56 protein-coding genes and 1 other annotated feature (2 of these 57 running past the window's edge) are annotated in these 57,671 nt (G+C 45.6%); of the genes, 45 read left to right on the top strand and 11 right to left on the bottom strand.

The window, feature by feature from the left end; genetic code table 11:
- Nucleotides 1–379, bottom strand: partial view of a Na+/H+ antiporter NhaC gene (nhaC, locus tag I2H74_RS02160; protein ID WP_195571248.1) — the 5' portion only. It extends 1,022 nt beyond the left edge of the window; 379 of the gene's 1,401 nt are visible here — the first part of the coding sequence; the start codon lies at nucleotides 377–379; the stop codon falls past the left edge of the window.
- 334 nt (nucleotides 380–713) lie between these two features.
- Nucleotides 714–1,691, bottom strand: coding sequence for a ribokinase (rbsK, locus tag I2H74_RS02155; protein ID WP_267490697.1), 978 nt, complete (start codon nucleotides 1,689–1,691; stop codon nucleotides 714–716).
- Between the two features lie 165 nt (nucleotides 1,692–1,856).
- Between rbsK and I2H74_RS02150 the strand changes: the two genes are divergently transcribed.
- On the top strand, nucleotides 1,857–2,243 hold the full coding sequence (locus tag I2H74_RS02150; protein WP_195571246.1) for a winged helix-turn-helix transcriptional regulator: 387 nt from the start codon (nucleotides 1,857–1,859) through the stop codon (nucleotides 2,241–2,243).
- Between the two features lie 114 nt (nucleotides 2,244–2,357).
- Here I2H74_RS02150 and I2H74_RS02145 read toward each other — a convergent pair whose 3' ends face one another.
- Nucleotides 2,358–2,900, bottom strand: a complete 543-nt coding sequence (locus I2H74_RS02145) for an acyl-CoA thioesterase (protein WP_195571244.1) — start codon at nucleotides 2,898–2,900, stop codon at nucleotides 2,358–2,360.
- A gap of 260 nt (nucleotides 2,901–3,160) precedes the next feature.
- Here I2H74_RS02145 and I2H74_RS02140 point away from each other — a divergent pair, with 260 nt between their 5' ends.
- The 7 genes from I2H74_RS02140 to I2H74_RS02110 all read left to right on the top strand — a co-directional run bounded on the left by I2H74_RS02140 (nucleotide 3,161) and on the right by I2H74_RS02110 (nucleotide 10,147).
- The gene (locus I2H74_RS02140; RefSeq protein WP_195571242.1) at nucleotides 3,161–3,484 is read left to right on the top strand and encodes a MazG nucleotide pyrophosphohydrolase domain-containing protein; all 324 of its coding nucleotides are present in this window, start codon (nucleotides 3,161–3,163) and stop codon (nucleotides 3,482–3,484) included.
- A gap of 129 nt (nucleotides 3,485–3,613) precedes the next feature.
- Nucleotides 3,614–4,471: a DegV family protein gene (locus I2H74_RS02135; protein ID WP_195571240.1), complete on the top strand. Its 858-nt coding sequence runs from the start codon at nucleotides 3,614–3,616 to the stop codon at nucleotides 4,469–4,471.
- A 213-nt stretch (nucleotides 4,472–4,684) separates the two neighbouring features.
- Nucleotides 4,685–5,404, top strand: a complete 720-nt coding sequence (locus I2H74_RS02130; protein WP_195571238.1) for a response regulator transcription factor — start codon at nucleotides 4,685–4,687, stop codon at nucleotides 5,402–5,404.
- Complete coding sequence (locus I2H74_RS02125) at nucleotides 5,401–6,471, top strand: sensor histidine kinase (RefSeq protein ID WP_195571236.1); 1,071 nt, start codon at nucleotides 5,401–5,403, stop codon at nucleotides 6,469–6,471. Before I2H74_RS02130 ends, I2H74_RS02125 begins: the two co-directional genes overlap by 4 nt.
- A gap of 52 nt (nucleotides 6,472–6,523) precedes the next feature.
- Entirely contained in the window at nucleotides 6,524–7,276 is a 753-nt protein-coding gene (locus tag I2H74_RS02120; RefSeq protein WP_229106290.1) for an ABC transporter ATP-binding protein, read from the top strand.
- Nucleotides 7,251–9,203: an FtsX-like permease family protein gene (locus I2H74_RS02115; protein ID WP_195571234.1), complete on the top strand. Its 1,953-nt coding sequence runs from the start codon at nucleotides 7,251–7,253 to the stop codon at nucleotides 9,201–9,203. The genes I2H74_RS02120 and I2H74_RS02115 overlap by 26 nt, the downstream gene beginning before the upstream one ends.
- A 293-nt stretch (nucleotides 9,204–9,496) precedes the next feature.
- The gene (locus tag I2H74_RS02110) at nucleotides 9,497–10,147 is read left to right on the top strand and encodes a hypothetical protein (protein WP_195571233.1); all 651 of its coding nucleotides are present in this window, start codon (nucleotides 9,497–9,499) and stop codon (nucleotides 10,145–10,147) included.
- A 35-nt stretch (nucleotides 10,148–10,182) separates the two neighbouring features.
- Here I2H74_RS02110 and I2H74_RS02105 read toward each other — a convergent pair whose 3' ends face one another.
- A complete protein-coding gene (locus I2H74_RS02105) occupies nucleotides 10,183–10,896 on the bottom strand; it encodes a Crp/Fnr family transcriptional regulator (RefSeq protein ID WP_195571231.1) in 714 nt (237 codons plus the stop codon).
- 485 nt (nucleotides 10,897–11,381) lie between these two features.
- Here I2H74_RS02105 and adhE point away from each other — a divergent pair, with 485 nt between their 5' ends.
- From adhE to nagZ, 10 genes are all read left to right on the top strand, one after another.
- The gene (adhE, locus tag I2H74_RS02100; RefSeq protein WP_195571229.1) at nucleotides 11,382–13,997 is read left to right on the top strand and encodes a bifunctional acetaldehyde-CoA/alcohol dehydrogenase; all 2,616 of its coding nucleotides are present in this window, start codon (nucleotides 11,382–11,384) and stop codon (nucleotides 13,995–13,997) included.
- 517 nt (nucleotides 13,998–14,514) lie between these two features.
- Nucleotides 14,515–16,776, top strand: a complete 2,262-nt coding sequence (gene pflB / locus I2H74_RS02095; RefSeq protein WP_195571227.1) for a formate C-acetyltransferase — start codon at nucleotides 14,515–14,517, stop codon at nucleotides 16,774–16,776.
- Nucleotides 16,777–16,922: 146 nt separating this feature from the next.
- On the top strand, nucleotides 16,923–17,660 hold the full coding sequence (gene pflA, locus I2H74_RS02090; RefSeq protein WP_195571225.1) for a pyruvate formate-lyase-activating protein: 738 nt from the start codon (nucleotides 16,923–16,925) through the stop codon (nucleotides 17,658–17,660).
- Nucleotides 17,661–17,903: 243 nt separating this feature from the next.
- The gene (locus tag I2H74_RS02085; protein ID WP_195571223.1) at nucleotides 17,904–18,497 is read left to right on the top strand and encodes a GNAT family N-acetyltransferase; all 594 of its coding nucleotides are present in this window, start codon (nucleotides 17,904–17,906) and stop codon (nucleotides 18,495–18,497) included.
- 277 nt (nucleotides 18,498–18,774) lie between these two features.
- Nucleotides 18,775–20,139 carry an extracellular solute-binding protein gene (locus tag I2H74_RS02080; protein ID WP_195571221.1) on the top strand — a complete coding sequence of 455 codons (1,365 nt, stop codon included), beginning with the start codon at nucleotides 18,775–18,777 and terminating at the stop codon, nucleotides 20,137–20,139.
- A gap of 120 nt (nucleotides 20,140–20,259) precedes the next feature.
- Entirely contained in the window at nucleotides 20,260–21,144 is an 885-nt protein-coding gene (locus tag I2H74_RS02075) for a carbohydrate ABC transporter permease (protein WP_195571219.1), read from the top strand.
- Entirely contained in the window at nucleotides 21,144–21,974 is an 831-nt protein-coding gene (locus tag I2H74_RS02070) for a carbohydrate ABC transporter permease (protein ID WP_195571217.1), read from the top strand. Before I2H74_RS02075 ends, I2H74_RS02070 begins: the two co-directional genes overlap by 1 nt.
- Before the next feature lie 103 nt (nucleotides 21,975–22,077).
- Nucleotides 22,078–24,003 (top strand): sensor histidine kinase, encoded by a 1,926-nt coding sequence (locus I2H74_RS02065; protein ID WP_195571215.1) that lies wholly within the window; start codon nucleotides 22,078–22,080, stop codon nucleotides 24,001–24,003.
- Nucleotides 24,000–25,604 carry a response regulator gene (locus I2H74_RS02060; RefSeq protein ID WP_195571213.1) on the top strand — a complete coding sequence of 535 codons (1,605 nt, stop codon included), beginning with the start codon at nucleotides 24,000–24,002 and terminating at the stop codon, nucleotides 25,602–25,604. The genes I2H74_RS02065 and I2H74_RS02060 overlap by 4 nt, the downstream gene beginning before the upstream one ends.
- Before the next feature lie 95 nt (nucleotides 25,605–25,699).
- Nucleotides 25,700–27,334 carry a beta-N-acetylhexosaminidase gene (nagZ, locus tag I2H74_RS02055; RefSeq protein WP_195571211.1) on the top strand — a complete coding sequence of 545 codons (1,635 nt, stop codon included), beginning with the start codon at nucleotides 25,700–25,702 and terminating at the stop codon, nucleotides 27,332–27,334.
- Between the two features lie 164 nt (nucleotides 27,335–27,498).
- Here the strand turns inward: nagZ and I2H74_RS02050 are convergent, their stop codons facing one another.
- Complete coding sequence (locus I2H74_RS02050) at nucleotides 27,499–27,969, bottom strand: DinB family protein (protein WP_324253975.1); 471 nt, start codon at nucleotides 27,967–27,969, stop codon at nucleotides 27,499–27,501.
- 564 nt (nucleotides 27,970–28,533) lie between these two features.
- On the opposite strand from I2H74_RS02050, the gene I2H74_RS02045 reads away from it, so the two are divergent.
- The 8 genes from I2H74_RS02045 (at nucleotide 28,534) to I2H74_RS02010 (ending at nucleotide 37,685) form a co-directional block, all read left to right on the top strand.
- On the top strand, nucleotides 28,534–30,762 hold the full coding sequence (locus I2H74_RS02045; protein WP_229106289.1) for a stalk domain-containing protein: 2,229 nt from the start codon (nucleotides 28,534–28,536) through the stop codon (nucleotides 30,760–30,762).
- A 134-nt stretch (nucleotides 30,763–30,896) separates the two neighbouring features.
- A complete protein-coding gene (locus I2H74_RS02040; RefSeq protein WP_195571206.1) occupies nucleotides 30,897–31,337 on the top strand; it encodes a Fur family transcriptional regulator in 441 nt (146 codons plus the stop codon).
- 1 nt (nucleotide 31,338) lies between these two features.
- Nucleotides 31,339–31,620 carry a membrane protein insertion efficiency factor YidD gene (gene yidD / locus I2H74_RS02035; RefSeq protein ID WP_195571204.1) on the top strand — a complete coding sequence of 94 codons (282 nt, stop codon included), beginning with the start codon at nucleotides 31,339–31,341 and terminating at the stop codon, nucleotides 31,618–31,620.
- A 93-nt stretch (nucleotides 31,621–31,713) separates the two neighbouring features.
- Nucleotides 31,714–31,992, top strand: a binding site (T-box leader).
- 96 nt (nucleotides 31,993–32,088) lie between these two features.
- The gene (gene metG / locus I2H74_RS02030; protein ID WP_195571203.1) at nucleotides 32,089–34,065 is read left to right on the top strand and encodes a methionine--tRNA ligase; all 1,977 of its coding nucleotides are present in this window, start codon (nucleotides 32,089–32,091) and stop codon (nucleotides 34,063–34,065) included.
- Between the two features lie 275 nt (nucleotides 34,066–34,340).
- The gene (locus tag I2H74_RS02025; RefSeq protein ID WP_195572099.1) at nucleotides 34,341–35,309 is read left to right on the top strand and encodes a metal ABC transporter substrate-binding protein; all 969 of its coding nucleotides are present in this window, start codon (nucleotides 34,341–34,343) and stop codon (nucleotides 35,307–35,309) included.
- Between the two features lie 39 nt (nucleotides 35,310–35,348).
- Entirely contained in the window at nucleotides 35,349–36,095 is a 747-nt protein-coding gene (locus tag I2H74_RS02020) for a metal ABC transporter ATP-binding protein (RefSeq protein ID WP_195571201.1), read from the top strand.
- Nucleotides 36,096–36,119: 24 nt separating this feature from the next.
- Nucleotides 36,120–36,929, top strand: a complete 810-nt coding sequence (locus I2H74_RS02015) for a metal ABC transporter permease (protein WP_195571199.1) — start codon at nucleotides 36,120–36,122, stop codon at nucleotides 36,927–36,929.
- Between the two features lie 39 nt (nucleotides 36,930–36,968).
- Nucleotides 36,969–37,685, top strand: a complete 717-nt coding sequence (locus tag I2H74_RS02010) for a cytochrome c biogenesis CcdA family protein (protein ID WP_195571198.1) — start codon at nucleotides 36,969–36,971, stop codon at nucleotides 37,683–37,685.
- 64 nt (nucleotides 37,686–37,749) lie between these two features.
- Here I2H74_RS02010 and splB read toward each other — a convergent pair whose 3' ends face one another.
- A complete protein-coding gene (gene splB, locus I2H74_RS02005) occupies nucleotides 37,750–38,877 on the bottom strand; it encodes a spore photoproduct lyase (protein WP_195571196.1) in 1,128 nt (375 codons plus the stop codon).
- A 222-nt stretch (nucleotides 38,878–39,099) separates the two neighbouring features.
- On the opposite strand from splB, the gene mntR reads away from it, so the two are divergent.
- The 3 genes from mntR to I2H74_RS01990 all read left to right on the top strand — a co-directional run bounded on the left by mntR (nucleotide 39,100) and on the right by I2H74_RS01990 (nucleotide 42,282).
- Nucleotides 39,100–39,525: a transcriptional regulator MntR gene (gene mntR, locus I2H74_RS02000; protein ID WP_195571194.1), complete on the top strand. Its 426-nt coding sequence runs from the start codon at nucleotides 39,100–39,102 to the stop codon at nucleotides 39,523–39,525.
- Nucleotides 39,526–39,620: 95 nt separating this feature from the next.
- Nucleotides 39,621–41,174, top strand: coding sequence for a family 10 glycosylhydrolase (locus I2H74_RS01995; RefSeq protein WP_195571192.1), 1,554 nt, complete (start codon nucleotides 39,621–39,623; stop codon nucleotides 41,172–41,174).
- A gap of 115 nt (nucleotides 41,175–41,289) precedes the next feature.
- Nucleotides 41,290–42,282, top strand: a complete 993-nt coding sequence (locus tag I2H74_RS01990; RefSeq protein WP_195571191.1) for a patatin-like phospholipase family protein — start codon at nucleotides 41,290–41,292, stop codon at nucleotides 42,280–42,282.
- A 14-nt stretch (nucleotides 42,283–42,296) separates the two neighbouring features.
- On the opposite strand, the gene I2H74_RS01985 is transcribed toward I2H74_RS01990, so the two are convergent.
- A complete protein-coding gene (locus tag I2H74_RS01985) occupies nucleotides 42,297–42,620 on the bottom strand; it encodes a hypothetical protein (RefSeq protein WP_229106288.1) in 324 nt (107 codons plus the stop codon).
- A 31-nt stretch (nucleotides 42,621–42,651) separates the two neighbouring features.
- Complete coding sequence (locus tag I2H74_RS01980; protein ID WP_229106371.1) at nucleotides 42,652–43,533, bottom strand: DUF1385 domain-containing protein; 882 nt, start codon at nucleotides 43,531–43,533, stop codon at nucleotides 42,652–42,654.
- A 273-nt stretch (nucleotides 43,534–43,806) separates the two neighbouring features.
- On the opposite strand from I2H74_RS01980, the gene I2H74_RS01975 reads away from it, so the two are divergent.
- The 5 genes from I2H74_RS01975 (at nucleotide 43,807) to I2H74_RS01955 (ending at nucleotide 48,192) form a co-directional block, all read left to right on the top strand.
- Entirely contained in the window at nucleotides 43,807–44,367 is a 561-nt protein-coding gene (locus I2H74_RS01975; protein WP_195571186.1) for a YqhR family membrane protein, read from the top strand.
- 194 nt (nucleotides 44,368–44,561) lie between these two features.
- Complete coding sequence (aroQ, locus tag I2H74_RS01970) at nucleotides 44,562–45,014, top strand: type II 3-dehydroquinate dehydratase (RefSeq protein WP_195571184.1); 453 nt, start codon at nucleotides 44,562–44,564, stop codon at nucleotides 45,012–45,014.
- A 40-nt stretch (nucleotides 45,015–45,054) separates the two neighbouring features.
- Nucleotides 45,055–46,128, top strand: a complete 1,074-nt coding sequence (locus I2H74_RS01965) for a M24 family metallopeptidase (RefSeq protein WP_195571182.1) — start codon at nucleotides 45,055–45,057, stop codon at nucleotides 46,126–46,128.
- 38 nt (nucleotides 46,129–46,166) lie between these two features.
- Entirely contained in the window at nucleotides 46,167–46,724 is a 558-nt protein-coding gene (gene efp / locus I2H74_RS01960) for an elongation factor P (RefSeq protein WP_195571180.1), read from the top strand.
- Nucleotides 46,725–46,938: 214 nt separating this feature from the next.
- Nucleotides 46,939–48,192 (top strand): aspartate kinase, encoded by a 1,254-nt coding sequence (locus tag I2H74_RS01955; protein WP_195571178.1) that lies wholly within the window; start codon nucleotides 46,939–46,941, stop codon nucleotides 48,190–48,192.
- Nucleotides 48,193–48,204: 12 nt separating this feature from the next.
- Here I2H74_RS01955 and I2H74_RS01950 read toward each other — a convergent pair whose 3' ends face one another.
- The 3 genes from I2H74_RS01950 to I2H74_RS01940 form a co-directional block, all read right to left on the bottom strand.
- Nucleotides 48,205–48,663, bottom strand: coding sequence for a DUF441 domain-containing protein (locus I2H74_RS01950; protein WP_195571176.1), 459 nt, complete (start codon nucleotides 48,661–48,663; stop codon nucleotides 48,205–48,207).
- Nucleotides 48,664–48,821: 158 nt separating this feature from the next.
- On the bottom strand, nucleotides 48,822–49,553 hold the full coding sequence (locus I2H74_RS01945; protein WP_195571174.1) for a 2-phosphosulfolactate phosphatase: 732 nt from the start codon (nucleotides 49,551–49,553) through the stop codon (nucleotides 48,822–48,824).
- Between the two features lie 64 nt (nucleotides 49,554–49,617).
- Nucleotides 49,618–50,439, bottom strand: a complete 822-nt coding sequence (locus I2H74_RS01940) for a phosphosulfolactate synthase (protein ID WP_195571172.1) — start codon at nucleotides 50,437–50,439, stop codon at nucleotides 49,618–49,620.
- A gap of 172 nt (nucleotides 50,440–50,611) precedes the next feature.
- Between I2H74_RS01940 and I2H74_RS01935 the strand changes: the two genes are divergently transcribed.
- The 11 genes from I2H74_RS01935 to accC form a co-directional block, all read left to right on the top strand.
- Nucleotides 50,612–50,881 carry a YqhV family protein gene (locus tag I2H74_RS01935; RefSeq protein ID WP_195571171.1) on the top strand — a complete coding sequence of 90 codons (270 nt, stop codon included), beginning with the start codon at nucleotides 50,612–50,614 and terminating at the stop codon, nucleotides 50,879–50,881.
- 104 nt (nucleotides 50,882–50,985) lie between these two features.
- Nucleotides 50,986–51,996, top strand: coding sequence for a stage III sporulation protein AA (gene spoIIIAA / locus I2H74_RS01930; protein WP_195571170.1), 1,011 nt, complete (start codon nucleotides 50,986–50,988; stop codon nucleotides 51,994–51,996).
- Nucleotides 51,989–52,510, top strand: a complete 522-nt coding sequence (gene spoIIIAB, locus I2H74_RS01925; protein WP_195571168.1) for a stage III sporulation protein SpoIIIAB — start codon at nucleotides 51,989–51,991, stop codon at nucleotides 52,508–52,510. Before spoIIIAA ends, spoIIIAB begins: the two co-directional genes overlap by 8 nt.
- Before the next feature lie 11 nt (nucleotides 52,511–52,521).
- Nucleotides 52,522–52,725 (top strand): stage III sporulation protein AC, encoded by a 204-nt coding sequence (spoIIIAC, locus tag I2H74_RS01920; protein ID WP_005546700.1) that lies wholly within the window; start codon nucleotides 52,522–52,524, stop codon nucleotides 52,723–52,725.
- Nucleotides 52,726–52,735: 10 nt separating this feature from the next.
- On the top strand, nucleotides 52,736–53,125 hold the full coding sequence (gene spoIIIAD / locus I2H74_RS01915) for a stage III sporulation protein AD (protein WP_195571166.1): 390 nt from the start codon (nucleotides 52,736–52,738) through the stop codon (nucleotides 53,123–53,125).
- A gap of 25 nt (nucleotides 53,126–53,150) precedes the next feature.
- Nucleotides 53,151–54,401: a stage III sporulation protein AE gene (spoIIIAE, locus tag I2H74_RS01910; protein ID WP_229106367.1), complete on the top strand. Its 1,251-nt coding sequence runs from the start codon at nucleotides 53,151–53,153 to the stop codon at nucleotides 54,399–54,401.
- Between the two features lie 21 nt (nucleotides 54,402–54,422).
- Complete coding sequence (gene spoIIIAF, locus I2H74_RS01905; RefSeq protein ID WP_195571164.1) at nucleotides 54,423–55,220, top strand: stage III sporulation protein AF; 798 nt, start codon at nucleotides 54,423–54,425, stop codon at nucleotides 55,218–55,220.
- Nucleotides 55,221–55,324: 104 nt separating this feature from the next.
- On the top strand, nucleotides 55,325–55,981 hold the full coding sequence (spoIIIAG, locus tag I2H74_RS01900; RefSeq protein ID WP_420707404.1) for a stage III sporulation protein AG: 657 nt from the start codon (nucleotides 55,325–55,327) through the stop codon (nucleotides 55,979–55,981).
- 30 nt (nucleotides 55,982–56,011) lie between these two features.
- Nucleotides 56,012–56,731: a SpoIIIAH-like family protein gene (locus I2H74_RS01895; protein WP_195571160.1), complete on the top strand. Its 720-nt coding sequence runs from the start codon at nucleotides 56,012–56,014 to the stop codon at nucleotides 56,729–56,731.
- A 245-nt stretch (nucleotides 56,732–56,976) separates the two neighbouring features.
- Nucleotides 56,977–57,477 carry an acetyl-CoA carboxylase biotin carboxyl carrier protein gene (gene accB, locus I2H74_RS01890; protein WP_195571158.1) on the top strand — a complete coding sequence of 167 codons (501 nt, stop codon included), beginning with the start codon at nucleotides 56,977–56,979 and terminating at the stop codon, nucleotides 57,475–57,477.
- 42 nt (nucleotides 57,478–57,519) lie between these two features.
- Nucleotides 57,520–57,671, top strand: the beginning of a protein-coding gene (accC, locus tag I2H74_RS01885) for an acetyl-CoA carboxylase biotin carboxylase subunit (protein WP_195572097.1). The gene runs 1,192 nt beyond the window's last position; 152 of the gene's 1,344 nt are visible here — the first part of the coding sequence; it begins with the start codon at nucleotides 57,520–57,522; its stop codon lies off the right edge, out of view.

Below are 57,671 nucleotides of genomic sequence, written 5' to 3'. Positions count from 1 at the left end.
CGATACAAGTCAAGACAAGGGAGCTAAACGCAAACCACTGTGGCTGAAACCATTGTGTGCCGTATACAAGCAGCGTTGGCACAGTTCCGCTCATCATCCAAGACGCAATCAGAATTCCGATTAGGACCAGTAGAATGGAAGGCATGACTGAGCTTTGGACACCCTTGATCAAAGCAGATTCTACATCCTGCCACTTCATGCCGAAGCACATCAGCATAATCCCCGTTACGATTGCAGCGACGAGTAGTGGGATCAGCGGTTCCGCGTGCCAATATAATATAGTCAGTAACAGCCACCCTATCGTTACGATAAAAATAGACAGGCTTTGGCCGAAGGTTATCGTTGTTCCTGTCGAAGTCGTGACTTCGTGTTCATTCATTTTTCTCTCTCTCCTCTAAGCTGCCACTCGTTAACATAATAGGTTTGTTCTAATAAAAATAATAGAGCATATCCTTTCTTGCTTTCTCGCTTTTTCGCGGTGAAGTCTCGTATGTAACAGGTATTACTTTACATACTATGTCATAGAAGGTCAAATGGAATTATAACCCTGTATTGTACATATTTACGCTAGATTGAGAGGAGGTATGTTTCGAATTCTGAGAGGAACAACATTAGTAGAATGCTATTATAATGAAGAAATAAAAACATCTCTTATCCAACACCATGAACAAGTGAAGTCCATAGGTTAATTAGAGATGTTGTTCTCAACTGATTTATCGCATAGAAAGATATCGTTCAAGGTCGCTCTTCGTTGGCATTCCGCCTTGTGCACCGAAGCGGGTCACGGATAATGCGCCTGCTGCAACAGAGCGTGCCACGGACTCCGTCAGAGAGCGGCCTTCCGCAAGGGATACAGCGAGAGCCCCATTAAAGGTATCTCCAGCCCCTGTCGTATCGACTACGGTGACTTTGTGACCAGGCATATGCTGAATATGACCACCTGCATCCGCCCAAAGTGCGCCGTCTCCGCCTCTAGTCATCACGATACGTTCTGGCCATGCTGATAACATTGTTCCGAGCAGTTCTCCATCCTTTGATCGTTCATTCACTTGATCTTGCAACCCAAGCATGATGGCTAGCTCATGCTCGTTAGGTGTAAGCCAAGCGATCTTTTTCAGCCATTCCGAGTCCAAAGGAACAGCAGGTGCAGGATTCAGCATCACGGGAACGCCATATTCATACGCGATGTCTACTGCAGCATATACGGTATCCATCGGAATCTCGAGCTGCATTAAGACCAAATCGGCCTGTTGAATCAACATCCGTTGTTGTTCAATATGCTTGGGCCTAAAGCCTCCGTTTGCGCCTGGAACCACAATGATTCGATTATCTTGATCGTCAATGGTGATAGATGCAATGCCAGAAGACTGATCTTTAATGGTGATAATCCCTGAGCAATCGATGCCTTCATGCTTTAAGTTATTGAGCATTTGTTGACCGAAGTTGTCATCGCCTATACATCCGATCATATGGACTTGAGCACCTAATCTTGCACAAGCTACGGCTTGGTTAGCTCCTTTACCCCCGCAAAGCGTATGAAAGGATGTTCCATGGACCGTTTCGCCTGCATTAGGCACACGATCTGTAACGGTGATCAAATCCATATTCAGACTGCCGATGATGACAATAGTAGGCAGCTTATCATTTCCCGTCAGCTCTAGCGAGCTTTGTTGCTGTATGAAGGATTGCAAGGGTGGATTCTCCTTTAATGCCTCTGTTGGCCGTAAAGTTTTATTACTATCTTAACAAAGAACAAATAGGTGTGATACTGTAACGATAGAAACTTTATTTTTACGAAAAGATATGGTAAAATCTATATACTTACATTTAGTAAGTTCTGAAGGAGGGATGAAGTGATGGAACACAACCACTCGGGCATGTGTCCGCGATTTGAAGCCGCGTTCTGTATTCTTGGCAAACGATGGAATGGACTACTGATTCAAGGTTTGCTAAGCGGACCAAAACGGTTCAAGGACATCTCTGCACTGATCCCAACTATGAGTGATAAGATGTTGAGTGAACGTATGAAAGACCTGGAAAGCGCCGGTATAGTGGAACGTAAAGTGTATCCTGAAACACCGGTACGGATTGAATATTCGTTGACGAAGAAAGGTCTCGCTCTCGAGCCAGTGATGAGTGCGATTCAAGAATGGGCCAGCTCATGGGTAGATGATTCAGAGGATTTATCCGGGTCCTGCTGTAATGAGAACGAGAACCATGCCACGACTTCTGTGAATGAATAAGTTCATTGCTCAATAGAAGTTAGTGTCAGGCGGCTGCTGATGAAGATCAGCAGCCGTTTTAAATTTGTGCAGCTATTGCTTATGGGTTCAAGCTTACAGGTCCCGGTGTCTTGATTAATCCCAATACTTGTTCGTAGTGAGCTTGGTCGCTAGTGCTTTGCTGTTCACGCGGCGTTCTTTGCGAAGAGCAGAGCGCTTGCTTCCTCCCTCGTGCAGAAGCTTCTCTTCTTCTGTTTCCGGAATGACTTGAGGCACAGGACGCGGCGTGCCGTCGGAGTCGCGTGATACAAATGTTATAAAGGATGTAGCGGCTACAACACGCTCGCCTGAAAGCAAATTCTCCGCAATAACCTTCACAAATACCTCAATGCTCGTTGTTCCTGTATATGTAACGAAGGACTCGAGACACACGGAATCCATTTGATGAATAGGGCGCAGGAAATCAACCGAATCCGTTGATGCCGTTACAACGTTTGTCCGACAGTGGCGCATCGCAGAGATGGAGGCTGCTTCATCAATCAGGCTCATCAGTTTACCGCCGAACAGCGTCTTATGATTGTTCATATCGTTAGGGAATACTCGTCCCGTACGGAATACACGTGATTCTTTGCATGCCTTTCCTATAATGGCTGGAGTTGTCGTTTGTTGATTGTTCATGATGCGAATTCCTTTCTACAGTTCATGATCGAAACTTTATTATTATAGTGTATGGCAGATCTACTGAACATAACAATTGTAACATCTTCTTAGCGTTAAGCTATCGTTAGGAACGATTCAAAGCAGATGATGATGGTTCTGAAGGTTAATATCGTTCAAAAAAAATTAATATATTCGCTTATAAACCATTATGCATGGAAGCTCCCATGTCGATGCTTGTGCTAAAATATAAGAATGCAAACAATGAAGGAGACTGGCAGATGAGTAAAACAGCACAAGAATGGATTCATCAATTCTATATCCAAAGAGGCTGGTCAAACTATGGCCCCTTTGAACGAGTAGGCTTTCTCATGGAGGAGGTAGGAGAAACCGCAAGAGCGATCCGTGCTATGGAGATCGGGAGAGACCGTCCTGATGAAGCTGCCCTGCCTCAAGAAGAGTTGCGACAGGAACTAATTGAGGAATTAGGAGATGTGATGGGCAATATCATCATATTAGCGAACATGTATGATGTGACACTTGAACAGATTCTTGATGCCCACAAGAACAAGTTAATGAAAAGATACAACTTGGAGAACCAATAGAGCGTGAATACACTTTCATCCTTGTACTCCCTGCATTTAGTCATTGTCAGAGGGTTGTTCAGCCCTATATAATGAAGCGAACAGAGTATAGAGGGTTCTCAACCAACCTACATCAGAATGGAGAATGACATGACCATCCAAATTATTACGGACGGAAACTCCGATTTGTCCACCGAAATTATTCAAGAGCTCGGCATTTCTGTCGTTCCGCTCCACGTTCATTTTGGACACGAAACTTATGATTCTACGATGGATACTGAGCTGTTCTACAATAAAATGAGAGAATCGGAAGAACTTCCTAAAACATCTAGTCCATCACCAGGCGACTTCTATAATATGTACAAATCGCTCGACCAGACGAAAGATATCCTCGTGCTGTGCGTAACTTCCCAGCTTAGCAGCACCTACAATCACGCGCTTATGGCTAAGGAAATGTATGAGGAAGAGGGCTATGCGAACAAAGTGGAGGTTATTGATTCGAAGACGGCCTCTGCAGGATTAGGATTTCTCGCCGTCAAGGCAGCGTTGTTGTCTAAAGCAGGACATAGCTTTCATGAGCTTCAAGAGAAGCTTAAGGAATGCGTCAAACAAACCAGAACTTATTTTTCGCTTGATACGCTGGAAAATGTGGTAAAAGGCGGGCGGATGAGCCGCCTTAAAGGAACGGTTGCCTCCATGCTCAACATCAAAATATTGATGCAGGCAAGTGAGGAGGGTACAATTGAGGTTGTAGAAAAGGTTCGCGGCACGCAGCGTGTTCTTAAGCGGATGATCGATAAAGTAGGTGAAGCATGGCAACATGCGGATCAAAGCATTATTGCACTTGCGCACTCCAACTGCGAAGAGCGTGCAAAGCAGTTTATGAGCAGCCTCCTGGAGAAATATCCATTTGAGCGAGTGCTTTATCTTAACATGGGGCCTGTCATTGGAACCTATGCAGGGGAAGGCGGCATCCTATTAGCCTTTCAAGATCGTTCAAAAGAGTAAGATGCAATAAAAGTATATACGGTGCAAATTGCTCGGACTTGCCCAACGAGCCGAAGAAGTCCCTTTCATGAGAATGGGGCTTCTATTATATGATGGGCCAGTACATATAACCGATTAAGCGGGCGCTCTTTCGTATATATTAAAGGTACATGAAGGGGTACGGCCTTGTTGCATCGTCAGGTAGGTAGACGTAATGTTATGGAGGAATGTCAGATGTACAAAATTATGATTGTTGAGGATGACGATAAAATTGCTTCCATTCTGCAATCTTCATTAGAAAAATATGAATATGAAGTAACCCGTGCCATGAACTTTCGTGATTTGAAGGTCGATTTACTAAAGATTGAGCCAGATCTTATTCTGCTGGACATTCACCTTCCTGCTTATGACGGTTTCTACTGGTGCCGTCAATTTCGTCAAGTGACCAATGCGCCTATTATATTTGTATCTGCACGGACTGGGGAGATGGATCAGGTGATGGCGATTGAAAATGGAGGCGATGACTTCATTACAAAGCCGTTTCATCTGGATGTGCTTCTAGCAAAAGTAAAAAGCGTGCTAAGACGCACATACGGCGAATATGCTATTCGGTCAAGCGAAGGCAATGGTGAGGAGCTCAATGTACATGGGCTTGTGCTGCACCGTGCTAAGAACACATTGGAATGGAATGAGAAGCGGGTTGATCTGACGAAGAATGAAGCGCTGCTGCTTGCCTGCCTAATGGATCGGGTGGATCAGATCGTATCCAGGGAGACGCTGCTAGAGACGCTGTGGGACGATGTCGACTTCGTAGATGATAATACGTTAACGGTGAACGTAACACGTGTTCGTAAAAAGCTTGAAGAGATTGGAATTGATAAAGCGATTGAAACGATCCGCGGCCAAGGCTACCGCCTCTTGATGACGTGGATTGAAGAAGGATCGATGTCATGAACTTCTTTCAATATGTAAAGGATCGCTTCATTCTGATCCTTACTTGGCTCATTTCGCTTGCTCTCTGTTTGCTTGTCATCTATTTGGATCTGTCGACTGGGCGCGAATTTATTCGAGGGGCAAGTATTACGTATTGCTTTATACTTGGAGCTTCTATATTGACTGCAGGCTTGGTGTTCGATTTTCTATACCAGCGAGCTTGGTTTCGAGAATTAAAGACAGCGGAGCAATCGGAGGATCGAGAAGAGGTAGAGCTTAATCTATATTTGCAGCATCCGGTCACCCAAGAGCAGAAGGTGATCCATGAGCTGCTGACTAGACAATACCATGCTTACATGAATGAGCTGCTGATGATGCGCAAGCAACGTGAGCAGCATGTTCATTTTACCAATCAATGGGTGCATCATATGAAGACGCCCGTTTCCGTTCTCCATCTTATTACTCAGCAGCCTCCCGCTGCAATGACAGTCAATGAGACGCAACAACTGCTCCAAAGTGTGCAGGAGGAGACAGAACGGCTGACAAGAGGCTTAGAGCTGATGCTGTCGACAGCCCGTCTGGATAAGTTTGAGATGGACCTGAATGTCAGTCAGCTTTCCTTAACCCAATGTGTAAGAAATGTTCTGAACCAGCATAAGAAGCTGCTTATTCGCCATCATATATTTCCGAAAATTGTTGGAGAGGATGCGATGGTGGAAAGCGACAGCAAGTGGTTGGCGTTCATTCTGACGCAGCTTGTTACCAACGCGATTAAGTATTCCAGAGACAAGGAAGGCTCCAAATCGCTCCTTTTTACGATCGAACACAAGGATCATGCGATTCGTCTGCATGTAAAAGATGAAGGGATCGGAATAGCAGAGCAGGATCTTTCCCGTATTTTTGATCCGTTTTTTACAGGGGAGAATGGACGAAGAGAAGGGGATGCCACAGGCATGGGGCTGTATCTTGTCAAACAGGTATGTGGTCGCCTAGGTCACACGATACAGGCATCATCGGTCCTGCATGAGGGCACGGTGTTTACGATTACCTTTGCTGGAGACAGCCTTCATAAAGGAGTTATAGTCTAAGTCAACCTACAAGGGAGTGAGTCCGATCGCAACGCTATTACGAGCAGAACAATTGACTAAAATATATGGAAATAAAAAAAGACGGACCTACACTGCCCTTCAGGATATTCATCTCGAAGTGGAAGAGGGGGACTTTGTCGGTATCATGGGACCTTCTGGCAGTGGGAAAACGACGCTGCTGAATATATTAGCAACAATTGATAAACCCACAGCAGGCCATGTGTTTATCAATAATATCAACCCCGTGACGCTGTCTGACCATAAGCTGGCAGCCTTTCGCAGGCATGCACTGGGCTATGTGTTTCAGGACTTCAATCTCCTTGATACCTTAACGATCAAGGAAAATATTATTCTGCCGCTTGCTCTTGAGCGAGTCTCGTCTCGAGAGATCGAGGAAAGAGTCCGGGAAATGGCTTCGTGGCTCGGGATTGCGAATATTTTGGACAAGCGTACCTACGAGGTGTCAGGAGGCCAGATGCAGCGTACAGCGATTGCAAGAGCCATGATTCATCGCCCTAGTCTCCTACTCGCAGACGAGTTGACGGGGAATCTCGATTCGAAGGCTGCCAAGGATGTGATGCAGGCTCTATCAGATATGAATGAGGAGCAGCAGCGAACGATCCTCATTGTGACGCATGATCCATTTGCAGCAAGCTATTGCAAGCGAGTCATTTTCATTAAAGACGGCAAGTTGTTCACCGAGATTCGAAGAGGCGGCAACCGCCAAGCCTTTTTTCAAAAAATATTGGATACCCTTAGTTTGTTAGGAGGCAGCTTCGATGACCTTTCGTCGGCTCGCCATTAAAAATATAATCGAGAGCTGGCAGCGGTACAGCGCTTATTTTTTAAGTTGTATGTTCTCCGTCATGATCTCCTTTTTGTATTCCTCCTTTACGCATCATCCGGATGTCATTGGAGAAAAGATCCCAAGCGGCTCATCTTTAAGCGTCATGCTATATGCCTGTGAAGTGCTGATCATGACATTTGCCGTGATGTTCACCTTGTATTCAAGCAAATCGTTCGTTCATTCGAGACGCAAAGAGTTCGGCTTGCTGACGCTGTTTGGCATGACCAAATGGCAAATTCGCCGCATGATGATTTATGAACAGATGGCAATAGCCATCCTGGCCGTTGCATCGGGAATTGCTACAGGGGCTTTGTTTTTAAAGCTGTTTTTAATGGGAATGTCCAAGCTGCTTGGTGCGGAGGCGCCGATGGCTTTTCATTTTTCAAAGGATGCACTGCTATCAACCGTCTACGGCTACAGCCTGTTGTTCTTCATTGTGGCGATCATCAGCATTCGTGTGATCGGAAAGTCTTCTATTATCGAGCTGCTGAAGCCACGGAGAGAACAACGATCAGCACCAGCCTTCATGTGGGTATTCGCACTCATTGGCGTTGGCTGTATCGTATGGGGCTACATGCTGGCATATCATGCAAATCTGATGTCTGTCTTCATCGTCTTTTTTCCGACGGTGCTGCTAACAAGTGTAGGCACGTTCTTCCTATATTCGCATACGAGCTTTGCGCTGCTCAACAGCGTCAAGCATATTAAATCGTTATACTACAAAGGGAAAACGATGCTGCATGTTACTCGTGCCATCCATCGTTTGCGTGAGAACGCAGGTGTGCTATTTGCAATCACCATGCTATGTGCTTTTGTGTTGTCTGCTACTTCGACGTTCTTTTCCTTCAATCGAGGCTATCAGCATTCAGCAATGCTCTCGAATCCCTTCGACTTGATCATGTGGACACGTGGACAGGAAGAGGTCCCGGTATCCATTGACGAGATCAAGAAGACGGCAAAAGAATACGGGCATGAGGTGACCACCTTAATTGAGTCAGAGATTGTGGAAGGGGATCTGATCACGGATGACAAGTATGGCCATTCCGTGACTCTGATTGGCATAGACCACTATAATCAGCTGGCCCAGGCTCTTAATAAAAAGCTGCTAGCTTCTCCAAAGGAAGGCGAGGCGTATTGGATTGATCAATCCCTTTATAATAAATATGACTTTCTATCCAATGAAGAGAAGCGGAAGCTACAGGAGAGCAAGCATCAGGTAAAGGTGTCTGAAGAGGGAGAAGCTTTCTTCTTTACGATAAAAGGACGCGCACGTCAACTCCTACTCTCGCAGGAGATTACGGCGCCATTATTATTGGTGATCTCCAATGAGGAAATGACCCGAATTCAACATGCTGCACATGGAGACAGAAAGCTGAATCTCTATAATTTTGAATGGGATGACAATAGTCGATCACTTCCGCTCATTGAGAAGATAGAGCAAAAGGCTGGAGACAAGGATTACTATATTAGAAGCAGAGTCAGGGAACTGTCGGATGTGGAGTATGTGACTTCACTAGCAATTGTAGTGAGCATGATGATGAGCACGCTGTTCTATATTGCATGTGGCAGCATACTTACCTTTAAGATCATGACAGACCAACAAAGAGATGTGAAGTACTATACTTCTCTGCTTCATATTGGATTATCGATGAAAGAGGTACGAAGGGTCATCAGTGTCCAGGTCGGCATCTTCTTTTTCCTCCCCTGCATCATTGCAAGCATTCATACGATCTTTGCGATGAAGACCCTTAGCAATTTGCTGTTCACCAATATCATTGGGTATTCCATGTATGTCATTTTTGTGTATGTACTCGTCCAGTTTGTTTACTTTATCGCAGTGCGAGAGAGCTATCTGCATAAAATTAGAAAACAGTTTGTCGAATAAGCATTCGATGCCGGCACGGTTTTATGGTATGATTAGTGAGAGAAGGCGCTTACATTTCTTCTTGAAAGATTACGGGATTGATACGATTTCAACGATCTCATTGTGCATAATAATAAGAAATCAATATAATCCTAAGAATTCATCGTAAGATTGCTATGATGGATAAGATGAAAGTGAGTGTGCGGGATATGAGAAATGGACATTTTCGCACGTCTTTAATCCTAATACTAATAATATTGATCTTGATCCCTCTAGGCTGTGCCGCATCCGATAAGCAAATGGAATATACATCGATGAAAGCTGCTGCTAAGACAAAGGATACAGCAGCAGAGGACGTCGTACATTTGATAGTGGACGGCGGGTCATATGTTTCAAGTCTAAATCATGATTATCAAATGTCGTGGCATTCCGGCATGACCGTTGCAGATGCACTTAAGACATCAGGAGCTGTGAAGCTTCATGAGAATCAAGATACAATTGTCTCTGTATCCGATGTGTCATTAGATCCGAGTATGGGCTTTAGTATAAAGCTGAATAACAAGGAGCTGGAGATTCCTCAGCAGTTAAATAAAACGATCTATGCGAATGACAAGCTTGTCATTTTTGTAGAAAAGGTGAAAGTGGAGTCTAGCAAGGAATCCAAGTCGGAAATTACGATCTCTATTAAAGGCAATAACGAAAATGCGAATAAGGTGTTAACCTTTGTTATTCCTTGGCCGCAAACGGCAAAGCTTTCTGTGCTGTTGGATCAATTCGGACCCATTAAGCTCTCAACAGATGGAAGCAAGATTATTAGTATTTGGGATGAAAAGATATCGGATCCTTCTGATGTGCGAATCACAAATAACGGGAAGGTAGTATCAACTGAACAGTTAAAGGCTACAGATATTGCTCCAAACTCAAAGCTTACGATAGAGTGGAGCCATATGACAGAAAAGCCCTGATAGCAACTGCTACCAGGGCTTTTTGACGTATGATTTTAAATACGGCATACAGACTTCGGACACATCTCACAGTGGCATACATCTCGGAGATGATCGATCTCTTTGACAACGATCATGCCGTTATCGTATTCGAGAACGCCCTTTTTACGAAGATCACTAAGCATTCGGTTGACACTCTCGCGAGTTGCGCCGATCATGTTGGATAAGTCGGTATGGGTAATCTTCTTATTAATCAGAATGGATCCGTCTTCTTGTTCCTCGCCAAAGGTATTGGACAAGCGGATCAGAGTCGAGCAGAGCGCACCAGGCTTTCCGTACATCATGAGATCACGGAATTTCGTTTGAGTGAGTCGATGATGAATGCCCATCCATTTCATAAAGTCAATGGAGAAGTCACAGTGCTGACAGATCAGTACTTCAAGATCACGCTGCTCGATGACGCCAACTTCACCTTCCTCAATCACTTCCGCTGTATAGCTGTGCTTGTTGCTGTGGAAAGGATCCATCTGGCCAATGAGGTCACCGGCTTGGTACATATATAGAATAAGTTCTTTACCTTCATCTGTAGACTTCGTTACTTTTACACGGCCACTTCTTAAGAAGAATAATTTGTCTGCCGTGTCCCCCTCCCAGAAAAGGTGAGACCCTTCTGGATATGTGCGGTCCTTAGCGATATCTAAGAGACGCTCACGATTCTGATCTGAGAAACTTGAGATATTGCATGTGGTATCGTATCGCTCTTCAATCATCTGGCTTCACTCCGTTCTCCTCCAAGTTGTATGTGCTCCAAGATGAAATACTTGGATTAGCATTGTAGGTAGAGGTAAAAATATCCTTGTGACATCTTTCACTATAACTTCTGATATCTCTATATTAGCGTTTCTGAGCAGGATGTCAATTTCCTTAAGAATTTAAATGGTTACAATTTTTGAAAGTGCGATGATTTTCATCACTTTGCCATTAATTTATGCGAAGAAATCCTTTTTTAACAGGGCAGGTCGGATGTAAGGGTTTACATCTATTGAAAAACGAGGCAATTAAAAAATAAACAAAGTACGTGAAAAAAATCACTTTACAAGTTCGGATGTTCATTGTATGATTGAGTTGTGAAATGATTCACAAACAAAAAAGGAATTCAAACAACCGTTTTTATAGATATAAAAAGCGGACAGACAAACCATACTCATGTAGACGTGTTGTTTGAAGAAGTCCCGTAAAAATGGAGGCGGAGAACATGGCAAAAGCTGAAGTTAAACCTACTGTAGAGAAAAAAGAACCAACGGTTGAAGCGCACATTCAAATGTTGATCGATCGTGCGAAGAAAGCTCAAGAAGCCTTTATGGATATGAATCAAGAGCAAATCGACAAGATCGTTCACGAAATGGCGTTAGCTGGTCTTGACAAGCATATGCCCCTTGCTAAGCTTGCAGTGGAAGAAACTGGCCGCGGCGTTTACGAAGACAAGATTACAAAGAACATCTTTGCTACTGAGTATATTTGGAACAACATTAAATATGACAAAACGGTCGGCGTGATTGAAGAGAACGACTATGAGAACTGTGTGAAGATTGCAGAGCCAGTCGGTATCGTAATGGGGGTTACTCCAGTAACGAACCCAACTTCTACGACGATGTTCAAAGCGCTGATCTCAATTAAAACACGTAACCCTATCATCTTTGCATTCCATCCATCTGCACAAAAGTGCAGCGCGGAAGCAGCCCGCATTTTAAATGAAGCAGCTGTAAAGCATGGTGCTCCTGAGCACTGCGTACAATGGATCGAGATGCCATCGATGGAAGCTACTAATACATTAATGAATCATCCTGATGTTGCCTTGATCCTTGCTACAGGCGGATCTGGCATGGTGCGCGCAGCATACAGCGCAGGCAAGCCGGCGCTTGGCGTAGGTCCTGGTAACGTGCCTTGCTTCATCGAAAAGACAGCTGATATCAAGCAGGCTGTAACGGACTTGATTCTGTCCAAGACGTTCGATAACGGCATGATCTGTGCATCCGAACAAGCAGTTATCATCGAAGAGCCTATTTTCGATGAAGTGAAAAAGCTGATGCAATATTATGGCTGCTACTTCACGAATAAAGAAGAAACAGCAAAATTGACAGCAATGGCGATTAAAGCAGATACTTGCGCAGTTAACCCAGCAATCGTAGGTCAGCCTGCAGTTAAGATTGCTGAAATGGCAGGATTGAAAGTGCCTGCGGATACGAAGATCCTTATCGCTGAGATTGACGGTGTAGGAGCCAAGTTCCCATTGTCTGCTGAAAAATTGAGTCCAATTCTGGCTTGCTACAAAGTAAAGTCTGCTGATGAAGGCATCAAGCGTGCAGATGAAATCGTTCGATTCGGCGGCATGGGTCACTCTTCTGTTATCCACTCGAACGACGATGCAGTGATCGCGAAGTTCAGCGAGCAATTGCCAACTTGCCGCATCATGGTGAACTCTCCATCGACACACGGTGCGATTGGCGACATTTACAACTCGAACATTCCATCTTTAACACTCGGCTGCGGTTCTTATGGACGGAACTCGACTTCCAGCAACGTAACAGCAGTAAATCTTATTAACATTAAACGGGTGGCGAAGCGTACAGTGAATATGCAATGGTTTAAAGTTCCTAACAAGATCTATTTCGAGAAGAATGCTACGCAATACTTGGCTAAAATGCCGGACATCAGCCGGGTTATGATCGTAACGGACCCAATGATGGTGAAGCTTGGCTACGTGGATCGTGTTGAGCACTATCTCCGTCAACGTCAAACGCCTGTAGCCATCGAAGTGTTCTCGGATGTTGAGCCAGATCCATCTACAACAACCGTTGCTCGCGGTGTCGAAATGATGAGAAGCTTCCAACCTGACTGCATTATCGCACTTGGCGGCGGCTCCCCAATGGATGCTGCGAAAGGCATGTGGATGTTCTATGAACACCCAGAAGTTGACTTTAACAACCTGAAGCAAAAATTCATGGATATCCGCAAGCGTACGTACAAATATCCTCGTTTGGATAAAACGAAGTTTGTTGCGATTCCAACAACATCCGGTACAGGTTCTGAGGTAACATCGTTCGCGGTTATTACCGATAAGGAAAAAGGAAATACGAAGTATCCGCTCGCGGACTACGAATTGACGCCAGACGTAGCGATCGTAGACCCAGAGTTTGTATACAGCTTGCCGCGCACAGCAGTAGCAGATACAGGTATGGACGTATTGACGCATGCCATCGAAGCTTATGTATCCGTTATGGCAAATGACTACACAGACGGCCTTGCGATCAAAGCGATTCAATTGGTGTTCCAATATCTTGAGAAGTCTGCAAACGAAGCATGCCCGCATGCTCGCGAGAGAATGCATAATGCTTCCACGATTGCAGGTATGGCATTTGCGAATGCATTCTTGGGAATCAACCACAGCTTGGCGCATAAATGGGGGGCACAGTATCATACAGCCCATGGTCGCACCAACGCGATTCTCATGCCGCATGTTATTCGCTACAATGCGAAGAAGCCAACGAAGTTCGCAAGCTTCCCTAAATACGATCACTTCCAAGCTGACGTGCGCTATGCAGAGATCGCTCGTATCCTAGGCCTTCCTGCAAGTACGACTGAAGAAGGCGTGAAGAGCTTAATCAATGCGATCCGTGAGCTGAACCAAAAGCTCGGCATCCCTGAATCGTTCCAAGCGATTGGCTTTGATGATAAGGACTTCGAATCCCGTGTGGATTACTTGGCAGACCGTGCATTTGAAGACCAATGTACAACTGCGAATCCGAAGCTGCCGCTTGTAACAGAGCTTGCTGATGTTTACCGTGATGCTTTCTATGGCCGCTTTGAGTAAAATTTAATGTGAATAACCGGGAGTAGGGCAGATTTGCCCGCTCCCGACCTCTAAACAATCGTTCAACCACCTTTCTTATGACAGCAGCTTAATCGTTGCTGTCTTTTTTATCAGGACTCATAAAGCCTATGATTGTGTAGTAGGGTAAGCGTTGTTGCAAATTGGACACAACCAAGATGGTTTGATCATGTTAAATGGAGGTAATTATGCTCAAGCGCTGATATCAGACTGGAAAACAAATCAATAGGAAATCATTACCTGTGATTTATTTCACGAAATAATATGGTTTTGTGATGAATATCACATGATCAGGAAGTGAAAAAGAGTACAATAAGGATGTAGCAAGGAAGCCGCATTAACCCGATCAGGTTCGTGATGAACTTGCTGCACCAGTACTTGGCTCATCACGTGCGAGCATCACTTGCACAGAATCCTATCTAGAGGAACAATAGCTAAGTACATTTACAGAATAAGCAACACTATATAAAGAAAACCTACTTAATATGGAGGGATTTCGATGTCGGTTATGGAAAAGAATCAAACAGAAACTCAAAATGCATGGCGTGGATTCCAAGCAGGCAAATGGCAAAAGCATGTTGATGTTCGTGATTTTATTCATGCAAACATTGCTTCTTACTCTGGCGATGAAGCTTTCTTGGCAGGACCTACTCAAGATACAAAGGATCTTTGGGATATCGTTAGCCAATTGTCCAAGGAAGAGCGCGAACGCGGTGGCGTATGGGATGTAGACGTTAATACTCCATCCACGATCGTTTCTCATCAACCAGGATATCTCAATAAAGATAAAGAAAAAGTTGTAGGTGTTCAAACGGATGCTCCTTTCCGTCGCTCCCTGCAACCATTTGGCGGAATCAAAATGATGATCGATGCTTGCAAAGCATACGGCTTCGAAGTTCCTGCTGAAATCATTGATATGTTTACAAATATCCGCAAAACACATAACCAAGGTGTTTTCGATGCTTATACATCCGAAATGCGTCTTGCACGTCGCTCTGGTGTAATCACTGGCTTGCCAGATGCTTACGGACGCGGTCGTATCATCGGTGACTATCGCCGTGCTGCATTGTACGGTATCGATTACTTGATCGAAGAGAAAAAACGCGACCTTCTCGATATGGAGCTTGATCATTTGGATCAAGACTTGATTCGTGACCGCGAGGAAATCTCTGAGCAAATTCGTGCTTTGCAAGAGCTTAAGCAAATGGCTCAAATGCATGGTTTCGATATGTCTAAACCAGCTAACAACGCTCGTGAAGCTTTCCAATGGGTATACTTCGCATACTTGGCAGCAATTAAAGAGCAAAATGGTGCGGCTATGTCCCTTGGACGCGTATCTTCCTTCCTCGACATCTATGTTGAGCGTGATTTGAAAGAAGGAGCAATGACGGAAGAAGAAGCACAAGAATTGGTTGACCACTTCATTATGAAGCTTCGTATCGTCAAATTCTTGCGCACACCTGACTACAACGATTTGTTCTCTGGTGACCCTACTTGGGTAACAGAATCCATTGGTGGTATGGCAATCGACGGCAAAGCGCTTGTTACGAAAAACAGCTTCCGTTTCTTGCACTCCCTGTACAACTTGGGACCAGCACCAGAACCAAACTTGACTGTTCTCTGGTCTGAGCAATTACCAGAAGGATTCAAAAAATACTGTGCACGTGTATCGATCGAAACAAGCTCCATCCAATATGAAAATGACGATCTGATGCGCCCAATCTATGGGGATGACTACGGTATCGCATGCTGCGTATCTGCAATGCGCATCGGTAAACAAATGCAATTCTTCGGCGCTCGCGCAAACTTGGCAAAATGCTTGCTTTACGCGATCAACGGTGGTAAAGACGAAAAATCTGGCGTTCAAGTAGGCCCAGAATATCCAGCAATCACAAGTGATGTATTGGATTACGATGAAGTTCTGAAACGCTTCAAGCAAATGATGGAATGGCTTGCTAAGCTCTACATGAACACATTGAACGTTATTCACTACATGCATGACAAATACAGCTATGAGCGTATCGAAATGGCGCTTCATGACCGTGAGATCCTTCGTACAATGGCTTGCGGTATCGCTGGTCTGTCCGTTGCGACTGACTCCTTGAGCGCAATCAAATACGCTAAAGTTAAACCAATCCGCAACGAGGAAGGAATCGCAGTAGACTTTGAGGTTGAAGGCGAATTCCCTTGCTACGGTAACAACGATGACCGCGTTGACAGCATCGCAGTTGAATTGGTTGAAACATTCATGAACATGATTCGCAAGCACAAAGCATATCGCAATGCTATGCCTACACAATCCGTATTGACCATTACATCTAATGTAGTATATGGTAAGAAGACAGGTACAACGCCTGACGGACGTAAAGCTGGCGAACCATTCGCACCAGGTGCGAACCCAATGCACGGACGCGATAAGAAAGGTGCGCTTGCATCCTTGAACTCTGTTGCAAAATTGCCTTATGAGCACAGCTTGGATGGTATCTCCAATACCTTCTCCATCGTGCCAAAAGCACTTGGTAAAGACGGCGATACTCGTAAGAGCAATCTCGTGTCCATGATGGATGGATATTTCCACAATGGCGCTCATCACTTGAACGTTAACGTGTTCGACCGTGAGCAGCTGCTTGACGCGATGGATCATCCAGAAAATTATCCGCAGCTTACCATCCGTGTATCGGGTTATGCGGTTAACTTCATCAAATTAACTCGTGAACAACAGCTTGATGTTATTCATCGTACATTCCACAGCTCCATGTAATGACTGCATGAAGAGCGTGTGAACGACGCATGCTAATAGGGCGTATCTGCAGCTGAACTATACGGTACTTTACGTGTTCGTTCAGGGCGGGTACGTCCTTTCTCTTTATTTCGAACAAGGTCATAAATGAAAGGAATGGCAATGACATGATTGGACGTATACATTCTCTAGAAACATTTGGTACGGTTGATGGCCCAGGCATTCGTTTTATCTTATTCATGCAGGGCTGCGCATTAAAGTGTCAATATTGCCATAACCGTGATACATGGGATCTTAAAGGCGGCAAGGAGATGACCCTTGAGGAAGCGCTCAGCGAGATCGAGCCGTATCTGAACTATTACCGTTCTTCTGGCGGCGGTCTTACCGTTTCCGGCGGTGAGCCGACCCTCCAAGGCGAGTTTGTAAAGGAATTGTTCAAAGCGGTGAAAGAACGCTGGAACCTTCATACAACGCTTGATACGAACGGTGTCAATGATCCGAACAAGCTTGCTGGGCTTTATGATGTAACAGACTTGTTCCTGCTTGATCTTAAGCATATTAACAATGAGAAACATATCGATCTCGTAGGGGTTCCGAATCATCGGATATTAGAAACCGCTCGCTGGCTGTCTGATCATGGCAAGAAAATGTGGATTCGCCACGTGTTTGTACCAACGAAAAATGATGATGAACAAGATTTGCTTGATCTTGGACGCTTTATCGGTACCTTAAAAGGGGTAGAGAAGATCGATATTCTACCTTATCATCAAATGGGAATTTACAAGTGGGAAGCGCTTGGAGAAAAGTATCCCTTGGAAGGTGTTCCTTCGCCAACTGATGAAGAGGTTGAGCGTGCGAAGCGCTTGATTGAGCAAGGAAGACAAGAGACGATGCAGCAGGCTTGATGCAATCATACCTTCATATGCCGTTCACGAGATACCTCTTCTGGCAAGGGGTATCTTTTATGTATGTCTCATTGATTCATCATTTGATTCCAAAGCACGATCGTTCTATGATAAGAAGTAGGGAACATTTCACTGGAGTGACCTTACAACATGCAATCCTACTAGACATGAGGTGGAACTATTTGTCAGCACGAAGCGCTTATCCAATTAGACAGAAATGAAATCAAGCAAGCCGCACAAATTATGGCTTCCCAATTCGTACATGATCCGCTATATCAGTTTATCCTTCCTAATGAGAGCCGCAGAGAACAGGTTCTCGTCCACTTCTTTGCATCCTACTTGGACATGCTTTACCCGTATTCCGACCTTTTAGCTACATCTCCACAGATGGAGGCTGTTGGCCTAGTCTTTTATTCCGATCGTTTTAAGAATACGTTAAAGGCACGCGCTGTCTACGGTACACGAATATTGAGGGCTATCTTCAAGGCCATGCCTATCTGCCGTTATATCGGCTTGAAGGGCTTCGTTAGAGGCCTTCGTACTTTGAATAAGGCTAGCTCAGCATGGCTTTCCCTGCTTGAGGAACGACCTTATATGCACCTGGATATGCTTGTGGTCCAACGTCCGTATCGCGGACAAGGAATCATGTCAAGCTTTATGCGGCCGCTGCTTCGGATGAGCAGAGAAGAGGGGCTTGTCATGACACTGGAGACTCAAAATGCACGAAATCTCCCAATATATGAGCATTATGGGCTGAAGGTGATTCATCAATATCAGATTAAGAATAGTCCATTAACGCAATATGGGATGAGTTATGATCCCACTCAATTAGAGTAAATCGGATCATGATCATTTTTCTTTATCATATACATGTGTAGCTGTCCTTTAGAGAAGGACAGCTTTTTCTTTTTTCTTCATGATATCGTGCGTTACTTATCAAATAGTGTGGTTTGGAGTCATGAAGGAGTGGGTAGGGACACATTTCTACAACATAGAAGTAGATAATATTATCCCCTTTCTGTGGAAATAACGACCTTATCAGGACTAAGGCCTCATCTTATAATAAAGGTGTAACAAGGAATGAAGATCTAAACCATATAGGGAGGTCGTAAAGATGAAAAAGAGTTTGGTTATGATGCTTACACTCTTGTTCGTAGCAACATCCTTGCTAGCAGCATGCGGCAGCTCTTCCTCTGGTAACTCCGGTGATACAGCAACGAATGACAAGCCAGGTGAAGAAAAGAAAGTTGAACCATTCGAATTGACCCTTCGCCACACGCAGCTTGGTGAAGCCAAGAAAAATCGATTAGCTATCCTTGAAGATGTTGTAAAAGCAACGGAAACAGAGAATGAAGGACTTACGATTAAGCTAGACGGCGTTGATTCTGAAGTGAACCGTAAGGAAAAGCTTCGCGGCGAGATGGCGCAAGGCAATCCGCCTGATATCTTCGACGCATTCGGTTCACCAGATGTAGGTGTATTTGCGAAAGAAGGCTTGGTGCTTGATATCACCTCCATCATCGAAGAGCTTGGTTTAAAAGAAAAGTTCGGTACAGCGCTCGATCCATGGACAGTGGACGGCAAGGTTTATGGTTTACCAATCGGGGGTTCCATTGAAGGCTATTTCTATAATAAAGAATACTTTGAGCAAAAAGGCTTGAAGGCTCCTACTACAATCGCTGAGCTCGAGCAGTTGGCTGAGAAGATCAAGGCGGACGGCAAGATTCCTTTTGCACAAGCGTCCAAAGATGCATGGGTGCCTTTGATGACAACCAACAACCTATGGGCTTACACAGCGGGTTCTGACTTTACTTACGGCTTCAAAAAGGGCGAAACCAAGTGGAATGATCCTAAAATGGTACAAGCGCTTGCGAAGCACCAAGAATGGATTCAAAAGGGCTACTACAAAAAAGGTGAGCTTGGCCTAGCATACGGCGACCAACGCAACCAAATCATCAATGGCGAAGCGATCATGATGTTTGACGGATCTTGGGCAAACTCCGTCTTCTTGGATCCAGCACAAGCAGGCGACATGGTTGGCAAGATCGGATTCTTCCTAATGCCTCCATTCAACGCTGGAGATGGCTACAGCATCATGCAAGACTCCAACAATGGCTATGCATTCTCTGCAAAAGTTGCAGATGATGAGCAAAAACTCGCAGCTGTGAAGTCCTTCATCAAGAACCTCTACAGCGAAGAGATGCAAGTTCGCGGTTTGAAAGAGGATGGCGTATTGCCAGCTATGCAAATTCCAACTGATAAAATGAACGAAGTGGTATCTAACGACCTCATGAAAGAAATTATCAGCACTTTGGAAAATGTAAAATACAAATGGCCTGCATTCGACGCTCTTGTTCAAGCTGACGTAAATACAGAGCTTAGCAAAGAGATCCAGAAGATGATTGGCGGAGAAGCAACTCCACAAGAAGTTCTTGATAAAGTCCAAGCAGTTCAAGAGAAAGCCAATGCAAGCGAATAAGTAGCATGAAGGAGGACACTGCCTAACCATCCTTGGAGGGTGGTGTCCTCTTCACTTCTAGCAACAGATATAGTTCGTAGGCTTTGGCTTAACGAATGAGGAATGGACGGAGGCGAGACCATGGACAAGACACTAAGAAAACCACTCACCTATATACTTTTCGTCTTACCAGCGATCATACTATTCATTGCATTCTTTATATATCCAATCATGGATGCGATCTACTATAGTTTTACGAGCTGGAATGGAATTTCGAAAAATGTAAAATTTATCGGGATAGAAAACTATACCACTGTGATGAGCGACGGTGAATTCTGGAGTTCGGTTAAGAATAACGGGTATTTCATTCTTTTCTCCTTGTTCATCCAGGTGCCGATTATCATTATCTTTTCCTTGCTCATCTCCAATGTCAAGCGTTTGAGAGGGCTTTATAAGACTGCGGTATTTATGCCGTCAGTTATGTCGACAGCTGTAATTGGTATCTTGTGGGGCTTTATTTATGAACCAGATATCGGCTTGTTCAATCAGATCCTGTCCGTATTTGGAGTAGAGAAGATCTATTGGCTATCAGACAAGAGCTGGGCGATGATTTCCATTCTAATCACAAACGCTTGGCAATGGACAGGTTTCTATATTGTCATGGTACTGGCTGCAATCCTATCCATTCCGAAGGAACTGGATGAGGCTGCTATGATCGACGGCGCTACTGGCGTCCAGCGTGCATTACGGATCACGGTACCGCTTATTATGCCCATCGTATCTGTCGTAATCATGCTGTCTATCGCCGGGGCGATGAAAGCAGCGGATATCGTGCTTGTAATGACTAAGGGCGGGCCTGCTGGAGCAACGGATGTTATGGCGACGTACATGCTGCGCAACTCGATCACAAGCTTCAAGTATGGCTTTGGTAACAGTATCGCCGTTCTGATCTTCGTGTTTACATTAATCATCACGGCCGTTTATCAGATCTTGGTTGCACGTCGGGTAGAAAGGATTGAATACTGATGATCAAATCACTTAAGAAAAGCGTTAATCACATCTTCTTGCTAGGCTATTTGGCCATCATCTTATTCCCTTTCTTGTTCGTCCTGTTTTCTTCCGTCAAATCGAACAATGCCGAGATTTCATCGAACCCGTTCGGCATTCCAACAACCTTTATCTGGGATAACTACGTGCAAGCTTGGGTTAATGCGAAGATCAGCACTTATTTCTTCAACAGCTTGTATATTTCCGTAGCGGCAGCCATTACAACCATCGTTATAGCATCAATGGCTTCCTATGCGATTACCCGGATGCGCTACGTGAAGATGAGCAAGTGGCTCTTTCAGTTCATTTTGCTCGGGATGCTGATTCCAGGAAACGCTTTGATTCTTCCAATCTACGGCTTGATTCGCAAAATGAATATTCTAGATTCCCACTGGGCACTGTATATTCCGTACACAGCGGTCGCAATTCCATTCTCGGTCATCATATTAGCTGCCTTTATGAGATCGATCCCGAGTGAACTGGAGGAGGCAGCCGTTGTAGATGGACTAGGACCTATCGGGATATTTGTAAAGATGATTATTCCGCTTACTGTTCCTGCAATGGTTACGGTATTCATCGTTAACTTTCTTGGAAACTGGAACGAGTTCTTGCTCGCCAACTACTTTATCTCAACAGACGAATTAAGAACACTTCCAGTTGGAATGGTTGGTTTCCGAGATGCATATAACACCAACTATGCTCAAATGTCAGCAGGTATTGTTTATAGCGTTGTACCGGTAATGGTTATCTACGCTGTTCTTCAGGAACAAATCATTGAAGGATTGACTGCAGGTTCGGTTAAGGGATAATATTCTCTACTTTTACTAGTGATTTTAAAACGCATTCATGCTAAAATGTGGGTACTATCACCACAGATTCACATATTTCAACAATTAAAGGGGTAATGAAAAGATGAACTTACGTTATAAATTATTTAGCGGATTTGTTCTTCTGATCATTATCCCTTTATTTTTCTTTGCAACAACAACGTTTTTGATTACATTCCATCTGCTAGAGAAGAAGTATAGTGAACAGGCGGAATTCTCCATGCGAGCCATTGGACAAAGCCTTACGTACATTTTTGATGAAATTAACATTGTAACGGACAGCGGGATTGCAAACGATGTGTTCAAGCAAGCCTTAAGCTCTCCAGATCCGTCTAGTCAGGAACTTATTAGCTCGAATAACGCTTCCTCTGATAAGGAAGCAGGATCGGAACAAGGGGAAGGCAATGGGAAAGTAGATGAATCAAAGGCTGGAGAAGGCGATGAGGGCATCGATTATATTAGGCAGATCGAGCGCCAGCAGAACTTTAGGAAGCTGTTATTTAACCATCCAACGATCAGCTACGCATTTCTTTATAACTTGAGAGGGTTCTCTGATTCGGAAATCGTGAGAATCTTCACAAAAGAAGGATTTAATGAGATGCCTCTTAGTCAATTCAAGGAGCATCCCGTATATAAGGAAGTAATGGAGCTTAAAGGGCAGCCATTATGGATCGGACCGAACGAGTATCCTGAGATAACAGGTACAGAGCCGGTATTTACCCAGATTCGAACCGTGAAGAACTTGACGACATTGAAGAATATCGGGATTTCCGTTGTACAGATGAAGACGTGGGAATTAGACACCTTCTTCAATAAGTTCTATACCGCAAATGAAAATGAGAATACCCGATTCTTTATCGTAAACGATCAGGGATTCATTATATATGACAATAAGAAGTCTCATACCGGACAAACTCTGCAGGATATGATGACGAAGCCTTTGAAGCTTACGAAGGGCTATTACAGTTATAAGGACAAATTTAATGTCGATCAAAGCATTGTCTCAACTTATGAGATGCCAAATTACAATTGGCACTTGGTCTCGATTCGGGATTGGAATTCGCTGTCGAACGAAATGGTTGATTATATTCGCTGGGTATCGATTGTCATCGCTGTCTGCATTCTAGGTGCATTCATGTTTAACATGCTGTTTATGAATCGGATTACGAACAGTATTGGACGGATTGTCCGCTTTATGCGCAAAGTCGAGGATGGGGATCTTCATACTCGAGTCATCGTAGAAGGCACAGACGAGCTGGCGACACTGTCGAAGGGCTATAACCGACTTATGGATCGTGTAAATGATCTGATTGATCAGGTGAAGCAGGAGCAAAAGCAGAAGACGGCCGCCGAGATGAGGGTGCTGCAGGCACAGATCAAGCCGCATTTCCTCTTTAATACACTCGAATCTATCAATGTGCTGGCGATTCAAAATCAAGGCCGAAAGGTTAGTCAAATGGTATACCGATTAGGCAACATCCTTCGAATCAGCATTCAGGATAAGGAAGAAATCACGATTCGTCAGGAGCTTGAGTATCTAAGAAGCTATCTGGAGATTCAGAAATTCCGTTTTGATGAGGTATTCAACTTCGAGATTGATGTGCCTGATGATCTTATGCAGTACATGATTCAGAAGCTGACACTTCAGCCGTTGGTTGAGAACTGCATCCAGCATGCGTTTGACGGAACGACTGAGATGGGCTGGATCCGCATATCCGCACATAGCGATGCAGAGCGCATCTACCTCATCGTGGAGGATAATGGCGTAGGCATGTCCAATGAACAATTGCAGCGCTTTGTGTATATGGAGACCGATGAATCTAACAATCTCGTTCCACAGCTGCAAGAGACGATGAATGTAGAACGCAGAGGACTTGGCGTTCGCAGCGTAGCAGATCGAATTCGGATCCAACATGGTCCGCGTTATGGATTGTATGTATGTTCCGCATCAGGCAAAGGAACCATCATTCAATGCACAATACCGAAATATGAGCAGGGTGAGAATCTATGAGTGTAAAAGCATTGCTTGTTGACGATGAGATTCATATTTTGAACAACTTAAGGATCGTTATTCCTTGGAATCAGCTTGGCATCGAAATAGTCGGCACAGCACGTAACGGTGCTGAAGCGATGGATATTGTAAAGGAGCATTCTCCAGATCTGATCTTGTGCGACATTCGAATGCCGATTATGGACGGTATGGAATTTCTAAGAGAGCTTCGGAAGATGGGGCAGGAGAGCCAAGTGCTCATGCTTACGGGCTATCAGGAGTTTGAATATGCGCGTGTAGCGCTCCAGCATGGCGTGCGTGACTATATTTTGAAGCCGATTAATTATGAGGAGCTTGAGCAAACCATCGCGAAGATTGCAGATGAGGTGCGCTCTTCGATGATGGAGAAAAAGATGGCTGAGCGTCGCTGGGGCAAAGTGGTTAGCTTGGCGTATGAGAAGATGATGTTTGATGTTATTATGGGCTTCACCTCCAGCAACCCAAGCTATGCGATGGTTGATGAAGATGTTCAGCTTGATCAGCTTGTTTACACCGTCATCATGGTTGACCTTGATGATTATGCGCAACGAACCGTGTCATGGTCAGACAGTGAGCGGAGACTGTGGAACTTTGCCGTTCGCAACGTGCTTCAGGATGCATTGTCTGATGATGATCTGAAGTATGCGGTGCTTCAAACCCGCGAGGGCGAATGGTGTGTCCTTCTTCAATTTATGCGGGATCGCTATAAAGTGAATGAAAAGGACACCGAGAATTGGGCTAAGATTATCCAGCGTGCCGTCAGAGTGCACGTGAAGATGTCTGTAAGCGTGGCATGGGATTCAGGTCCAATCCCGATGCCTGCACTACCACATGCGTATAAGCGGCTACAACGGGTGCTTATGCTTCATCCTGATGCAGAACAGCTTGTGTCAGTAGATGAGAGCTCAACAGCGCGTCAGGCCGCTTCGGTGTCGCAGTGGCATCTCGTAGAGGAAATCCTTTCAGGAATGAAGTCCAATGACAAGAAACGGGTCGAACAAGGGCTTGTCGATCTTCAAAATAGCTTAATGCTGATGTCGGAGCAGTCCATCATGAGGGCAGAAAAATTCCTGCACTACATCATCATTCACCTGCTTCGTGAGATGAGAGAACTTGAGCTGCTCTCGAAGAATGAAGAAGAGGCGATGTGGGAGAAGCTTCAACACAGCGTGAGCATGAAGGATCTGCTCCATGCTTTGAGCCAACTGTTGGATCAGTCGAAGGAGCATGCGATGAACAAGAAATCAAGCGAGCTGCTTATGATCTCAGCCAAAGATTATATTCATCGCAACTTGGGCTCTGATATCGGTGTGGATGAGATCTCGGATTACTTGGGGATTAGCTGCAGCTACTTTAGCTTGCTCTTTAAAAACCAGTTTGGCGAAACCTTTGTTGAATATTTGACGAAGCAGCGGATGGAGCTTGCAAAATCGATGCTCTTGATGACAGACAAGAGCATTACACAAATCGGGATATCAGTTGGTTACTCCGAGCGCCGTTATTTTACAAAGGTGTTTCAGAAATATACCGGCATGACGCCATCTGATTTTCGTGAAAGTGAAAAAACATCAGAACCAAATTGACTAAAGCGCATTCAAGGCATTATGATGTAAATGTAAGGGCTTTAATTTATCATATGTTCCATACTGCTGATATCAAAGGATAAGGGTGGGGTAAGATGAAGAGAGAGCAAATGACGCTAGAACAGAAAATTGGTCAAATGGTGATGTGCGGATTCCAAACACCGGAGATTGACGATTGTGCAAAAGCATTGATTGAAAAGTATCATGTGGGCGGCATTATTTATTTTCGTCGGAATGTATTAAATAAGGAGCAAGTGGGACAACTGTCGCTTGATCTTCAAGAACTGAATCGCAAGCATACAGATATTCCACTGTTCATTAGCATTGACCAAGAAGGCGGCATGGTTGCTCGCATTGACTGGGATGACATTACATTGATTCCTAGCAACATGGCAGTAGGAGCTGCTCGTGACGAGAAGCTTGCCTATGAATCTGGCCGCATTTGCGGAGAAGAACTGCTTCGCATGGGGATTAATATGAACTTTGCTCCAAGTGTGGATGTGAACAACAATGCAAAGAATCCGGTCATCGGTGTTCGATCCTACGGTGAGAACCCAGAGCTCGTATCCAAGATGGGCGCAGCTCAGATTCGCGGCTTGCAGGATGCAAATGTAGCTGCGACAGCGAAGCATTTTCCTGGTCATGGAGATACAGCAGTAGACTCTCATCATGGTCTTGCGTCTGTGCCACATGATGAGGAGCGTTTGTTCAACGTGGAGCTTGCTCCATTCGTGAAGGCGATTGAAGAAGGCGTTGACTGCATCATGACCGCACACGTCATGTTCCCAGCCTTTGAACCAGACAGCATTCCAGCGACCATCTCAAGCAAGGTGCTTACTGATCTTCTTCGTAAGCGTCTTGGATTCCAAGGAGTTATCGTTACAGACTGTCTTGAGATGCACGCGATCTCTAAAGAGTACGGCATTCCTGAAGGCACTATTCGTGCCGTTCAAGCGGGAGCAGATCTTATCCTGATTAGCCATCGTTATGCCGAGCAATCGCAAGCGATTGAAGCATTGATTCAAGCTGTTCGTGATGGCCGTATCTCGGAAGAGCATATCGATGCTTCCGTTGATCGTATCCTTGCGCTCAAAGCGAAGCGCAGCATGGATCAACTGATCACGATTGATGAATCTTATGCGGCAGGCTTTGGCTCCAAGGCATCTAAGGCTGTTGTCGAGCAGATTAACGAGAAGAGCATTACACTGGTTAAGGATGAAGGTCAGCTTCCTGTTGCGAAAGAAGCACGTACTATCGTGATCTGGCCTGAGGTGAGACAGCGTACAGAGGTGGATGAGCCAATCGTTCAATCCTATACGCTGGCTACGGCACTAGCTGAGCATATGCCTCATGTTGACGAATATCGCATTGGTACGTATCCGGACGAGGACGAAGTACAAGCGACGGTTGCGCATGCAGAGCAGTATGAACAGGTTATCGTCGTGACATACAATGCGGTGGCAACTTTGCATGAAGGTCAAGTCAGCATCGTGAAGCAGCTTGCAGCGAATCCGAAACTGCGCGTTATTGTGGCGGCTTCTCGCAATCCATATGATTTGAACCAGTTCCCAGAAGTAAAGACCTATGTATGTGCTTATGAAAATCGTCCAATGATGATGGAAGCTCTTGCAAAAGCTCTGCTTGGCGACATTCCATCTGTTGGACAACTGCCAGTTACGATTAATGAGCAATATCCATATGGCTATCATACTCAATTACAAAATCAATAATTGATATCTATTCAAATAGAAAAGAAATGCTCACTGTTATCTGGTGAGCATTTTTTTATTGAAACTCTTGATGTACGTCCAGGCAAATAACATCCTGATCAGCATGACAGTGTGAAGTAACGGAACCTGTGAATTAAGCTCAGCAAGCTCGTCTCGGGCAAAGTTTACTCGAATAAAGCAATCTTAGGATCATGGTGCAGCGTATGTACGAGGATGGCATGCAGTTGGCCGCGGTGATGATACAGATGAGTAAGTATCTCCAGCAGCCATTCATAACGGGTGTAGGTCACGCCCCAGTAAGCGGTTATATTCTCAGACAGCTCGTTCTCCGTATAAGCGAGATAACGTACGCGTAGAGCCTCATAATTCTGATGGAGCGCTTGTTTCATCTCATGCAGCTGATTCAGCTGATGCTGAACATAGAATTCGGCCATAAACGGCTCAGAAGCGCCATCTCCAATATGAACATCTGCTAGGCAAATAAGACTAAGATGCTCAAGCAATTCACCAATCGAGTGCTTGTCTGGTGTAGGGCGGAAGGATAGTTCGGTCTCATCTAGCTGCTCCATGATCTGGAGGATAGACGATATAGCGACATGGATGTGATGTAATGCGCCTTGGGTGTATGGATTCACAAAAAGGTCTCCTTTATTCATAATGATTAGAGATCGAAAGCGATCCTGGTGAAGTTTGCAGCGTAATCTGCTTGCTTAAAGTGACGAAGAAGAGTTGCAGCATAGAAATCGAGTTCGAATCGATGATATCAATTAGAAATGAAACAAGTTAACATGATTGTTTCAAAAAAACAGAAACATACGTTCTGATTATTCGGTGAATTAACCTTACTATAATCACCTAAACATTGTCAATCCAACTTGCTTAGACAAGGAAAAAGTTGAACACTCGTTTCCCGCATAGGTCAATATTTTGGGAATATTGATTTACGGAATCTAGACTAAATGTTAATATATAGTTTGTTTTTAAACAGGAGAAAGGTGTTGTAAGCGACAGCGAATCATGTCCTAATTGAGTTAGTCCATAGGGATTTGAGTAAATAAAGACGAAAATGCCATAAGCTTACAGCAACTTTCTGCCGGGTTATACGTCTATGATTATGTATGCATGAACACAGGGATGTTCACATGCATGAACATGGATACATTTAAACGCAGATATTGATGGATGAGGAGAACGGGATAATGGTGAGCATGAAGTGGAAAAGTCTGCTGTTAGCTTGTTTGCTGGCAACGCAGCTAACGGGAGTTGTAACCGTTGCTTCAGCTGAAGCAAGCGTGCCGACTCAAGCGAACAAACAACAGACGACGAATGAACAACAGCAGGATCAATCAGCAACTCTTACAGAGCAGCAGCAACATGATCAGCAAACAGTGAGTGAAGAAACGGGCTCAACTGAAGATGGGCATACATCGTCTACAAATGGTGATGGCACAGATGGTGCTGGTCAATCAAACAATCAAGGTACAGGCCAGGATCTAAATAACGGAAAATCTCCGGTTAATCCGAACAGCATTGATACAAGCATTTATGGCGACGACGTTCTCGTAATTGTAGCGAACAGCAATCTGATGGTGCAAAACAATGTGGAGTACCGTGCACCACAGCCGATTACAGTAAAAAACGGCGTATCCTTTGTTTCCTTGCGTACACTTGTTGAACGCTTTGGCGCTAAGCTTGATTATGACAGCAAGACGAAGGAATCCATTATATCCTTTGCGAACAAGGAGCTTCGCTATCAGATTGGTACGAAAAGCTACAAGGTCGATGGCGTACCAACACAAATGAGCGGAACGTCCTACCTTCAGGATGGCACCTTTATGGTACCCCTTACATCCGCTTTGCAAGCTTTCCAGATGCCTTATAAATGGGAAGCATCAACGAAGCGTATTATTGTAAATCTAACAGCAGAGCCTGTTGCAAAGTTCACAATTGGGCCTAAAGATATCTATGCCACGCAGACAGAAGTAAAAGTCACGGATGAATCCTATCATCCTCGCGGACTTCAAATTATCAACCAAGAGTGGACGGGGCTTGAAACGATTTACTCCGAGCCAGGACTACATACTGTAACGCTTCGCGTTCAAGATGAAACAGGTGCATGGAGTGAACCATACAGCGAAACTTTTAACGTATTGCCAAAGCATGAGCCGCCTATTGCTGATTTTAAAACGGATAAAGAAACGTATAAAATGGGTGAGCTCGTTCAATATACAGATCTTAGCTCCGCTGACCAAGGTTCAACGCTCGAATACGAATGGAACAACAACAAGCCTGCATTCTTTGAACCAGGCCGCTATACGATTACTTTGCGTGTAACGGACAATCTTGGCTATCAGAATGAAATTGCGAAGACTATCACGGTAACGAATGATCTTCTTTACACGTTTGAAGAGTTCAATCTCGTGTATTCGAAGCCAGGAGAGGTGTACGACTTCAAGGGCAGCTCCATTACAACGATGAAGCTTATAAAGCCGACGATTCGTCACAACCAACGCACGATGTTCCGTTCGAACAGTCCGGAATCGATTAAAGAGAACGGAATTATTTATCAAGATACCATCACTGGCGGTACACGAATCTTCATGCATCATAAGAATGCAACAGCGAAGAATATGAATCTGTACATCGTCGTGAAAAACATTTCCTCTACGCCTACAACAGTAGAAGTAGAGCATTACGGACTGGCTGGTCCGAACCCATATCCGCAGGAAACAGGCAAGCGTGCAGCGGTTAAATACTTTGACTCCTTCCGCAATATTAGTGGGTCGATGTCTCAGCAAGTATTGAAGCCAGGCGAAGCTAAGGTATTTATCCCAGAGCTTAGCCAAGTTCCATTGAAGCCTGATCATATCTATTCCATGTATGCAGATTTCTTTGCAGACAACAATGTTCAGTACCAAATTGTCGCGCTGGAATCCGGCAAGGATGTGCTAAAGGAACTGTCTAAGCTTGATATCCTTGAATCCAATGACAATCATATTCGCGGAACGTTCAACAATGCAGACCGTACATTCACGGTGGATGAGTTGATTGGCGACACGACTTCACGCTTAGTGTTCGGTGACAATACGAATGACCCGATTATTCAGGGCTGGGACGCTGTTACAGGACAACAAAAAAACAATGCAGGTAACTACGGCGTATTGTATAAAGTGAGCTTAAATCGTGTTGCCCCTAACACGGCGATTTCCTTCAACGGACGCGGAGGCTCTTATGCGGGTGCACTGCTTGTAAATGGAGAGACGGTTCAACTGCCAACCAACGGTGTATTGCGCGATGCGAATAAAGCTAACATCGTTTACCGTACAGGAGATAAAGAAGAAAAGGTTGAAATCTTGTTTACGCCGGCTGCAGGAAGCTCCATGCCAGTAAACTTGATCTTCCAGCCAATTCCCAAACCGCACTCTTAATTCATTATACTTGAGCGACAGCTAACTAGCCGGGGGCCCTTGACTCCCGGCTAGTTCTTTTTTTATGAAGATGGAAGCCCTTGGTTTGACAAGAAAACAGAGATGGAGCATTATAGAAGCAGGAGGGGCTTATAATGTTGAACACTCAAGAAATGTTGGATCGTATGTCGGAAAAAGGACTCAGAATTACTGATCAACGCCGTACATTGGCGAAGCTGTTTGCAGAGACGGACGGGTATTTATCGCCAAAGGATGTTTATGAGTATATGGGTCGCCAATATTCCGGATTGAGCTTTGATACGGTGTACCGTAACCTTAGAGTGATGCATGAGCTTGGAGTGCTGGAGCAGATTGTGTTTGAAGATGGCATGAAGTTCCGCGTTCATTGTGCTGCAGGCGAGCACCACCATCATATGATTTGTTTGCAATGCGAGAAGACGTATCCAATTCACTTTTGTCCAATGCCGATGACAGATGTTCCTGGCAGCTTCCAAGTCGTAAAGCACAAGTTTGAAGTATTCGGCTACTGCGAAGCTTGTCAGTCACTTGAGCATCATGCAAAGACAGGTGAGTAACATGAATGATTCTCAAGAATCAGAAACTGTTGGGCAGGAGGAGGAACGAAGCGTTGGCAAGCGAGTCGCGCAAGCACCGGTGCTGTTCTATCGGCGTTATATATCGCCCCTGAAGCCGCCAACGTGCAGATTCTATCCGACATGCTCTGCATATGCCCTGGAAGCAATTGAAGTTCATGGCGCTCTCAAGGGGAGCATGCTTGCCATGAAGCGAATTGCAAAGTGTCATCCGTTCCATCCAGGAGGAGTCGATAAGGTTCCCCCGAAGAAGCATTCGGAATAGGAATCGAGGATGACCTAGCTGGGCATACTCATGAACTAGAAGTGTCCTTGACAGGAGTACAATCCTTGCGATATATTGTTGTTTATATTATGTATATCCCCAATGAATGGATGAGTATGAGGTAGAGCCATCGCAGAGAGCCGGCGTTGCTGCGAGTCGGTATGGTCCGTCTTCAGAATATGGTCCAGGAGGGTCCTGATTCGAGCGTGTCCTGCTTTAGTAGGCAGTAAGGATCAGGCGGTTGATTCCCGTTATGGAGTCTAGGCTGTAGGAACAGCCACAATGAAGCCGTTTGCCGCTGCAATCTTTACATAACGATCAGGCAATCGGGAATTTGGGTGGTACCACGTGAGTTAAACTCTCGTCCCAAGCGGATGAGAGTTTTTTTGTATGCTTTTTTAAGATAATCCGTTTAGAAATGCAGAGAATGGGTTGAAGCATTTTAAATTGCCAAGGAGGTCATCAAGTATGTGTGAGAAAAAGACGTTTTATATCACAACACCGATCTATTACCCGAGTGCTAAGCTTCATATAGGTCACGCCTATACGACGGTAGCCGGTGATGCAATGGCACGCTATAAGCGCTTAAATGGCTATGATGTACGTTACCTGACGGGAACGGATGAGCATGGTCAAAAGATTGAGAAGAAAGCAAATGAAGCAGGCGTTACGCCTCAGCAATTTGTAGACGATATTGTTGTTGGCATTAAGGATCTGTGGAAGAAGCTCGACATCTCCTACGATGACTTTATTCGTACAACAGAAGACAGACATAAGAAAGTTGTAGAGAAGATCTTCGATCAGCTTGTTCAGCAAGGGGACATCTATAAAGGGGAGTATGAAGGCTGGTATTGTACATCCTGTGAGTCCTTCTTCACGGAACGTCAATTGGATAATGGGCGTTGTCCAGACTGCGGAGGCCCTGTTGATCTTGTGAAGGAAGAGAGCTATTTCTTCCGCATGAGCAAATATGCGGATCGTCTTCTGAAGTATTATGAGGAGCATCCAGACTTCATTCAACCGGAATCCCGCAAGAATGAGATGATCAACAACTTTATCAAGCCTGGACTTGAGGATCTTGCTGTGTCCCGTACATCCTTTGATTGGGGCGTGAAGGTTAAGGGCGATCCTAAGCATGTGGTCTATGTGTGGATTGATGCTCTCTCCAACTACATTACAGCGCTTGGCTATGGCACAGAAGATACAACACTTTATGATAAATATTGGCCTGCTGATGTGCATTTGGTAGGAAAAGAAATCATTCGATTCCATACGATCTATTGGCCGATTATGCTGATGGCGCTGGACCTTCCATTGCCAAAGAAAGTGTTTGGCCATGGCTGGCTCTTGATGAAGGATGGCAAGATGTCCAAGTCCAAGGGCAATGTCGTTGATCCTGTGAAACTGATCGATCGTTACGGTCTTGACGCTCTCCGCTACTATCTGCTTCGTGAAGTTCCTTTTGGGTCTGATGGTGCGTTTACACCAGAAGGCTTTGTAGAGCGCGTGAACTTTGACCTTGCAAACGATCTTGGCAACTTGCTTAATCGTACTGTTGCGATGATCGATAAATACTTTGACGGTGTTATTCCAACCTATGAAGGCCATGTTACAGCCTTTGATAAAGCGCTTGAGGACTACGCAGAAGACACCTTGAACAAAGTGGATGCTGCCATGGAGAACATGGAGTTCTCCGTAGCTTTGACGGCACTGTGGCAGTTTATCAGCCGTACAAACAAATACATTGATGAAACACAGCCATGGGTGCTTGCGAAGGACGAAGCGAAGATCGGCGAGCTTGCATCCGTGATGAGTCACCTAGCAGAAAGCCTGCGCATTGCATCGATCGTTCTGCAACCGTTCTTGACTGAAACTCCTGCGAATATTTGGAAGCAGCTGGGCATTGCTGCTGGTGAACTAACAGCATGGAGCGCAGCGCGTACATTTGGCTTGATTCCTGCAGGAACGAAGGTAGAGAAGGATCAACCGATTTTCCCTCGCCTTGAGGTCGAAGTAGAAGTAGCAGCTATTCTATCTGATATGGGTGGTGCTAAAGCGCAGGCTGTGACTGCGGAGCCGGCGAAAGCTGAGGCTGTTGAAGCAGAAGAGGTTGAACATCTACCTGAGATCGGTATTGACGACTTTGCGAAGATTGAACTTCGCGTTGCACAAGTAAAGCATGCAGAGCCGGTTCCTAAAGCGAACAAGCTGCTTCGCTTGGAGCTTGATCTTGGCTATGAAGAGCGACAAGTCGTTTCCGGCATTGCTCAGTATTACAAGCCAGAGGAGCTTGTGGGCAAGAAGGTTATTGTTGTCACGAATCTGAAGCCAGTTAAGCTTCGCGGCGTATTATCCCAGGGCATGGTGCTGGCAGCATCCAAGGATGGCGAGCTTACGCTTGCAACGGTTGCGGACGGCATGCCTAACGGAGCGATTGTGAAGTAATAGGCGAAGACGAATTACGTTCATATGAGCGCAATAGCCGCTGCACTTGATGAAGAGTGCGGCGGCTATTTGCGATTATATCTTTCTCCAGGGCAGCTAATAATAAGGGCAGCTTATCAGCCTCTAGGAAAACTAATAGTATTCATTACGAATAAAGTCGTTGACAGATCCAATCCCCCTGCCTATAATCTTAATAGTAATCATTACGAACAAGATAAGCGTATGAATTACATAGAACAGGGAGCAAAAGGAGAGATTCGTGAGTGAGAGGAACAATGAAGAGGAAGCCTGTCCTGTATGTTGTCACCATTATGATGCTTGGTCTGCTCGTATTTGCAGCAGGCTGCGGGAATACAAGCCAAGGCAAGATTGTAGAGGGAAAAGTAAATGTCGTAACCAGCTTTTATCCTTTGTATTATATGGCAAGCGAGATTGGCGGCGAAGAAGTGAATGTGATGAACTTGATTCCAACAGGGGTCGAGCCTCATGATTGGACACCTAAGAGCCTTGATCTCCAGAATGCATCGAAAGCGCAGCTGCTTCTATACCAGGGTGCTGGCTTTGAAGGTTGGATCGATGACTTCAAGAAAGGCTTGGATGCCAATTCTCAGGTTAAGATGGTGGAGGCAAGCCAAGGCATAAACTTGATTCAAACGGAGGAATCCGAAGAAGAACATGATCATGCAGCAGAAGAAGAGCACGATCACGATCATGACCACGGTGGTTTGGATCCACACACTTGGGTAAGTCCAAAGTCGGCCTTGATAATGGCGAAGAACGTAAAGCAGGCGTTAAGTGAAGCAGACCCTGCTCATGAAAAGCTTTATGAGGAGCGTTATCAAGTCCTTCATAAGAAGCTTGAGGAGCTTGACCAGAAGTATACGGATCAGCTGGCCAATGTCACGCATCGAGAGATCGTCGTATCCCATCAGGCATTTGGATACCTAGCACGCGATTATCAGTTGACTCAGCATTCGATCATGGGCTTGTCGCCAGAGGCTGAGCCAACCGCACAAGAAATTGTTAAACTTTCCAAGCTTGTGAAGGAGAAGGGATTGAAGTATATTTTCTTTGAAGAGCTTGTTACAGATCAGCTTGCAAGCACGCTTGCTAGTGAAGCGGGAGTGGAGACACTTGTCCTGAATCCGCTTGAAGGTCTGACGCAAGAGCAGGAGCAGGCTGGAGATACGTATATTTCACTCATGGAGAGAAATCTAGAGAATCTGGTCAAAGCTCTAAAGTAAGCGGAATCGCTTCTACAGCGAAGAAAGTGAGCGTATGACATGAATGAACTCAATCAATGTCACAATGAAATTATATCGCTTCAGCATGTGGCATATCGATACGAAAATCAAAATGTATTTGAAGACGTCAACTTTAGCGTCTACGAGCGCGACTTTGTTGGGCTGATCGGCTCAAACGGAGCGGGCAAGACCACACTGCTGAAGCTTATGGTGGGCTTGCTGAAGCCGACAGCAGGTGATGTGCGGCTCTTTGGTACTCCTGTACAGCAGTTCAAGGATTGGGAGAGAATCGGCTACGTTCCTCAAAAGAACAGCTTCAATCCTCTTTTTCCGGCAACGGTCATGGAAGTTGTGCAATCTGGCATGTATAACCGGCGGAATATGTTCCGTCGGTTATCTCATCAGGATAAGGAAAAGTGCCATGACGCGTTAAAGGTCATGAAGATCGAGAATTTAGCAGACAAACGAATCGGCCAACTGTCAGGCGGTCAGCAGCAGCGCGCCTTTTTGGCACGTGCAATGGTCAACAAACCGGAGCTTCTTATTTTGGATGAGCCTACAGTCGGCATCGATATTGAAACACAAAAAGACTTTTTCAAGCTTCTCCAGCATCTACATGCCCATCATCAGATGACCTTTATCATGGTTTCTCATGATCTGGAGTTAGTCAATTCATGGCTTGGATCCGAGCCTGTGCAATGCTGCGGCAAGCTGAACTTTTATCGCAAGCATTCCCACGAGCAGCCATGTGCAGAGCAGGATCTTACGCATAGCGTGATGGCTTAATTCCATTTCAGAAAAGGAGAACTTATGTTAATTGATATATTGTCCTCACAGTTTTTTCAGCGTGCGCTGCTCGGCGGCGTGCTAATCGGCGTTACGGCACCGATGCTCGGCATCTTCTTGGTGCTGAGACGATTATCCATGATAGGGGATACGTTAGCCCATGTCACGATTGCGGGGGTTGCGCTCGGCTTCTTGGTAGGTGTGTATCCGATAGGAGCGGGCTTGGTATTTGCCTTGATTGGTTCCTTTGCCGTGGAGAAGCTTCGCAAAGCATATAAGACTTACGCGGAGCTATCTATCGCGGTGATTATGTCAGGCGGGGTCGCGCTTGCGTCTTTGTTCTTTACCCTTGGCCGCAATTTTAACGCGAACGTGAACAACTACTTTTTCGGCAGCATCTATACTTTGAACAGCTTGGACCTTGTCGTAGTCGGTGTTGTTACGCTTATCGTCATCGGGTTCATGATCATCTTCTTCAAGGAAATGTTCCTATTAAGCTTTGATGAAGATACGGCAGCTGTAAACGGCCTTCCGGTTCGTTGGTTCAATATGGCCCTGACCGTGCTAACGGCATTAGTCATAAGCGCGGCGATTAAGATCGTTGGTGCGTTGCTTGTATCCGCGCTATTGACGATTCCAGTGGCGATTAGCCTACTGATTGCGAGAAGCTTCAAAAAAGCGATTATTGCTTCTGTTTTCGTATCGGAGTTTGCTGTTATTGGGGGCTTAATCGCTGCTGGCGTATGGAATTTAGCGCCAGGTGCAACAATTGTGCTTCTTCTCATTGCCATTCTTATCCTAACGATGCTTGTACGCAAGGGAGTTAAGGTATAAACTGTCAATATGACCAAGTGACATGGAGGCAGTGAACCTATGACTGTTACGATCTGGATTGCCTTTTGGGCGGGCATGGTTTCCTTTATATCGCCTTGCTGCTTGCCTTTATATCCGTCCTATCTGTCGGTGATTACCGGGATGTCGGTGAATGAGCTCAAAGAAAACCGGACCAAGCGCGAAGTACGTTGGAAGACGATTAGCCATACCTTATTTTTTATTCTTGGCTTTAGCGCAGTCTTTTACACTCTTGGGCTCAGCGCTGGTGTATTTGGAAGCTTGCTTGTTCAATACCGAGATGTCGTTAGACAGATCGCAGCACTACTTATTATTTTTATGGGATTATTTTTAATCGGAGTCTTTCAGCCGCAGGTTCTGCTTAAGGAAAGAAAGTGGCAGCTCGCTGGCAAGCGAGGCAGTTATTTAGGGTCATTTTTATTCGGGATTGGCTTCTCCGCTGGATGGTCTCCATGCATTGGACCAATTCTTGGCGCGATCCTTTCTTTAGCGACACAAGACCCAGGATCCTGGTTCTGGTTGTCCACGGCTTATGCGGTTGGTTTTGCCATCCCGTTTTTCATTCTGGCGTTCTTCATCGGTTCAACGAAGTGGCTAACCAAGTACTCTGCGATGCTCATGAAGGTTGGCGGGATATTTATGATCATCATGGGTGTGCTGCTCTTTACGGATCAGCTAACCAAGATTAATATCTGGCTTTTGCAGTTTACGCCGGATTGGCTGCTGAATAACACGTAAATGAAGGAAGAGAAGACCACATGCTGCGGCAGGTGGTCTTTTTTGTATAGAACTTTTCACAGAGTTAAGTAAAATACAAAATGCGAGCGGTCGGGAAGTAATAATAAATACGTTCGGATATATATTCTTTAAGTTCCTTCGCTTGCTCATCTGGGTAGACGTATTTGCCTTGTCCATAGCGTCCCCATTTGTATTTGCGCTCTTCCTCGTTCATGATCAGCTTTGTATTAGGATAGCGCTTGAGGATAACGGATTTGGCTGTTTTGGTAAAACGATGCTGTATAAGTTCAAAGGAGAGATCCCAAGTCAGATCCTCCGGCATTTCCTTTCTTAGCCGTGCAAACAGCTGATCATAGCCTTCTTTCCAACCTTCATAGCGATAGATCGGGGCAACCAGGAAGCCGAGTGGGTAGCCTGCGCGTGCAATCTTTCCGGCGGCCTCAAGCCGCTCCTCGAATCTCGAGGTCGCAGGCTCAAAGTTGCGGATGACGTAATCCGCATTGATACTGAACCGTACTTCGGTATGCTTGTTGTGGTCAAGCCTAAGAAGTGGTTCGACGTGATGGAATTTCGTTACGAATCGTAGCCGACCATACTCTTCTTGCGCCATTTTTTCGATTAAAAAAGAAAGGCTGCCTGTTATATGCTCAAGGCTGAGCGGATCAGAGGTGCATGAGGCTTCAAAGCGCGTGATCTCAGGTGCGCGCTCCGCAATGTATGTTTTTGCAGCATTCCACACGTCATCGGTGTTGACATAGACCCGAATGTACGGCTTTGCCCCAAGCGTTGTCTGAAGGTAGCAATAATGGCAATGCCCAACGCAGCCCGTACCGATCGGAATCGCATATTCTGCGGACGGCTTCGATTGATCGAATGTCAGTGTCTTACGAATGCCGACGACGAGGGTACGCTTTGCAAGGCGATATTTTGCTGTTTCGGTATCCCCAGGGAAGTTCATAATGCGATTATGAGATGTGGTCATTTGATACGGAATTCCTTGTTCTTGGACCCACTTCATAATATTCTGCCCCTTGGGGTAGTGTAGAGCATCTGGTTCAAAATAAACTAGATCAGGAATAAAATGTCCGGTTCGTTTTTTTCTCCGAGATGATGATTCCTTCTTGTCGTCTTTCTTATCGTCTGGATGCTGCTTTCTCGCGTGAATGACCTTGGATTCCGTGATCGTAGGCATAGTACGATTCCTTCCTTTTGCGTAAAATGAATGTTGAACACCGTGTCACCCGGTAATGATCTTTGTTAGTGTGAGCGAATAGCACGTGAAAAACGACTGGTAAAATTCAAAAAAAGCCGCTTAGGTTGAACTTGGTGATCAAACCATGTAAAATAGTAAGAGTTTCTTAGAACGTTATTCATATGCATGTCGGCTTTGAATGTGAGGAAATGAGGGAATTTGATGCCAACACCGAGCATGGAGGATTATTTGGAGCGCATCTATCAGCTTATTGATGAGAAGGGCTATGCCCGCGTCTCGGATATAGCTGAGGGACTGGAGGTTCATCCTTCATCCGTGACAAAGATGATACAAAAGCTCGATAAGGATCAATATCTGATCTATGAAAAATATCGCGGTCTTGTATTGACGAGCAAAGGAAAGAAAATCGGCAAGCGGCTCGTAGATCGACATCAGCTGCTTGAAGAATTTTTGGACATGATTGGTGTTCAGGAAGAGTATATTTATAAGGATGTCGAGGGAATCGAGCATCATCTTAGTTGGGACTCCATAGCATGTATTGAATCGTTAGTTCAATACTTCAAGGAAGACCCGAACCGCGTAAAGGATTTACTCAGCATTCGTGCCGAATTAGATAAAGAATCCTAAAAAATCTGTTTCAAGCGAAACAGATTTTTTATTTTGCGCGTCTAACTATATATGAATCTATGATTCAGAATACATATGAATGGGAGAATGACAACATGAAGAGTTGGAGACAGAAGCTGCTGCTAGGGATGGCAGCTCTGGTCATGACAACGCTGATCCCTTTTGGATCGGTGGATGCAGCGTCGGAAATTCGCGTATTGATCGACAATAAGAAGCTCGCGACAGATGTTCCGCCATACATTGAGAACAACATTACGATGCTTCCTTTCCGTGCGATTGGGGAAGCGCTTGGCGCATCTGTTGAATGGAAGCCTCAAGAGAAGCGGGTGGAGTTCAGCAAGGAAGATAAGCTTATTCAGCTAACGATTGGGGAAAGTAAGGCCATCGTAAATGGACAAAGCGTCTCCTTGGATCAAGGCGCAAAAAGCAAAAGTGGCCGTACGATGGTGCCGCTTCGATTTATAGGGGAAAGCTTAGGTGTACAAGTGAATTGGGAGAAGGAAACTCGTACCGTTCGAGTTGTTACTGGAGAAGAGCAGCAGCATCTTCAAGACGTTCGAGGAGCTTGGATCTCTACGGTGTACAATATTGACTGGCCTTCTGACCCGAAGAAGGGCTTTGATGCCGAGAAGCAGAAGCAGGAATACACGGCACTGCTCGACAATTTGAAGGAGATGGGACTGAATGCGGTTTATGTGCAGATTCGACCTACAGCTGATTCCTTCTATCCATCGAAGCTGTTCCCATGGTCTCAGTGGCTTACGGGAACACAAGGCAAGGACCCTGGCTATGATCCGCTTGCCTTCATGATTGAAGAAACGCACAAGAGAGGCATGGAATTCCATGCGTGGTTCAACCCTTATCGTGTAAGTGTGCAGAACGATATTACGAAGTTATCTGCTGATCATCCAGCAAGAAAGAACCCGGATTGGGTTGTGAAAAATGGCAATCTGCTCCTATTTGACCCAGGCAAGCCGGAAGCCCGCGACTATATTCTAAAAGGCATTATGGAAGTCGTAACAAACTATGATATCGACGGCATTCATTTTGACGACTATTTCTATCCTTATGGTACAATCCCGTTCGAAGACGAAGCGACCTACAAGGAATACAATAAAGTGTTTTCGAATAAAGCAGACTGGCGCCGCAATAACGTCAATCTTTTTGTTCAGCAGGTCGAAAAGAGCGTCCATGCGGTGAAGCCAGAGGTTCAATTCGGTATTAGCCCATTTGGCGTATGGCGCAACGCTAGTGTTGATCCGACAGGCTCCAATACAAAGGCTGGGATCACAAGCTATGATTCGCTCTATGCGGATGTGCGCAAGTGGATTCAGAACGGCTGGATCGATTATGTCATGCCTCAAGTATACTGGCATATCGGTCACAGTGCCGCTGACTATAAGACCGTCGTCGATTGGTGGCTCAAAGAGACAGAAGGCACAGGTGTCGAATTGTATATTGGACATGCGGCTTACAAGCTGGCTGATCCTAACGAGAAGGACTGGGCAACGGCTGATACGCTGATTAAGGAACTGGACTATATCAAACAGTATGATCAGATCTCAGGAGCCATATTCTTCAGCGCGAAGGATCTTGTCAAGAATACGAAGCAGGTAGGAGATCGGTTAAAAGAATATTATACGAAGTAGGAATAGCGTATATACGCTATCTTTAAACATAACCCTCCCAGAAGATGCATACATAACAGTATGAATGATTAGCATTTATCTGTTCGTGATCTCGTTTCCCATGGGAGGGGATAGTTTGGAGATCAATGCGGTTTTTGAAGGCGGTGGAGTCCGCGGCATTGCCCTTGCAGGAGCAATTCGTTCTGCGGAGCTTGTGAATCTTTCCTTTAAACGAGTGGCGGGAACGTCATCAGGAGCAATCGTTGCTTCTCTTGTTGCTGCGGGTTACAGCGCGGAAGAGATGCGGGATATTATCTTAACGATGCCTTTTAAATCCTTTTTAAAGAGAGCTCCGATCTTTAATGTAAAATGGATAGGCCCTGCGATTCGTCTTTTACTTCGAAAAGGGCTCTATAGTGGGGATGCGCTGGAGCAGTGGCTCGATGGGCTGCTTGCGAAGAAAGGCATACGAACCTTCGGTGATGTAGACCATGATCGCCTGCGTATCATTGCCTCGGATATTACCAATGGAAGAATCGTTGTATTGCCTCAGGATTTACCCCAGTATGGCATAGACCCAAAACATTTTCCGATCAGCAAAGCCGTTCGCATGAGTACAAGCATCCCATACTTCTTTGATCCTGTCATGCTCCGTGAGCAGCTGAAACATGGGCGGAAAAAGCCGTTTCGGAAGCCGTTTACTTACATTGTGGATGGCGGTCTCCTAAGCAACTTTCCGTTATGGCTGTTCGAAGAAGAGACAGATCCGCGGACGAATCGAATGATTCCAACGATCGGATTTCAATTAGTTGGGAAGCAGGATGGTCAGCCTCACTCCATCCATGGGCTCATATCGATGCTGCAGGCAATGGTGGAGACGATGCTCTCTGCTCACGATGAGCGTTATATCGAACAGAAGAATCGATATCGTACGATTAAGATCCCGACACTTGGAGTCGGCGTTACGGAGTTTGAGGTATCGAAGGAAAAGAGCATAGAGCTGTATGGATCAGGTCTTGAAGCAGGAACTGATTTCTTTGATGCTTGGACCTATATGCAGTATGAAAAAATGTTTAAGCAGTATGCGGCTGCAATTTGCATTTCCACTAAAAAAGGAGAGGACCATTAAGTCCTCTCCTTTTTTTATTCTCCAGACTGAGCTCGAGACTTGCCCTTTTGACCGTCAATCACATGTAGCTTGGCTTGCGACCGCTTCCTTACGATCTTAGTCGGCTGCTTGGCTTTATGCTTGTTCTGCTGCGTCATTGCCTTGACCTTCGCCTCCGTGCGAGATGATTTCTTTACCTTGGGCTGCGAAGATTTCGGTCCAAGCTTATATGCGATGAACACGATCGCAATAAGCACGATAGGAATGAAAAACATCGACAGGTTCGTGCTTATTTGGCTGATGAGCCCGATGCCTGCAAAGACTAGCAGTACGAAAATGACCCAAGAGGGAACCTTCATACGCATCCATCCCTTCGTCGTCGTTGAGCAATTAGGACACTTTGTTCAAGCTCATTTGCTGATCTAGCTCCAACATACGCTTGAAGCTTGCAATGGAGACTTCAACCATGTCATCCGTAGGCTCTTTAGTCGTTAATTTTTGAAGCCATAAACCAGGATATCCGAGAAAACGAAGTACAGGAATATCTCTCACGGCATTAGTCAATCGAAGCACCTCATAGGAAACGCCGATGACAACAGGCAATAGCGCTAGACGCCACAATACGCGATCCCATAATGTATCATAGGACACAAAGGAATAAATGATGACACCGACAATGACCGTAAAGACGATAAAGCTGCTGCCGCAACGGTAATGAAGTCTGCTGAACTTTTGTACATTGTTGACCGTAAGCTCAACCCCTGCCTCATGGGCACTGATAACCTTGTGCTCCGCGCCATGATACATGAATAAGCGCTTGATAAGCGGTGTTAAAGAAATGACATACAGATACACCAGCAGCAAGATAATTTTAATGACGCCTTCAATCATCGTATGAAGAACTTTGCCATCAAATAACTTGCCAAACAAAATCTGTTCTATGATCGCTGGGGTCGCTGTAAAGATGACTTTTCCGAAAATGAAGGACAATATCCCTACGACCGCTACTCCAAGCACCATGGTTAGATCCCAGCCCTTTTTCTCCGACTCCTCAACAGGGCCTTCCTCATCCTCCGCGTACTTCTCTGTTGCAAAGTTAAGATGCTTCGCACCCTTGGCGCTGGAATCTATGATCGACACTAATCCTCGAATAAACGGGATCTTCTTTAAATTCGTGACCCATTTCTTATCCTCACGGGGCACCTCGTAAAACGATATCTCATTATTCTTGCGACGAACAGCAGTCACGTTGACATGGCGTCCCCCCATCATGACCCCCTCTATGACGGCCTGTCCGCCATAAATCGCCGCTGCTCCTTGATTATTAGACAACCTCTTCACCTTCCTCATCCGTTACACTCGAACTGTTAAGCAACTATATAGTCTTATTGTAGCGAAAATATGACATTCGCGCTACTGTATGACGTTGCTAGAAGTTCGCTTCAAGATAGATCCTTCAAGGGCCAAGCAACATGAAATGTGCATGAGCCGCACATAATAATCTTATTCATCTTCATGCGCTTCAATGTATAAGGAGGAAATTGAATGAAGGAATTTGAATATCGCAGGCAGCAGCGACAAAGGAAAGAGCAGCAACAGCAGACCAATCCACTGATCTTTGCCGTTCAACTTGGTTTTTTTGCAGGACTCATTTGGGGATGTATGCGGTGGATGTCGGCAGCTATGAAGTTTACGATTGTCGTACCGGGATTTTTAGTCGAGCCTTTCTATAAACATGACTATTTATTGACTTGGAAGGGGGGAGTGGTAGGTCTTGTCTCTTTCATTGGTTTCTCCATTTTGGCGAGTATCCTCTATACCGCTCTCTTTAAGAAATTCATCGGACCATGGGGTGGAATGATCTACGGCATCGTATGGTGGCTGATTCTATTTGTGTTCATTGGACCTATGATTGGTTTAATGCCGCCCATCACAAAGACGACATGGAATACGATTTGGACAGAGAGCTGTTTATTCCTACTATGGGGATTATTTATAGGTTACACCGTTGCGATGGAATTCAATGATGAGCGTCTCCGTGAGCCTGACAATGATTCCAATGGGAGCAATATGAACAAGAAGCATCAACCGAATCCATCTACCTAGAAACCGCTCTTGCTGGGGTTGACGCTATTTTTTCATATCCTAACTGAGGTTCAAGAAGGTAATGTGCTTCTCAAGCGCCCTTTCGTATGATAAAATACGTGAGTATTCGTCTGCACAGATACGGCTAATACGTTGTCGGACTACATAAGTTTAACGCGATATTTTGCGTTAATTTGACGGGTGGTGAGGTGGCCATGGCTTCTTACTTGGTCGTAAATGGACCCAATCTCAACATGCTCGGAACTCGAGAGCCTGAGGTATATGGTCGCGAGACACTATCGGATATTGAGTCTCAATTGCGCGATGCAGCGTCGGAGCTTGGTGTAGCACTTGCGTTTTTTCAAAGCAACCACGAAGGCGCAGTAATTGATCGTATCCATGAGGCATATGGAGAGAGCGATGGTATTCTGATCAATCCTGGTGCTTGGACGCATTACAGCTATGCGCTGCGCGATGCGATCAGCACGGTTGGCTTGCCTACCGTTGAAGTTCATATGTCTAACATTCATAAGCGTGAGGCCTTCCGCCATCACTCGGTGATTGCACCGGTTGCGGTTGGACAGATCGCAGGATTTGGATCGAACAGTTATCTATTGGGTCTTCATGCCTTGCATCAAGCAGTAACGAAGGCGAAGAAAGAACAATAAGACATCAGGATGGATGAACCCAGAACAGGAGATGATGGCAATGAGTAATGCACGTGTGGAACGACTTCGCAAGGAGATGGACGAGCGTGGTTTGGAAGCCATTTGGATTGACAGTGAGATTAACCGTCGTTATATGACGGGCTTCACTGGATCTTCTGGCTATGTATTGATCACGCAAGATCGTGCGATCTTGTTGACAGACTTCCGTTATATGACTCAAGCCCCTGAGCAGGCGGTAGGCTTTGAAGTGATTCAGCATGGAAAAGTCACAGATACGCTTAAAGAGCTGCTTCAGGAAATTGGCATCAAGAAGCTTGCGATGGAACAGGATCATGTGAGCTACGCATCCTTCGTACGCTATCAAGAGGAGTTGAATCCTGTTGAGCTTGTTCCGACAAGTGGTATTATTGAGAACTTGCGTCGAATCAAGGATGAGGATGAAATTCGTATTCTGAAGGAAGCAGCAGAGCTTGCGGATCGAACATTCAGCCACATTTTGAGCTATCTGAAGCCTGGCGTATCCGAGATGGATGTTGCCCTTGAGATGGAGTACTTCATGCGCAAGAATGGCGCCACTTCAAGTTCCTTTGACACCATTGTTGCTTCGGGTGAACGCTCTGCTCTGCCACATGGGGTAGCAAGTGAGCGCATAATTAAAGGCAACGAATTTGTTAAGCTTGATTTCGGTGCTTATTACAAAGGGTATTGCTCAGACATCACGCGTACGGTATTCTTAGGTACGCCGACTGACAAGCATAAAGAGATCTACAATATTGTTCTTGAATCTCAGCTGTATGCTCTGGAGCATATTCGCCCAGGCATGACCGGCAAGGAAGCTGATGCGTTGTCTCGTGATATTATCGAGAAGCACGGCTACGGTCCTAACTTTGGACACAGCCTTGGACACGGTATCGGCATGGAGATTCATGAATCGCCTAATTTGGCTAAAACTAGCGATATGGTGTTAGCTCCCGGCCATGTGGTAACGGTTGAGCCTGGTATTTATGTACCTGGCTTTGGCGGTGTTCGCATCGAGGATGACATTGTCATTACAGAGAACGGGATTGAAATAATAACACATTCTACCAAAGAGTTGCTGCTGTTGGACGTATAGTCCAGCCCAGCATGTACGTTTTCTAGGAGGGAAATTTAGTGATTTCAGTTAACGATTTTAAAACAGGCTTGACGGTTGAAGTAGATGGCGACATCTTCTCCGTCATCGAATTCCAACACGTAAAGCCAGGTAAGGGCGCTGCATTCGTCCGTTCCAAGCTTCGCAATCTGCGTAACGGCAACGTAACGGAGAAAACATTCCGTGCTGGCGAGACGATCTCCCGTGCACAAATCGACAACCGTGAAGTGCAATATCTGTATAACAGCGGTGAAGAATATACATTCATGGATAACGAATCGTATGACCAGTTCTCCTTGTCCAAAGATCAATTGGAATGGGAATTGAACTTCTTGAAAGACAACAGCATCGTTAATATCGTGAGCTACCAAGGCGAAATCATCGGTATTAACTTGCCAAATAGCGTTGAGCTTAAGGTTATTGAGACAGAGCCAGGCGTGAAAGGAAACACCGCTCAAGGTGCGCTTAAAAGCGCAACGGTGGAAACCGGCCTAACGGTTCAAGTTCCGCTCTTCATTAATGAAGGCGACGTTCTTCTCATCGATACTCGCGAAGGTAAATATATTTCCCGCGCATAGGATAGGTGATGGATCCTCCATCTATGGTAATAAGGCAGTCTTGCTGCTGGTTATCGTAGATGGGGGATTTTTATTTTTGGCATAAAACGAATATTCAAGCCCGCTAGTATAATTTCCATGCGGTTCCGTCAATCTTTTTCCACCGTTTTGGGAAAGATGTGGTATAATATGCAATTAAATAAATACATTCCGTCGGGATTGGAGTGAATCTTCTGTGGCATTATTCGTAATGAAATTCGGGGGAAGCTCAGTTGGAGACACCGAACGCATGAAGCGGGTCGCCAAGAGAATTGTAGAGAAAAAAGAAGAAGGCCATCAATGTGTGGTTGTCGTTTCAGCTATGGGAGATACGACAGATGATCTTATCGATAAGTCGAAGATGCTGTGCGATGCGCCTCCAGCACGTGAGATGGACATGCTGCTTACAACCGGTGAGCAAATCAGTGTTGCGTTGTTGTCCATGGCTATACATAGCTTGGGACATGATGCGATCTCTTACACCGGCTGGCAGGCTGGCTTCAAGACAGATGATACTCATTCCAAGGCGCGTATCCTGGATATTCAACCGGATCGTGTTAAGCAGGCTTTAGATAACGGAAAGATCGTTATTGTAGCGGGATTCCAAGGAATGTCTGACAGTGGGGAGATCACGACACTTGGTCGTGGCGGTTCCGATACGACAGCAGTTGCGCTGGCAGCAGCCATAGAAGCAGATGTATGTGAGATCTATACCGATGTTGACGGCATCTATTCGACCGATCCTCGTATTGTTAGACATGCACGCAAGCTTAAGGAGATATCCTACGATGAAATGCTTGAGCTTGCCCACCTAGGAGCAGCTGTGCTGCATCCGAGAGCCGTGGAATATGCAAAGCATAACAATGTATGTCTGGTCGTAAGATCAAGCTTTAATCATAATGAAGGAACGGTTGTGAAGGAGGACGCTGTCATGGAACAAGGTGTAGTCGTTAGTGGTATTGCATTTGACAAAAACGTAGCGCGTATAAGTATTCTTGGTGTTGTTGATCAACCAGGCGTATTGGCAAAGGTGTTTGGTGCACTTGCTAATGCTGGGATTGACGTCGATATTATCGTTCAAAGCGGTGTTATGAACGGTGAGGCAGACTTCTCCTTCTCAACAGCACGCGATGATCATGACCGAGCGATCAAAGTGATTGAAGGCTTGCGTGCAACCCTTCCGTATCGTGAAGTAACATCTGAAGTGGATCTCGTTAAGGTATCCATTGTAGGTGCCGGTATGGTCAGCCACCCAGGTGTTGCGGCTAAGATGTTCGAAGTCATCTCAGGAACAGGCATCAGCATTAAGATGGTTAGCACATCTGAGATTAAAGTATCCTGCGTCATTGCGGATGGCAAGCTTCAGGAAGTCGTTCAAGCCCTTCACACGGCATACGGCCTTGATGCCCTAGAACAAGTATATGTAGGAGGACCGCAGGTCCGTCGATAATAGGTATACAGCTTATTTAGATATAATCCAATTGAAGATTTGCAGCAATATAGCGGTAATTCCTGCGGCCATCAGCGGTCCGACAGGGATTCCGCGCATAAAGACGATCCCGATGATCGAGCCTGCTACAAGGCCTATGATCATTTGAGGATCGTTTTTTAATAGATGCAGACCTTGATTGTTCATCAGCGTTGCAATGGCCCCTCCAAGAATGGCTAGAAGGCCTGTCCATGACGTAAGCGTGCGCACGACATCCTTAAGCGTGACATGCTCGGCTGCGAAGGGCACAAGTACGGCGATTGTTAGAAAGAGTAGACCAAGCTCCATCCCTCTCCGCTCAATAGAAGGTAGAAATCGTTCCAACTGAACGAGCTTGACGATAAGCAGGATGCAAGCCGCTGTTGTTAAGATGGAGGACCGACTGGCAAGTCCAATGACAATGAGAGTCACGAGTACAAGTTCACCATTCATGCTACGGCTCCTTTAACATAAGGTTCGACGCCGATTCGTATGAAGAAAGGAACCGGCGTTGAACTGAAGTGAGTACAAGCTACTTCTTAGGTTATGAGCTTTACCCCACATAATAGAACAACGCACGAGGAGGTCGAGGAATGTGTATGGTTCAAATGTTAGATGGCCGCAGAAAACGGAATCATCATGTGCTGGTCGAAACGCGGAACGATCGGAATCGAATTAATCGCCGCGCAGTGCTGAATATCATCTGCATACCCGATCTTTGCGAGTCGCTTGCCGCTCGCACATTCTTTTAGCGCATGAACCAGATCGTCTTGGTGATGCCGGTAAGCACTCATGACCATTTTGCCAAGGTCATTGTACACAAGGGTTAGTTCAGCGTGAATCGGCTGATGCAGCATTTCATGAAGAATCATGCCCGCGCATACTCCATCTTCGAATGCAAAGGCCTCCTGCGTGCCTGCGCACAAGAGCGCAATATCATTGCGAAGTTTTAACGCCGTTATGGCACAAGCCTTAGCGTTTAGAAGGCTTCCAGCCAATATATGCTTGGCTCTCATAGACTTTTGTATGGCCCGTGTGCCGTTCGTCGTAGTGAGGATAACACGTTTACCTTTTACATGTTCACCTGCATATTCAAGAGGAGAATTGCCCAGATCGAAACCGGGAATCTTTTTACAGTAACGTTCGCCTCCCAGAAGATCGCCGGCAGTCGCACACTGCTTAGCTTGACCGATCGTTTCGACAGGAACGACGCCTGAGGCACCATGTGCTAATGCGGTGACGATGGTACTCGTTGCTCGCAATACATCAATCACGATAACGGTACGCTGAGACAGATCAATGGCGCGAGCTTCATTCACGCTAGCAATAACATCGATATGCACCGGTATACCCCTCCTTCCAACTCGTAATGGACGACGATGGGCGTGTGCGGTTGGGATAAACGGGCTAAATGTCATAATAATACGCGACATGGTCAATCATTGTATCGGATCGCAAACCTCGTCGCAATGCCTCCAATGCAATAATATCACTTGGCGCAACATTGCCAAGATTCGCATTCGTACCTGCTCGCTTGATGATGGATAGCTGCTGTTTCTTGTTTGGAGCCTCCCACATAAGCTGTTCAGGGTATGGTATACAGGCAAGTATGTCTTCAATCAGCCGCTCATCACAGTTCCCCTGTTGATTATAGATTCCTACCCCAGCCCCTGATTCACGTCCTTCAAGCGTCATCCACGCTGCACCATTCGCAAGATCCTCCAAATAGGTTTCAGCCAATTGATCAAGCACAAATTCGCTATGCTCAAGCTTCTTTCCATATTCGGTGCTGACATGTAAGCCATAGCTAATTGCCTCTTGAATCAATTGATTTCGTTCCTTTCGCGATAAGGAAATCGTTCCATCGGATACTTCAATGGCGTTGAAGCCTATCGCACGAATCGTTTGGAAAAATTCATGCACAACACCCTTAACGAACGCAATCTCAAGCAGTGTTCCTCCCGGCATGATATAAATGTTGTGAGCTTTAGCGAGGGCAATCTTCGCTTCAATAATCGCCCTAGGCACGATGACACTAGTGCCAAATCCAAGCTTGATTACATCGATATGTTCATAGCTTGTCGTGATCATATCTTCAAATGCATGCATACCTAGCCCTTTATCCATCACCATTGTCAGGCCATTCAATCTAGGCTTGTGAAGTCTTTTGCCGCTTGGATCCTGCAGCAGCTGCGACCATTCCAATGTAGGACTTGGCGTAAGCTTCATTTCTCTTCCTCCCTTTCCAATCAGCGAGGTCTATAGATGAAATACATGCTAGCAATATATGCGTGGAAGCACTGACAGGTGCCTAGATCGAAAGTAAACCATCCATTTGCTCTAAATTGCGAGCAAGCTGCATAGCATGTACTAACTCGAATCCAAGGGAAGGAGGAGCTCCATGAATTGGGACAAATTTGTGCTTAGCATGGCGAGCTTGAGAATGGTATCGGGAAGCTTGGAACTGCTGGCTGCGGTACTGATGCTTCGCTTTAACAATCCGGAGAAGGCGCTCTTGGTCAATTCCATGCTTGCGCTTGTCGGACCGATGGTCCTCATTGCGACAACAGCGATTGGATTGATTGGAATTGCGGATAAATTGAATTGGGGGAAGTTCGTCTGGATCGGCTTTGGTGTAATGTGCCTGCTAATTGGGATTCTCAAAAAATAGCATGGAAACGGTAAGAGTCATAAGTATATCGGTTGTCCCATACATATCAGATAAGGACATGTTCATTGGTCAAGCTGATTGTGAGAAAAAGGAGAGCGTTCGTCATGAAAGTACCATCCAGCTGGTCGCTCATCATTCCACCAGAGATGAGAGCGATGATCTTGTCTCTTCCAGATCGTGTTCTAGCAGAGCTTGAAGAAATTCGTATCCGTGAGAACAGGCCCTTGGAAGTGATATATGGGAGTGACTATAGCTTCGTTACGGTATTAGGACAGCTAACGGATCAGCCGAATTCAGCTTATATCCCGAGCAGGGACGATTGCCATCGCCTGCTTGATCTGATGACTAACCACTCCTTATATACGATGGAGGAGCAGCTTCGCAAGGGGTTCGTGACCGTAGCGGGAGGGCATCGGATAGGCTTGTCCGGTCGAACCGTGTTGGCACAAGGTCGCGTCAGCCATCTTCGGGATATAGCAGGCTTTAATATTCGTATCGCAAGAGAAATCAAGGGAATAGGAAGCAATGTTCTTCCACACTTATTGGACTTTAAAGAGCGGTCGATCCATCACACGCTGATCGTCTCTCCGCCTCAACATGGCAAGACTACATTGCTTCGGGATCTTACGCGCATGATTGCAAGCGGTCATTGGAATCACCAAGATGCGCGTTGGAAGGCGATGAAGGTTGGCGTAGTCGATGAACGCTCAGAAATTGCAGGATGCATGAAGGGCGTGCCTAGCTTCGATTTGGGCTTCAGAAGTGATGTGCTGGACGGCTGTCCAAAAGCCGAAGGCATGATGATGTTGATACGCTCCATGTCGCCAGATGTTCTTATCGTGGACGAGTTTGGCAGAGATGAAGATGTACACGCCATGCGGGAGGCGATTCATGCAGGAGTGTCAGTTGTGGCAACTGCACATGGTCATGAGCTTGAGCATTTGATGCGGAGGCCCGGTATTGGCCAGCTGCTGGAGGAAGGCGTCTTTAGGCGTATTGTCCTGTTAAGACGGGAAAGGAAAGAAACGATGTTTCGAATCTTTGATGAGAAAAAGCGTGCTATGCTCATTGATCCGGCTCATCGTGCAGTAAGAGGTGGGGCTATTCATGCTTAAGATCCTAGGCGCAGCTATCATTATTGCAGCAGCAACTGCCATTGGCTGGGTACAAGCTTCTCAGTACGCCGCGCGTGTTCGACAGATCCGGCAGATGATCCATGCGCTGCAGCGTCTGGAAACTTCGATTATGTACGGGTACACGCCGCTTGATGAGGCCTTCTCTGAGCTTTCCTATCAAGCAGCAGCTCCGCTCAATCAAGTGTTTTTGCATGCTTCTCAGATGATGCAGTCCACCCAGGGGGTAACGACCGCGAAGGATGCATGGGCTGAAGCGCTGAGAACTCATAAGGGACAGCTTGCACTAAAAGAGCAGGATGTGCGGATTTTGATGGAGTTAGGCCTAAGCCTGGGCGTAAGTGATCGAGAAGATCAGCGTAATCATATTAGACATGCTGTGAAGCGGCTGGAGCAGGAAGAAAGCGCTGCGAAAGAAGAGCATTCGAGGTACGGCAGGATGTCTAGAAGTCTGGGGATATTGAGTGGAATAATGCTTGTCATTCTGATGTATTGAGGTGCTTGAGCATGAATGTGGATGTGAGTGCAATCTTTCAGATTGCCGGAATCGGCATCATCATCGCAATGATTCACACAGTCCTCAAGCAGATGGGGAAGGAAGACATGGCACATTGGGTGACGGTCATCGGATTTGTCGTGGTCTTGTTTATGGTTGTACGTCTGCTTGATCATCTGTTTCAAGAAATTAAGACCATCTTTCTCTTCCAGTAGGTGAATCGCGATGGAAATCATTCAGATCGTCGGTCTTGGATTAATTGCAGCGATACTTGTACTCGTAGTTAAAGAACAGAAGCCGATGTTCGCGTTTCTCATCGCTACGTTTACAGGTATCGTCATCTTTTTATTCCTTATTGGAAAGATTGAGGCTGTCATTAACGTACTTGAAGATCTTGCAGATAGGTCAGGCATTGAGCCTGTGTATTTGAAAACCATACTGAAGATTATCGGTATCGCCTACATTGCAGAATTCGGTGCTCAGATCGTCCGAGATGCAGGCCAAGACGGCATTGCTTCCAAGATTGAGCTGGCTGGAAAAGTATTAATTATGGTGCTTGCTATTCCCATTATTAGTGTCATTATCGAGACCGTCATGAAGCTGTTGCCTGCTTAGACATAAGAGGAGGATCAAAAAGGTGATGAGACTGAATCCTAATCGTAATCGTACTTATATTCCGATAATGATCCTGCTATTTGTCTCTTATTTTCTAGGAGCAAGCATCGTGTTCGCCTCATCTGAGCGATCTTCCTCCACCGAGGCACCTGTTGCGGCAGAGACGCCGATGCAGCAGGGTGTGACGAAGGATTGGATGGAGAAGCAGGTTAGTCAGCTTGGCACGGGGGAAGTGGAGACGTACTGGCAGGACTTGCTGGACAAGTATGGCGGATTTTTTCCGAGAGATGCTTTACCCAGCTTTGCAGACCTGATTCTCCCTGGAGGAGAGCGCCTGACACTAGAGAATACCTTGAAAGCACTTGGCGGCTTTATGCTGCAGGAGGTGCTTTTGAATGGGAAGCTCATTGTCACGATTGTTATATTAGCGGTCTTTAGCATGGTGCTGGAAACGTTGCAATCCGCTTTCGAGCGAAACACAGTAAGCAAAATTGCCTACTCTATTTCTTATTTGGTCATTATTATTCTTGCGATCAACAGCTTCAATATTGCAATCAGCTATGCGAAAGATGCGATAACGAGCATGATTCATTTTATGATGGCGATGGTACCGTTGTTGTTCACCTTGCTCGCCTCTCTTGGCAATGTGGTAACGGTATCAGTACTGCATCCCTTAATCATTTTTATGATCCACCTTATTGGCACGCTGATCTATATGGTTGTATTTCCGCTGCTCTTCTTCTCCGCAGTCCTACATATCGTAAGTACGCTGACGGATAAGTATAAGGTGACTCAGCTCGCAAACTTGCTGCGCAATATAAGTGTCGGATTATTGGGAATCTTGCTGACTGTATTTCTTGGTGTCATCTCGGTTCAGGGGGTGACAAGCTCTGTTACGGATGGGGTTGCGTTAAAAACGGCCAAGTACATCACAGGAAACTTTGTTCCTGTGATAGGGCGCGTATTCTCGGATGCGACTGATACGGTTATCTCTGCTTCTCTTCTTGTTAAAAATGCAGTTGGATTAACGGGCGTCATCATCTTGCTGTTTTTATGCGCATTTCCAGCAATCAAAATCTTGACGCTGTCTTTAATCTATAACGTATCCGCTGCCATTATGCAGCCGCTAGGCGATACGCCAGTCGTAGGCTGCCTAAAGACGGTTGGAAAGAGCATGATTTATGTCTTTGCAGCACTTGCGGCAGTAAGCCTTATGTTTTTTCTTGCCATCACGATTCTCTTGACTGCCGGCAATGTGACTGTCATGATGCGATAGCTGTCGAAAAGGAGGCCGATCATGAGCTGGTTAAGTCAATGGCTGAAGGAAATCATCATGGTGATCCTTCTCGCCACCTTTATCGACCTATTATTGCCGAATCGTTCCATGCAGCGCTACGTGAAGCTGATGTTAAGCCTTATCATCTTGCTCATCATCCTATCACCGATCATGAAGCTGTTCCATGCTAATTTGGCACAGGATGTAGCGAATGAATGGACAAAAGCGACAATGGTCTCTTCGGATGCCTTTACATCCTTAACCTCTATCCAGCGTGAAGCAGCCAAGCTTACGGCTGAACGGGACATTGAAGCACAGCAATTTGCAGCCTCTCAGCTTGGGGCGAATATGAAAGACCAGGTGAATCAAATGCTTGAGCGCACATCTTGGCCGGCTGCTTCTGATTCTACTAGTGAAGACATATCGGCGTTTATTGCGACCGGAGATTATTTTCAAATAGATGAGATCAAAGTGGAGCTCGAACAGGCATCCCTTCAGACGGAACCCAAAATTCAAATCATTACAGTATTTTTGCATGTGTCAAAAAACGGCAACTCTCGACATACGCAATCTAATGTGGAAGAAGCGAACAAAGACAGCCATGCTGCTGATGTAGAACCAGTGCAAGCTATTCCGGACGTTCAGATCAGCACAAACGAAGATCCTGCCAAGAAGGAAATAAACTCCTCCGAGAAGCTAACTAAGGAAGCACGTTCACAATTGATGGATGAAGTTGAAGCTCTTGTCACGAAACAACTTACCACACAGTGGCTGGTTGGGGCTGAACAGATTCATTTTGTGTGGGAGGAGAAAAAATAGACTTTTTTTGGACAAACCAGTCATAAATCTGGGCAAGTCGCGTATAGGTGAATTAAGGACAAGGTATTGCCCGTCCATCACATTCTAAAAGGCGGTTGATGAAGGTGGCGAAATGGCTGCAAAAAGTGGAGTCCATCATCGGCGGCGGGGAGGGCGGATCCAAAAGAGTGCAATCATTTCGCTGGCTATTGCTGCTTGGACTCGTTGGCGTAGGACTTGTGCTCTTCAGCTCATTGAACCCGCTGCAAGGGGCAGGCAATTTGCTCAAGGGCAACGAAGGACGCGAGCCCCCAACAGCAAACACATCATTGCCGACTGATCTCGAAGGTAATCGAAATCAGCCCATGGGGACCTTTGAATTGATCGAAAGCTCCTTCGAAACGAGAATTAGATCCATTTTGGAGGATATTGTAGGGGTCGGTCAGGTAGAAGTGATGGTGACCATTGAATCGACGGAGGAACTGATCATTCAACGAAACATGAAGGATCAGCAGCAGGTCACGGAAGAAACGGATGCGAACGGAGGAAAGCGCCACATTACCCAATATTCACGTGACGGAGAAATTGTCATGGTGGAGACTCCGGACAACAACGAACCGATCGTTACGAAGCGTATTAAGCCAAAAGTTAGAGGTGTTATCGTTGTGGCAAAGGGTGCAGAGAATCAAACGGTCAAACAATTTATTACCGATGCGGTGGAAAAAGGTTTGAATGTACCGGCTTACCGTATCTCGGTCGTACCGCGCAAGGTCGCGGAATAATGCGTACAAGCATAAGGAGGGTATTCACGAATGAATACGAAGAGACAAACGATCTGGTTAGTATCGATGCTTAGTTTAATGGTTGTGCTGTCCGCTTATTACTTGTTTACAGAAGATACGACAGGAAACAAGACGGCCGGAACGAAGCCGCAAACGGAAACGACAATGAAAAACCAAGCGACTGAGGTAGGGCAACCCGCATCTGATGTAGAGATAACGGAGGTGTCGGGCACAAGTGAAGAAGCCGTACCACAGGATCAAGTCGCACAAAACAATGAAAAGAGTGGAGACACCACCGCACCAACGGACAAGGCAGCAGGTGAAGGAGATAAGACCGTAACCATGTCCCCAGAGGATCAAGCAGTTCTAGAAGAGGCGGAAGCTCAAGGCGTGATGAAGCGCAGCATGATTGAAGGACTCCAAATGGAGCGCAGCGAGGAATACCAAAAAGAGATGGAGCGCTTGCTTGGCATCATCAATGATTCCAGCAATATCAATGGCAAAGAGCTCTCACAAGCCTATGACGAGATGTCAAACTTAGATGACCGCGAGCAAAAAATTACGAGCCTCGAAAGCGAGCTTCAAGCCCAATATGACAGTGCGGTAATTACGCAGGAAAATGATAAATATAAAGTTGTGGTCCAAAGTCCTAAGCTTGAAGTGAAAGAAGCTGTCGGAATTATGGATAAAGTGATGAAAGAGCTCAATGTAACGCAGGATAAGGTAAGCGTTCAATATGTAACGGAATAAGAGTTATAGAGCCCAGTCCAAACTGGGCTCTTTCCATTTGTACCGATTATGATATAATACATACGTCTATATTGAGTTTGTACATGATGGTTCATCCATGAAGAAGATGTACAACCCGCATCCGACGTGATGCATCCTGATCCACAAGAGAGCTGAACCAGGTGGGGATTCATGCTAATGTATTTTGAGCCGTAAGGCTCAAGCAGCGCTACTTGTGATACATACGGTCAAGAGGAGTGAATAATTTGTTCAAGATAAGTGAGATTAAAGAGCTCATCAAGCTATTAGATCAAACCTCGGTTCATGAACTAGAGGTGGAGAATGAAGGTTTCCGCCTTTCTATTCGCAAGCCAGGTAAAGCAGAGGTGGTTCAAGTGCAAGCCCCTCAGGCAGCGCCTGTCTATTCGGTTCCTCAAGCCGTTCCTGCGGTCCAAACTTCATCTGTGCAAGCACATGCTGAGGCAGCCTCTGTACCAGCGCCAGTGAAGGAAGAAAGCGATGCTGGCTTGCATAAGATCGTATCTCCTATGGTAGGTACATTCTACTCTGCGCCATCTCCTGATTCACCTGCATATGTACAAGTTGGAGACAAGATTAATGAAAAATCGATCGTCTGCATTCTTGAAGCAATGAAGCTGATGAACGAGCTGGAAGCAGAAGTCAAAGGCGAGATCGTGAAGGTTCTCGTTGAAAATGGACAACTGGTTGAGTATGGACAACCCCTATTCTTGGTTAAGCCTGAGTGAGGCCGTAGAGTTGACGCTTTAAGAAGCCAAGGAGGGTGAATGATGAAGTTCCAAAAGATTTTGATTGCCAATCGCGGTGAGATTGCGGTACGTATCATTCGTGCCTGCAAAGAGCTGGGCATTGCTACGGTAGCCGTATATTCGGAAGCAGATCGCGATGCGCTGCATGTCCGTCTTGCGGATGAAGCCTACTG

Origin of the sequence: Paenibacillus sp. 1001270B_150601_E10, from assembly GCF_015558675.1 — a bacterium.
Lineage (GTDB): Bacteria > Bacillota > Bacilli > Paenibacillales > Paenibacillaceae > Paenibacillus_B.
This window is presented reverse-complemented; position numbering and strand designations above follow the sequence as displayed.

Coding starts and splice junctions, on each gene's coding strand:
- I2H74_RS02020 (WP_195571201.1), top strand. CDS start 35,349: ATGAATGAACTCAATCAATGTCACAATGAAATTATATCGCTTCAGCAT.
- I2H74_RS02065 (WP_195571215.1), top strand. CDS start 22,078: ATGAACTTACGTTATAAATTATTTAGCGGATTTGTTCTTCTGATCATT.
- I2H74_RS01995 (WP_195571192.1), top strand. CDS start 39,621: ATGAAGAGTTGGAGACAGAAGCTGCTGCTAGGGATGGCAGCTCTGGTC.
- I2H74_RS02145 (WP_195571244.1), bottom strand. CDS start 2,900: ATGAACAATCAACAAACGACAACTCCAGCCATTATAGGAAAGGCATGC.
- metG (WP_195571203.1), top strand. CDS start 32,089: ATGTGTGAGAAAAAGACGTTTTATATCACAACACCGATCTATTACCCG.
- I2H74_RS01895 (WP_195571160.1), top strand. CDS start 56,012: ATGAATACGAAGAGACAAACGATCTGGTTAGTATCGATGCTTAGTTTA.
- I2H74_RS02135 (WP_195571240.1), top strand. CDS start 3,614: ATGACCATCCAAATTATTACGGACGGAAACTCCGATTTGTCCACCGAA.
- I2H74_RS02115 (WP_195571234.1), top strand. CDS start 7,251: ATGACCTTTCGTCGGCTCGCCATTAAAAATATAATCGAGAGCTGGCAG.
- I2H74_RS02105 (WP_195571231.1), bottom strand. CDS start 10,896: ATGATTGAAGAGCGATACGATACCACATGCAATATCTCAAGTTTCTCA.
- I2H74_RS01940 (WP_195571172.1), bottom strand. CDS start 50,439: ATGAAGCTTACGCCAAGTCCTACATTGGAATGGTCGCAGCTGCTGCAG.
- pflA (WP_195571225.1), top strand. CDS start 16,923: ATGATTGGACGTATACATTCTCTAGAAACATTTGGTACGGTTGATGGC.
- I2H74_RS02110 (WP_195571233.1), top strand. CDS start 9,497: ATGAAAGCTGCTGCTAAGACAAAGGATACAGCAGCAGAGGACGTCGTA.
- aroQ (WP_195571184.1), top strand. CDS start 44,562: ATGGCTTCTTACTTGGTCGTAAATGGACCCAATCTCAACATGCTCGGA.
- I2H74_RS01980 (WP_229106371.1), bottom strand. CDS start 43,533: ATGATGGGGGGACGCCATGTCAACGTGACTGCTGTTCGTCGCAAGAAT.
- I2H74_RS01950 (WP_195571176.1), bottom strand. CDS start 48,663: ATGAATGGTGAACTTGTACTCGTGACTCTCATTGTCATTGGACTTGCC.
- I2H74_RS02025 (WP_195572099.1), top strand. CDS start 34,341: ATGAAGAGGAAGCCTGTCCTGTATGTTGTCACCATTATGATGCTTGGT.
- spoIIIAA (WP_195571170.1), top strand. CDS start 50,986: ATGAAAGTACCATCCAGCTGGTCGCTCATCATTCCACCAGAGATGAGA.
- I2H74_RS02140 (WP_195571242.1), top strand. CDS start 3,161: ATGAGTAAAACAGCACAAGAATGGATTCATCAATTCTATATCCAAAGA.
- I2H74_RS02080 (WP_195571221.1), top strand. CDS start 18,775: ATGAAAAAGAGTTTGGTTATGATGCTTACACTCTTGTTCGTAGCAACA.
- spoIIIAC (WP_005546700.1), top strand. CDS start 52,522: ATGAATGTGGATGTGAGTGCAATCTTTCAGATTGCCGGAATCGGCATC.
- spoIIIAB (WP_195571168.1), top strand. CDS start 51,989: ATGCTTAAGATCCTAGGCGCAGCTATCATTATTGCAGCAGCAACTGCC.
- spoIIIAF (WP_195571164.1), top strand. CDS start 54,423: ATGAGCTGGTTAAGTCAATGGCTGAAGGAAATCATCATGGTGATCCTT.
- I2H74_RS02040 (WP_195571206.1), top strand. CDS start 30,897: ATGTTGAACACTCAAGAAATGTTGGATCGTATGTCGGAAAAAGGACTC.
- I2H74_RS02010 (WP_195571198.1), top strand. CDS start 36,969: ATGACTGTTACGATCTGGATTGCCTTTTGGGCGGGCATGGTTTCCTTT.
- I2H74_RS01935 (WP_195571171.1), top strand. CDS start 50,612: ATGAATTGGGACAAATTTGTGCTTAGCATGGCGAGCTTGAGAATGGTA.
- I2H74_RS02075 (WP_195571219.1), top strand. CDS start 20,260: ATGGACAAGACACTAAGAAAACCACTCACCTATATACTTTTCGTCTTA.
- spoIIIAE (WP_229106367.1), top strand. CDS start 53,151: ATGAGACTGAATCCTAATCGTAATCGTACTTATATTCCGATAATGATC.
- nagZ (WP_195571211.1), top strand. CDS start 25,700: ATGAAGAGAGAGCAAATGACGCTAGAACAGAAAATTGGTCAAATGGTG.
- I2H74_RS02045 (WP_229106289.1), top strand. CDS start 28,534: ATGGTGAGCATGAAGTGGAAAAGTCTGCTGTTAGCTTGTTTGCTGGCA.
- I2H74_RS02015 (WP_195571199.1), top strand. CDS start 36,120: ATGTTAATTGATATATTGTCCTCACAGTTTTTTCAGCGTGCGCTGCTC.
- spoIIIAD (WP_195571166.1), top strand. CDS start 52,736: ATGGAAATCATTCAGATCGTCGGTCTTGGATTAATTGCAGCGATACTT.
- I2H74_RS01975 (WP_195571186.1), top strand. CDS start 43,807: ATGAAGGAATTTGAATATCGCAGGCAGCAGCGACAAAGGAAAGAGCAG.
- I2H74_RS02130 (WP_195571238.1), top strand. CDS start 4,685: ATGTACAAAATTATGATTGTTGAGGATGACGATAAAATTGCTTCCATT.
- adhE (WP_195571229.1), top strand. CDS start 11,382: ATGGCAAAAGCTGAAGTTAAACCTACTGTAGAGAAAAAAGAACCAACG.
- I2H74_RS02060 (WP_195571213.1), top strand. CDS start 24,000: ATGAGTGTAAAAGCATTGCTTGTTGACGATGAGATTCATATTTTGAAC.
- I2H74_RS02125 (WP_195571236.1), top strand. CDS start 5,401: ATGAACTTCTTTCAATATGTAAAGGATCGCTTCATTCTGATCCTTACT.
- I2H74_RS02070 (WP_195571217.1), top strand. CDS start 21,144: ATGATCAAATCACTTAAGAAAAGCGTTAATCACATCTTCTTGCTAGGC.
- splB (WP_195571196.1), bottom strand. CDS start 38,877: ATGCCTACGATCACGGAATCCAAGGTCATTCACGCGAGAAAGCAGCAT.
- I2H74_RS02150 (WP_195571246.1), top strand. CDS start 1,857: ATGGAACACAACCACTCGGGCATGTGTCCGCGATTTGAAGCCGCGTTC.
- I2H74_RS01985 (WP_229106288.1), bottom strand. CDS start 42,620: ATGAAGGTTCCCTCTTGGGTCATTTTCGTACTGCTAGTCTTTGCAGGC.
- I2H74_RS01965 (WP_195571182.1), top strand. CDS start 45,055: ATGAGTAATGCACGTGTGGAACGACTTCGCAAGGAGATGGACGAGCGT.
- pflB (WP_195571227.1), top strand. CDS start 14,515: ATGTCGGTTATGGAAAAGAATCAAACAGAAACTCAAAATGCATGGCGT.
- I2H74_RS02085 (WP_195571223.1), top strand. CDS start 17,904: ATGGCTTCCCAATTCGTACATGATCCGCTATATCAGTTTATCCTTCCT.
- mntR (WP_195571194.1), top strand. CDS start 39,100: ATGCCAACACCGAGCATGGAGGATTATTTGGAGCGCATCTATCAGCTT.
- yidD (WP_195571204.1), top strand. CDS start 31,339: ATGAATGATTCTCAAGAATCAGAAACTGTTGGGCAGGAGGAGGAACGA.